Origin of the sequence: Pseudoalteromonas phenolica (assembly GCF_005886345.1) — a bacterium.
In the GTDB taxonomy this organism is placed as follows: domain Bacteria; phylum Pseudomonadota; class Gammaproteobacteria; order Enterobacterales; family Alteromonadaceae; genus Pseudoalteromonas; species Pseudoalteromonas phenolica_A.
On sequence record NZ_PNEC01000035.1, the window covers coordinates 1 to 43717 of the forward strand.

General features: G+C 41.8%; 43 protein-coding genes, 1 tRNA gene and 1 pseudogene. 21 read left to right on the forward strand and 24 right to left on the reverse strand.

Annotated elements, in window-relative coordinates; genetic code table 11:
* Nucleotides 1-231 (reverse strand): annotated as a pseudogene (locus tag CWB72_RS13170) (signal recognition particle-docking protein FtsY); the annotation flags it as partial.
* Between the two features lie 183 nt (nt 232-414).
* On the opposite strand from CWB72_RS13170, the gene rsmD reads away from it, so the two are divergent.
* The 14 genes from rsmD (at nt 415) to CWB72_RS13240 (ending at nt 14777) form a co-directional block, all read left to right on the forward strand.
* On the forward strand, nt 415-1002 hold the full coding sequence (gene rsmD / locus CWB72_RS13175) for a 16S rRNA (guanine(966)-N(2))-methyltransferase RsmD (protein WP_138632090.1): 588 nt from the start codon (nt 415-417) through the stop codon (nt 1000-1002).
* Between the two features lie 139 nt (nt 1003-1141).
* Nucleotides 1142-1357 (forward strand): 30S ribosomal protein S21, encoded by a 216-nt coding sequence (rpsU, locus tag CWB72_RS13180; protein WP_010362466.1) that lies wholly within the window; start codon nt 1142-1144, stop codon nt 1355-1357.
* A gap of 21 nt (nt 1358-1378) precedes the next feature.
* The gene (locus CWB72_RS13185; protein ID WP_138632092.1) at nt 1379-1825 is read left to right on the forward strand and encodes a GatB/YqeY domain-containing protein; all 447 of its coding nucleotides are present in this window, start codon (nt 1379-1381) and stop codon (nt 1823-1825) included.
* Between the two features lie 74 nt (nt 1826-1899).
* On the forward strand, nt 1900-3639 hold the full coding sequence (dnaG, locus tag CWB72_RS13190; protein WP_138632095.1) for a DNA primase: 1740 nt from the start codon (nt 1900-1902) through the stop codon (nt 3637-3639).
* A 119-nt stretch (nt 3640-3758) separates the two neighbouring features.
* Nucleotides 3759-5597: an RNA polymerase sigma factor RpoD gene (gene rpoD, locus CWB72_RS13195; protein WP_138632098.1), complete on the forward strand. Its 1839-nt coding sequence runs from the start codon at nt 3759-3761 to the stop codon at nt 5595-5597.
* A 68-nt stretch (nt 5598-5665) separates the two neighbouring features.
* Nucleotides 5666-6433 carry a hypothetical protein gene (locus CWB72_RS13200; RefSeq protein WP_138632101.1) on the forward strand — a complete coding sequence of 256 codons (768 nt, stop codon included), beginning with the start codon at nt 5666-5668 and terminating at the stop codon, nt 6431-6433.
* A 60-nt stretch (nt 6434-6493) separates the two neighbouring features.
* Nucleotides 6494-7372, forward strand: coding sequence for a 50S ribosomal protein L11 methyltransferase (gene prmA / locus CWB72_RS13205; RefSeq protein WP_138632104.1), 879 nt, complete (start codon nt 6494-6496; stop codon nt 7370-7372).
* A 278-nt stretch (nt 7373-7650) separates the two neighbouring features.
* Nucleotides 7651-8622, forward strand: a complete 972-nt coding sequence (dusB, locus tag CWB72_RS13210; protein ID WP_138632107.1) for a tRNA dihydrouridine synthase DusB — start codon at nt 7651-7653, stop codon at nt 8620-8622.
* A 15-nt stretch (nt 8623-8637) separates the two neighbouring features.
* The gene (gene fis, locus CWB72_RS13215) at nt 8638-8928 is read left to right on the forward strand and encodes a DNA-binding transcriptional regulator Fis (protein ID WP_005491017.1); all 291 of its coding nucleotides are present in this window, start codon (nt 8638-8640) and stop codon (nt 8926-8928) included.
* A 259-nt stretch (nt 8929-9187) separates the two neighbouring features.
* On the forward strand, nt 9188-10774 hold the full coding sequence (gene purH / locus CWB72_RS13220) for a bifunctional phosphoribosylaminoimidazolecarboxamide formyltransferase/IMP cyclohydrolase (RefSeq protein ID WP_138632110.1): 1587 nt from the start codon (nt 9188-9190) through the stop codon (nt 10772-10774).
* 95 nt (nt 10775-10869) lie between these two features.
* On the forward strand, nt 10870-11703 hold the full coding sequence (locus tag CWB72_RS13225; protein WP_138632113.1) for a class I SAM-dependent methyltransferase: 834 nt from the start codon (nt 10870-10872) through the stop codon (nt 11701-11703).
* A gap of 15 nt (nt 11704-11718) precedes the next feature.
* Complete coding sequence (gene purD / locus CWB72_RS13230) at nt 11719-13002, forward strand: phosphoribosylamine--glycine ligase (protein ID WP_138632116.1); 1284 nt, start codon at nt 11719-11721, stop codon at nt 13000-13002.
* Between the two features lie 110 nt (nt 13003-13112).
* Nucleotides 13113-13928 (forward strand): DUF2797 domain-containing protein, encoded by an 816-nt coding sequence (locus CWB72_RS13235; protein WP_138632119.1) that lies wholly within the window; start codon nt 13113-13115, stop codon nt 13926-13928.
* A gap of 537 nt (nt 13929-14465) precedes the next feature.
* Entirely contained in the window at nt 14466-14777 is a 312-nt protein-coding gene (locus CWB72_RS13240) for a hypothetical protein (RefSeq protein ID WP_138632122.1), read from the forward strand.
* A gap of 26 nt (nt 14778-14803) precedes the next feature.
* On the opposite strand, the gene CWB72_RS13245 is transcribed toward CWB72_RS13240, so the two are convergent.
* The 6 genes from CWB72_RS13245 to CWB72_RS13270 form a co-directional block, all read right to left on the reverse strand.
* Nucleotides 14804-15721, reverse strand: a complete 918-nt coding sequence (locus CWB72_RS13245) for a histone deacetylase family protein (protein ID WP_138632125.1) — start codon at nt 15719-15721, stop codon at nt 14804-14806.
* Between the two features lie 157 nt (nt 15722-15878).
* Nucleotides 15879-17438: a serine hydrolase gene (locus CWB72_RS13250; RefSeq protein WP_138632128.1), complete on the reverse strand. Its 1560-nt coding sequence runs from the start codon at nt 17436-17438 to the stop codon at nt 15879-15881.
* Nucleotides 17439-17460: 22 nt separating this feature from the next.
* Nucleotides 17461-17961, reverse strand: coding sequence for a gamma-glutamylcyclotransferase family protein (locus tag CWB72_RS13255; RefSeq protein WP_138632130.1), 501 nt, complete (start codon nt 17959-17961; stop codon nt 17461-17463).
* A 2-nt stretch (nt 17962-17963) separates the two neighbouring features.
* Entirely contained in the window at nt 17964-18590 is a 627-nt protein-coding gene (locus CWB72_RS13260; protein ID WP_138632133.1) for a LysE family translocator, read from the reverse strand.
* Entirely contained in the window at nt 18574-19365 is a 792-nt protein-coding gene (locus CWB72_RS13265) for a hypothetical protein (protein WP_138632136.1), read from the reverse strand. The genes CWB72_RS13260 and CWB72_RS13265 overlap by 17 nt, the downstream gene beginning before the upstream one ends.
* A gap of 2 nt (nt 19366-19367) precedes the next feature.
* The gene (locus CWB72_RS13270) at nt 19368-19838 is read right to left on the reverse strand and encodes a CreA family protein (RefSeq protein WP_249349106.1); all 471 of its coding nucleotides are present in this window, start codon (nt 19836-19838) and stop codon (nt 19368-19370) included.
* Between the two features lie 66 nt (nt 19839-19904).
* Here CWB72_RS13270 and CWB72_RS13275 point away from each other — a divergent pair, with 66 nt between their 5' ends.
* The 3 genes from CWB72_RS13275 to CWB72_RS13285 all read left to right on the forward strand — a co-directional run bounded on the left by CWB72_RS13275 (nt 19905) and on the right by CWB72_RS13285 (nt 22755).
* On the forward strand, nt 19905-20234 hold the full coding sequence (locus tag CWB72_RS13275) for a 5-carboxymethyl-2-hydroxymuconate Delta-isomerase (protein ID WP_130254027.1): 330 nt from the start codon (nt 19905-19907) through the stop codon (nt 20232-20234).
* Nucleotides 20235-20291: 57 nt separating this feature from the next.
* The gene (locus CWB72_RS13280) at nt 20292-20999 is read left to right on the forward strand and encodes a pseudouridine synthase (RefSeq protein WP_138632139.1); all 708 of its coding nucleotides are present in this window, start codon (nt 20292-20294) and stop codon (nt 20997-20999) included.
* Nucleotides 21000-21126: 127 nt separating this feature from the next.
* On the forward strand, nt 21127-22755 hold the full coding sequence (locus CWB72_RS13285) for a methyl-accepting chemotaxis protein (RefSeq protein ID WP_138632142.1): 1629 nt from the start codon (nt 21127-21129) through the stop codon (nt 22753-22755).
* An 82-nt stretch (nt 22756-22837) separates the two neighbouring features.
* Here CWB72_RS13285 and CWB72_RS13290 read toward each other — a convergent pair whose 3' ends face one another.
* The 4 genes from CWB72_RS13290 to CWB72_RS13305 all read right to left on the reverse strand — a co-directional run bounded on the left by CWB72_RS13290 (nt 22838) and on the right by CWB72_RS13305 (nt 25829).
* Entirely contained in the window at nt 22838-24013 is a 1176-nt protein-coding gene (locus CWB72_RS13290; protein ID WP_138567331.1) for a mandelate racemase/muconate lactonizing enzyme family protein, read from the reverse strand.
* A gap of 8 nt (nt 24014-24021) precedes the next feature.
* Complete coding sequence (locus CWB72_RS13295) at nt 24022-24789, reverse strand: class II aldolase/adducin family protein (protein ID WP_138632145.1); 768 nt, start codon at nt 24787-24789, stop codon at nt 24022-24024.
* A 131-nt stretch (nt 24790-24920) separates the two neighbouring features.
* Nucleotides 24921-25232, reverse strand: coding sequence for a c-type cytochrome (locus CWB72_RS13300; protein ID WP_138632148.1), 312 nt, complete (start codon nt 25230-25232; stop codon nt 24921-24923).
* 54 nt (nt 25233-25286) lie between these two features.
* Nucleotides 25287-25829, reverse strand: coding sequence for a DUF2058 domain-containing protein (locus CWB72_RS13305; protein ID WP_058030972.1), 543 nt, complete (start codon nt 25827-25829; stop codon nt 25287-25289).
* A gap of 260 nt (nt 25830-26089) precedes the next feature.
* Between CWB72_RS13305 and CWB72_RS13310 the strand changes: the two genes are divergently transcribed.
* The gene (locus CWB72_RS13310; RefSeq protein WP_138632151.1) at nt 26090-27232 is read left to right on the forward strand and encodes an MFS transporter; all 1143 of its coding nucleotides are present in this window, start codon (nt 26090-26092) and stop codon (nt 27230-27232) included.
* On the opposite strand, the gene CWB72_RS13315 is transcribed toward CWB72_RS13310, so the two are convergent.
* Complete coding sequence (locus tag CWB72_RS13315; RefSeq protein ID WP_138632154.1) at nt 27205-27720, reverse strand: prolyl-tRNA synthetase associated domain-containing protein; 516 nt, start codon at nt 27718-27720, stop codon at nt 27205-27207. The two genes, CWB72_RS13310 and CWB72_RS13315, sit on opposite strands and share 28 nt — an antisense overlap.
* Nucleotides 27713-28111 (reverse strand): hypothetical protein, encoded by a 399-nt coding sequence (locus tag CWB72_RS13320; RefSeq protein WP_138632157.1) that lies wholly within the window; start codon nt 28109-28111, stop codon nt 27713-27715. The genes CWB72_RS13315 and CWB72_RS13320 overlap by 8 nt, the downstream gene beginning before the upstream one ends.
* 138 nt (nt 28112-28249) lie before the next feature.
* Between CWB72_RS13320 and CWB72_RS13325 the strand changes: the two genes are divergently transcribed.
* Both CWB72_RS13325 and CWB72_RS13330 read left to right on the forward strand, forming a co-directional pair.
* A tRNA-Ala gene (locus CWB72_RS13325) sits at nt 28250-28325 on the forward strand.
* Between the two features lie 206 nt (nt 28326-28531).
* On the forward strand, nt 28532-30382 hold the full coding sequence (locus CWB72_RS13330; protein ID WP_138632160.1) for a cation:proton antiporter: 1851 nt from the start codon (nt 28532-28534) through the stop codon (nt 30380-30382).
* A 43-nt stretch (nt 30383-30425) separates the two neighbouring features.
* Here CWB72_RS13330 and CWB72_RS13335 read toward each other — a convergent pair whose 3' ends face one another.
* The 11 genes from CWB72_RS13335 to CWB72_RS13385 all read right to left on the reverse strand — a co-directional run bounded on the left by CWB72_RS13335 (nt 30426) and on the right by CWB72_RS13385 (nt 42548).
* Complete coding sequence (locus CWB72_RS13335) at nt 30426-31049, reverse strand: tetratricopeptide repeat protein (RefSeq protein WP_138632163.1); 624 nt, start codon at nt 31047-31049, stop codon at nt 30426-30428.
* A gap of 118 nt (nt 31050-31167) precedes the next feature.
* Nucleotides 31168-32484 (reverse strand): adenylosuccinate synthase, encoded by a 1317-nt coding sequence (locus tag CWB72_RS13340; RefSeq protein ID WP_058030976.1) that lies wholly within the window; start codon nt 32482-32484, stop codon nt 31168-31170.
* A gap of 178 nt (nt 32485-32662) precedes the next feature.
* Nucleotides 32663-33544 carry a protease modulator HflC gene (hflC, locus tag CWB72_RS13345; protein ID WP_058030977.1) on the reverse strand — a complete coding sequence of 294 codons (882 nt, stop codon included), beginning with the start codon at nt 33542-33544 and terminating at the stop codon, nt 32663-32665.
* 5 nt (nt 33545-33549) lie between these two features.
* Entirely contained in the window at nt 33550-34722 is a 1173-nt protein-coding gene (gene hflK / locus CWB72_RS13350; protein ID WP_138632166.1) for an FtsH protease activity modulator HflK, read from the reverse strand.
* A gap of 99 nt (nt 34723-34821) precedes the next feature.
* Nucleotides 34822-36111: a ribosome rescue GTPase HflX gene (gene hflX, locus CWB72_RS13355; protein ID WP_138632169.1), complete on the reverse strand. Its 1290-nt coding sequence runs from the start codon at nt 36109-36111 to the stop codon at nt 34822-34824.
* A gap of 19 nt (nt 36112-36130) precedes the next feature.
* Nucleotides 36131-36400: an RNA chaperone Hfq gene (gene hfq / locus CWB72_RS13360; protein WP_130254041.1), complete on the reverse strand. Its 270-nt coding sequence runs from the start codon at nt 36398-36400 to the stop codon at nt 36131-36133.
* 74 nt (nt 36401-36474) lie between these two features.
* The gene (gene miaA, locus CWB72_RS13365) at nt 36475-37368 is read right to left on the reverse strand and encodes a tRNA (adenosine(37)-N6)-dimethylallyltransferase MiaA (protein WP_212747893.1); all 894 of its coding nucleotides are present in this window, start codon (nt 37366-37368) and stop codon (nt 36475-36477) included.
* 23 nt (nt 37369-37391) lie between these two features.
* Nucleotides 37392-39257 (reverse strand): DNA mismatch repair endonuclease MutL, encoded by a 1866-nt coding sequence (gene mutL, locus CWB72_RS13370; RefSeq protein ID WP_138632175.1) that lies wholly within the window; start codon nt 39255-39257, stop codon nt 37392-37394.
* 6 nt (nt 39258-39263) lie between these two features.
* Entirely contained in the window at nt 39264-40604 is a 1341-nt protein-coding gene (locus CWB72_RS13375; RefSeq protein ID WP_436409855.1) for an N-acetylmuramoyl-L-alanine amidase, read from the reverse strand.
* Nucleotides 40582-41067: a tRNA (adenosine(37)-N6)-threonylcarbamoyltransferase complex ATPase subunit type 1 TsaE gene (tsaE, locus tag CWB72_RS13380; RefSeq protein ID WP_138567317.1), complete on the reverse strand. Its 486-nt coding sequence runs from the start codon at nt 41065-41067 to the stop codon at nt 40582-40584. The genes CWB72_RS13375 and tsaE overlap by 23 nt, the downstream gene beginning before the upstream one ends.
* Nucleotides 41068-41069: 2 nt before the next feature.
* Nucleotides 41070-42548, reverse strand: a complete 1479-nt coding sequence (locus CWB72_RS13385) for an NAD(P)H-hydrate dehydratase (RefSeq protein WP_138632181.1) — start codon at nt 42546-42548, stop codon at nt 41070-41072.
* Nucleotides 42549-42560: 12 nt separating this feature from the next.
* On the opposite strand from CWB72_RS13385, the gene queG reads away from it, so the two are divergent.
* Nucleotides 42561-43694, forward strand: coding sequence for a tRNA epoxyqueuosine(34) reductase QueG (gene queG, locus CWB72_RS13390; protein WP_138632184.1), 1134 nt, complete (start codon nt 42561-42563; stop codon nt 43692-43694).
* The last annotated feature ends 23 nt before the right edge of the window (nt 43695-43717 follow it).

Here is a 43717-nt window from a genome sequence, read left to right on the forward strand (position 1 = left end):
TAGTCTTTCAGCTTCTAAACGAGCTTTCTCTGCAGCTTCAGCTTCACGTGCCAAACGTTCTGCTTCTTCACGTTCGGCTTGCTCTTTTGCAATGCGTTCTTGCTCGGCTTTTTCTTGCGCCAACTTCTCAGCTTCTAATCGCGCCAGCTCTTCTGCTTGTTGAGTCTTTTGTTGCTCTTCGTCTTTTTTGCCAAAACCTAACCAAGACAGAAATTTATTCTTTTTTCCCATACCCGCTAAATACCATATAGATAAAGTCTGATAAACTAACTCACTCTGGTAGAACAAAGCTTTTCGTTAGCTAATAAGAGTTGTACTGAAAACTTTGCCCAGTGTATCACGTAACACTAGGTAGTAAAAATGCTGCCTAGGTTAATTTAAGCACCAAATAACAATCAGTTTGATGTCAAAAGCATGAGAAAAAAATCAGCACCTCAACGAACCAACAATAATGGCTTTATTAGGATCATTAGTGGTCAATTTCGCGGCAGAAAGTTACCCGTTAATGATTTAGAAGGGCTACGCCCAACCACAGACAGAGTCAAAGAAACCGTGTTTAACTGGTTAATGCAAGATACCAGAGGTGCCAATGTGCTTGATTGCTTTGCAGGATCTGGCGGCTTAGGGTTTGAATGTTTATCACGATTTGCAACACATGCAACCTTTATCGAATTAAATAAAAAGGCAGCTGAACAATTAAGAAACAATGCCAACACCTTAAAACTAGATAACACAAACATCATAAACACGAGTGCCATTGAGCACTTAACTATTGAAAATCAAGGTGATAAGTTTAATTTGGTTTTTGTTGATCCGCCTTTTAGAAAAGGGCTTGCCGAACCAAGCTGCCATTTACTGGAGCAGAATGATTGGCTTGCTGATGAGGCGTTAATCTATGTTGAAGTCGAAAAAGAATGTACTTTTGATGCCCCTGAGAATTGGCAAGTATTAAAAGAAAAACAAGCAGGACAAGTACTTTGCAGGCTTTATCAGCGAAATTAAGAAAATGCTAAGTAATTTGCTAAAATTTAGTCTTTACACGCGGTAATGCTTCAGCTTACAATACCGCACCATTTTTGAACCACGTGGTCATTATTTGATCAGATGAGCTTAGCTCATAAATTAGGTAGGTGAATTTTTAATGCCAGTAATTAAAGTAAGAGAGAACGAACCGTTTGACGTAGCACTTCGTCGTTTCAAGCGTTCATGTGAAAAAGCAGGTATCCTTTCAGAAGTTCGTCGTCGCGAGCACTATGAAAAGCCAACAGCAGAGCGTAAGCGTAAAAAAGCTGCTGCAGTAAAGCGTCACATGAAGAAGCTTTCTCGCGAAAACGCACGTCGCGTTAAATTATACTAATCTGTTTTTGGTCTTGCATAAATGAGCCTTTTAACAAAGCTAAAAGACGCACAAAAAGAATCTATGAAAGCAAAAGACAAGGTTCGCCTTGGTGCTATTCGTATGGTTCTTGCTGAAATCAAACAGCGTGAGATTGACAATAAAACGACACTAGATGATGCAGGTATTACCTCTGTTTTAGTTAAGTTAGTTAAACAGCGCCGTGATTCATACACCCAGTATAAAGATGCTGGTCGTGATGATTTAGCTGAAATTGAAGCCAATGAAATTGAAGCGCTTGAAGCTTTCTTACCTCAGCCTTTGACTGAAGAAGAGATTTTAGCTTTGATTGATGCTGCAATCGCCGAATCCGGCGCAGCAGGTATGCAAGACATGGGTAAAGTTATGGGGTTAATCAAAGCAAAAGCAGAAGGCAAAGCCGATTTAGGCAAAGTTTCTGGTTTAATTAAGCAAAGATTAAGCGCATAATCCCTCATACTGATAGTATGTTTAAGTAAACCGAGCCATGCGCTCGGTTTCTTCGTATAAGCTCTAGAGTATTTATGGCAGGAAAAATTCCCAGACAATTTATCGACGAACTGCTCGATAGAACCGATATTGTTGACCTGATTGATAATCGGATTGGCCTAAAAAAAGCAGGCAAAGATTACCAAGCATGCTGCCCTTTTCATAACGAGAAAACGCCCTCATTTACTGTCTCTAGAGATAAACAGTTTTACCACTGCTTTGGTTGTGGCGCTAACGGTAACGCCATTTCATTTATGATGGACTACGACAAACTTGAGTTTGTTGATGCCATTGAAGAACTCGCTGCACTTTTAAACCTCGAAGTACCACGTGAGCAAGGTTCAGGTAAACCTGAACGCAGCATGCAAGAGAAAAAGTCTGATTATGACTTAATGTTGCAAACTGCAAAATTCTTTCAACACCAGTTAAAACACCATAAAAATGCCACGCAAGTCATCGACTATGTTAAAGGTCGGGGTTTATCTGGTGAGACGGTTCAAAAATATCTCATTGGTTATGCCCCGGACGAATGGAATGCATTAGGTGATCAACTTGCTCGCAATCCAGCACAAAAGCAACAACTACTCGAGTTAAAACTCGCATCAGAAAAAACACCTGGCAAACAATTCGATTTTTTCCGCAATAGGTTGATGTTCCCTATTCGTGATAAGCGTGGCCGTGTCGTCGCTTTTGGCGGACGTGTTATGGGCGATGACCAAGGCCCTAAGTATCTGAACTCGCCTGAAACACGCATTTTCCACAAAAGTCTTGAATTGTATGGCTTATATGAAGCAAAGCAAGCGAATAGTAAGCTTGAAAAAATGCTCATTGTTGAAGGCTATATGGACGTTGTGGCATTAGCCGAACAAGGCATAAGTTACGCAGTAGCGGCACTAGGCACTGCCACAACACCAGAGCATATGCAAACTCTATTCAGAACAACCGATTTAGTCATTTGTTGTTATGACGGTGATAGAGCCGGTCGCGATGCGGCTTGGCGGGCACTCGAAAACGCGTTAAGCAATTTGAAAGATGGCAAGTCTTTGCGCTTTGTATTTTTGCCCGATGGTGAAGACCCTGATTCACTGGTGCAAAAAGAAGGCAAAGACGCATTTGAATCTCGCTTAGATCAAGCTGAAGATTTCTCCAAAGTACTGTTTCGCAAGTTACTAGAAAATTGCGATGTCACGTCCGATTCAGGTAAAGCCAAGTTAATGAGTGATGCATTACCGCTTATTTCTAAAGTACCCAGCGAGTTCTATCAAGAAAACCTGCTAGAAACATTGGCAAAGCTGATCGGTCGAACCAAAGAGCAGCTCGCTAAAAAAGTCGATAACCCAAATGAGCAACTTTCAATAGAAAGAAAGTTCAAAGTGACCCCTATGCGTGGTGCTATTGGTTTATTGCTACAGCACCCTAAGCTTGCTAGTAGTGTTGAGTATATGCCTGAGCTTGCCGAAATGGCCATTCCCGGCATTCAACTGCTGCTCAACATACAGCACCTATGTTTACAAAACATAGACATAACGACGGCACAACTGCTCGAGCAATACCGAGATACCCCTGAGTTTGACGCATTGAAAAAACTGGCTGTTTGGCAACATGGTGTCGCTGATGAAAAGCTGGAAGATTATTTTAAAGATTCTTTCCAATTTATTGAAAACCAGTGTTTAAATTACCGACACGAGACCTTATTAATAAAAGACAAGACTGACGGTTTAAGTAGAGACGAAAAACTCGAGCTTGCGTTATTAACTCAGGCACTTAAACGTTAGAATGACTAGCGAACATTAATCATTGCTGTTATAATGTTCTATTCACGTGCGCCTAGCTTAAAATGCTGTAGTGCTAGCGCCTGTTGTATCAACTTATCAGAGTGGAAGCATAATTCTCTATGGATCAATCTCCTCAGTCACAACTCAAACTTCTGATTCAGAAAGGTAAAGAACAAGGTTACTTAACGTTTGCAGAAGTTAACGATCACCTTCCACAGGACATCATAGATTCAGATCAAGTAGAAGACATCATTAGTATGATCAATGACATGGGTATCAAGGTTGCTGAAAATGCACCAGATGCCGATGAACTAATGATGCAAGAAACTACGACAGACGAAGATGCTGCTGAAGCAGCCGCTGCCGCACTTGCAACTGTGGAAAAAGAAATCGGTCGTACTACCGACCCGGTACGCATGTATATGCGTGAAATGGGTACTGTTGAACTACTTACACGTGAAGGCGAAATCGAAATCGCTAAGCGTATTGAAGAAGGTATCAACCAAGTACAAATCTCAGTTGCTGAGTACCCAGAAGCCATCACTTATCTGCTTGAGCAATGGGATAAATTTGAAGCGGAAGAAATTCGCCTTAGCGATATTATTTCTGGTTTTTTTGATCCTGATGCTGAAGAAACTCAAATCTCTGCCACGCACATCGGTTCTGAACTAAGTGACGAAGACTTAGCTGATGAAGATGATGATGGTGATGATGACGAAGACGAAGAAGAAGCAGATACAGGTCCAGATCCTGAAGAAGCACGCGAAAACTTCGAAAAGCTTCGTGAGCTATATAATGCTGCACGCGTTATCTTTGAAACAAAAGGTCGTGCTCACCCAGATGCGCAAGTAGCAATCACTGAAATTGGTGACCACTTCCGTACTTTCAAACTAGTACCTAAGCAATTCGATCGCATGGTTAACAACATGCGTGAGATGATGGACAAAGTACGTGTTCAAGAACGTATTGTTATGAAGCAAGTGGTACAAATCGCCAAGGTACCGAAGAAGACTTTTGTTAAGCACTTTGCTAACAACGAAACAGATATGGCTTGGGTTGACGCTGAAATTGCAGCTAACGAAAAGTACTCAGTAAAATTACAAGAAGTTAAGCCTGAAGTAGAGCGCTGTATCAACAAACTTAAAGCGATCGAAGAAAGTACAGGTTTAACAATCGAACGTATCAAAGACATCAACCGTCGTATGAGTATTGGTGAAGCTAAAGCTCGCCGTGCGAAAAAAGAAATGGTTGAAGCGAACTTACGTCTTGTAATTTCAATTGCGAAAAAATACACCAACCGTGGCCTACAGTTCTTGGATCTTATCCAAGAAGGTAACATTGGTCTAATGAAAGCGGTTGATAAGTTCGAATACCGCCGTGGTTATAAGTTCTCAACTTATGCGACTTGGTGGATCCGTCAGGCAATTACACGTTCTATCGCTGACCAAGCACGTACAATCCGTATCCCTGTACATATGATTGAAACGATTAATAAACTAAACCGTATTTCACGTCAGATGCTACAAGAAATGGGTCGTGAGCCAAGTCCTGAAGAGCTGGCAGAGCGCATGATGATGCCTGAAGACAAGATCCGTAAGGTATTGAAGATTGCAAAAGAGCCAATCTCAATGGAAACACCAATTGGTGATGATGAAGATTCGCACTTAGGTGATTTCATCGAAGACACGACTATTGAGTCTCCGATTGATTCAGCAACGATGGAAAGTCTTCGTGGCGCAACGAACGAAGTGTTAGCAGGCTTAACCGCTCGTGAAGCAAAAGTACTTCGTATGCGATTCGGTATCGATATGAATACTGACCACACATTAGAAGAGGTAGGTAAGCAGTTTGACGTAACACGTGAGCGTATTCGCCAGATTGAAGCTAAAGCGCTTCGTAAGCTTCGCCACCCTTCACGCTCAGACTTATTAAAGAGCTTCTTAGACGTTAAAGGCTAAGAATAAAAAACTTATTTTGAAGGCCGCTATAAGCGGCCTTTTTATTTAGACTAAGGGATATAAATGTAATGATTAAAAGCTTTTCTCTTTTTTTTCTGATAACTTTATTGTCAGCTTGCGCATCGTATGAGCTTCCTCCTGAACCAGATATTACACTACCTAAAAATACCAAAATAGCCATTCTAATCAACACTAGCTCCTCACCTAAACATACTCATATTGGAGCAACTCCCTTCAGCAACTTTGTTAAAGAGTATGACTATGATTGGGATATACAAAATAATATCTTTAAGATTTTTAAAGGTGCGCTTGAAAAAATTCAGGACTATAAAGTCGTAGATTTAAGAGATTATGGCTTAGATACCTTAGAGCCAACAGGGTTAATTCTTGTAGAAAATAATCAATGGAAATACTCAGAAACCCATTCAGAATTAATAAAAGAACTACTCAAAGATAATGTTAGACTTGTTATCCATATTGATGAAAAGCCAACATACTTTACTTCAAACTGTGGTGCTTATTCATGTATAACTTATTATAGCGAAGGGTTAGGGCTAGTCTCTCGAAGTGTTTTAGGAGTAAAAAGCTATTACGCTTCTGCTAGTTATAATATTTCAGCAGAGCTATTAGATCCCCTTTACCCCATAACGGCACACAAAGAAATGCGCTCTTTAAATAATCATAGGATAAAAAACAAACTCCTCAACAATTATAAAGCACCTAAAATGTTTAAAAACATTACTGAAGACGAGTTCGAAGATGTCAAAAAGGGAGTCCTCGAACAGATGAACTTTTTTGCCATGCACATTTACTATTATTTGAATAGTAAACTTTAACTATAAGTTAAAATCTAATTTATTACTTTTTATACCCACTTTATTAATATAGGAATACCCATGGCTTGGATCCAAATTCGCATTCACGCTAACAAAGAAAGCGCTGACCAAATCAGCGATTTACTTTTAGATGTAGGCTGTCCATCAGTCACTTTTATGGACGGCAGTAATACTCCGGTATACGAACCTAAGCCGGGCGAAGTCACCTTATGGCCAGAAACCATGGTGATTGGTCTGTTCGATGCTGCACACGATATGGACGTGGTTGTCGCGTATCTAAAAGCCAATGTTGCTGATACGCTCACTTACAAAATAGAACAGCTAGAAGACAAAGACTGGGAACGCGAATGGATGGATAACTTCCACCCAATCAAATTTGGTGAGCGACTTTGGATCTGCCCTAGCTGGCGTGATATTCCAGAACCAGATGCTGTAAACGTTCTGCTGGATCCAGGCCTTGCATTTGGTACTGGTACACATGCAACAACCGCCCTTTGTTTGAAATGGCTAGAAAGCCAAGATTTGACGGGTAAAACAGTAGTCGATTTTGGTTGTGGCTCAGGTATTTTGGGCATTGCTGCAATCAAACTTGGTGCTGAACGCGTGATTGGTATTGATATTGACCCGCAAGCATTGATTGCTTCTAAAGATAATGCAGAGCGTAACGGCGTAGCCGACCAGCTTGAAGTATATCTACCTGAAAACCAGCCTGAGTTTCATGCTGATATTGTAGTAGCAAATATTCTTGCTCAGCCACTTCGTGAACTGCATGAGATCATTCTTGGCTTCTTAAAGCCAACTGGTGCAATTGCTATGTCAGGTATCTTAGAAGAGCAAGCACAATCTGTTGCCGATGTTTATGCGCCATTTGTTGACCTTGAAATCATTGCGCAAGAAGGAGAATGGACGCGCGTAAGTGGTCAAATGAAAGCAAGTTAAACAAAATACCCTGTCTGTAGAGTTAGTAACTTGTAACAGCTAAAGCCTGTGTTTAACAGGCTTTACGATTTTTTCACTTTCATTATCCTAATTATTTTTCTTCACACATGCTGTTTTTGCTTAAAAATCCCCCAATAAGAAAGCTCCTTCAAACTGTTATCAAAAGTCAAGATATAAAGTTCAAAAAAAAAACAATAATGTTCAATTATTAGCCTTTGATTTTTTCAAAAAAAACCGTAAACTTAGCGCCCCTTGAAACGAGGCAGATTTGGATAGCAGTGCGTATAGGTCCATACCAACTTGAAAACAACTTGATTGTAGCCCCGATGGCTGGGATCACTGATAGACCATTCAGACAATTGTGTCGTCGAATGGGTGCCGGTCTTGCGGTGTCAGAAATGATGTCTTCAAATCCAAAAGTATGGAAAACAGATAAATCAATGAACCGTATGGATCATTCTGGTGAGTCTGGTATTCGCTCTGTACAAATTGCAGGTGCCGATCCTGAGTTGATGGCACAGGCAGCTCAGTTCAATGTAGATAACGGTGCGCAGATCATAGATATCAATATGGGCTGCCCCGCTAAGAAAGTGAATAAGAAATTAGCAGGCTCTGCATTGTTGCAGTATCCACAACTGGTTGAAGAAATTGTTCTGGCAGTTGTCGCAGCCGTTGATGTACCGGTGACATTAAAGATCCGTACTGGCTGGGATACCGATAACCGCAATGGTGTTGAGATTGCAAAGATAGCTGAACGTAATGGAATTGCTTCTTTGGCTGTGCATGGTCGCACGCGTGCTTGCATGTACAAAGGGGAAGCAGAATATGCCACGATTCGGGATATTAAACGTTCAATATCAATTCCTGTGGTTGCCAATGGAGACATTACCTCTCCAGAAAAAGCGAAGCAGGTACTGGAATATACGGGCGCAGATGCCATTATGATTGGTCGAGCCGCCCAAGGTCGTCCTTGGATTTTCCGAGAGATAGATCATTATTTGCGAACCGGAGAACATATGCCTGCACCAGCATTGTCTGAAGTGCAAAGCATATTGATGGAGCACTTAGTAAACCTTCATCAATTCTATGGGGAGCCGATGGGAGCGCGCATCGCACGCAAGCATGTATCTTGGTATTTGCAGGCCCATGACCAAGAAGGTCAATTTAGGCGAGTATTTAATGCCCTTGAAACGCCCAAAGAGCAAATCGAGGCATTAGAGCAATACTTTAAAACACTAGCAGCTAACTAAGAAAGAGACATAAAGATGTTCGAACAAAATGTGACTTCTCCATTTATTACTAACGCTCACGTTCAGTCACAAGAGAAACCGCAACCTTTGCGCGATGCAGTAAAAAAAGCTGTACACCACTATTTAAAACAGCTTAACGGTCAAGACGTACAAGACGTTTACGATCTTGTTCTTTCTGAGCTTGAAGCACCACTTTTAGAAGAAGTAATGACTTATACTCGTGGTAACCAAACTCGTGCTGCGATCTTACTAGGTATCAACCGTGGTACTCTTCGTAAGAAACTTAAAAAGTACGGCATGAACTAATTTCAGTTTCTGCTTAATGCTTAATATAAAAAAGCGCCTTAGGGTGCTTTTTTATTGCCTAAAATTTAACAATTTAGCGCTTCAAGAAACTAATACTTAAATTTCAAACAAACACACTTTGTGCAAAATACCAACAGCATAAATTCAGTTTTTCTCACCCTCTTCTCTGCCTTTTTAATCGTTTTCTCATTCGTTTTAGGCTAAAATAGCGTACTTCTAAGCTAGCCCTTAAGTAATCATTGAGGAAACCCAAACCATCATGGATATACATCGTCCAATTCGTCGCGCGCTACTAAGCGTGTCAGATAAAACCGGTATTGTTGAATTTGCCCGCGCACTAAGTGCACAAGGCGTAGAAGTACTATCAACTGGCGGTACGTTTAAACTACTAACAGAGAACGGCATTGCTGCCACGGAAGTATCTGACTACACAGGTCACCCAGAAATTATGGATGGCCGAGTAAAAACCCTTCACCCGAAAGTACATGGCGGGATCTTAGGTCGTCGCGGCCAAGACGAAGGCGTGATGGAAGAAAACAACATTTCAGCTATCGATATGGTTGTTGTTAACCTTTACCCGTTTGCACAAACTGTTGCAAAAGAAGGTTGTACTTTAGAAGATGCGATTGAAAACATCGACATCGGTGGCCCAACTATGGTTCGTGCTGCAGCGAAAAACCACAAAGACGTGACAATTGTTGTAAACGCATCAGATTACGGCCGCGTTATTGCTGACATGCAAGCAAACGAAGGTTCTACGACGTACCAAACACGTTTTGACCTTGCGATTGCAGCATACGAGCACACAGCACAATACGACGGTATGATTGCCAACTACTTCGGTAAAATGGTCCCAGATTACACTGAAGAAGCCGCTGTTGAGACTAAATTCCCTCGTACTATCAACATGCAATTCACTAAGAAGCAAGATATGCGTTACGGTGAAAACTCTCACCAAGATGCTGCTTTCTATGTTGAAAACAACCTTGAAGAAGCCTCAGTTGCAACTGCAAAACAACTACAAGGTAAAGCCCTTTCTTACAACAACATCGCTGACACTGACGCAGCGCTTGAGTGTGTAAAAGAGTTCGACAAGCCAGCGTGTGTTATCGTTAAGCACGCTAACCCATGTGGCGTAGCGGTAGACGAAGACATCCTTGCTGCTTACGACCGTGCTTTCAAAACAGACCCTACCTCTGCATTCGGTGGCATCATTGCATTCAACCGTGAACTAGATGCAAACACAGCAGAAGCGATTGTTTCACGTCAATTCGTTGAAGTGATCATCGCACCAAGTATCTCTGCAGAAGCGACGCAAATCGTTGCAGCTAAGAAGAACGTTCGTCTTCTTGAGTGTGGCGAATGGTCAAGCAAAACGACGCAAGCTGACATCAAACGTGTTAATGGCGGTATCTTAGTACAAGACCGTGACCAAGGCATGGTTGAAATGGGTGACCTTAAAGTGGTTTCTAAGCGCCAGCCAACAGAGCAAGAACTGAAAGATCTAATGTTCTGCTGGAAAGTCGCTAAGTTCGTTAAATCAAACGCAATTGTATACGCAAAAGACGGTATGACAATTGGTGTAGGCGCAGGTCAAATGAGCCGCGTTTACTCTGCGAAGATTGCTGGTATTAAAGCGGCTGATGAGAACCTAGAAGTTAAAGGTTCTGTTATGGCTTCTGACGCATTCTTCCCATTCCGTGATGGTATTGATGCCGCTGCTGAAGCGGGTATCACTGCAGTTATTCAACCGGGTGGTTCAATGCGTGACGAAGAAGTTATCGCGGCAGCTGATGAAGCTGGCATGGCGATGGTATTTACTGGCATGCGCCACTTCCGTCACTAATCGATAGGCGCGAAACATTCATCGTTTCGCGCTTTTTCTTTCTCCCAATTTCAAGTAGTCTGCTTAAAACACACTCAAAGTGAAGGACATAAAAAATGAAATTCGGTTTAAAAACACTTCTCGCTGCTAGTATTGTTACTGCCATTGCTGGTTGTTCTGCAACAGGTTCATCAACATCATCTAGCTCTGCTGAGTTAACCTCTGCTGTAGCTAACAATGCTCGCTCTGATAAGAACCGCGCCCGTGACCAATACCGTCGCCCAGCACAAACCCTTGAATTTTTTGGCCTTAAGCCAAATATGACAGTGGTTGAAATTGCACCTGGTGGTGGTTGGTATTCAGAGATCTTAGCACCTGCTGTTAAAGGGCAAGGTACTTTTTATGCAGCGCATTTCCCAGCTGATTCAAAAGTAGGTTATTACCAGCGCTCACTAGCTGGCTTTAAACAGAAAGTGGCTGAAGATACACGCTTTAGCGAAGTAAAAATTACCGAGTTTGCGCCTGTCACTCACTCAGACATTGCCCCTGCAGGCTCTGCTGACATGGTTTTAACCTTCCGTAATGTACACAACTGGTACATGCGTGGTGGTGAAGAGAGCACTTTAAGTGCATTTAAAGCATTTAATAAAGCGCTTAAAACGGGTGGTATCTTAGGTGTTGTTGAACACCGTTTACCAGAACACCGTGCCGACGAAGACCAAAAGTCATCAGGGTATATGAAGCAAAGCTATGTTATCGAAGTTGCTAAAAAAGCAGGTTTTGAATTGGTAGAAGCAAGCGAAGTTAACGCTAACCCACTTGATAGTGCTAACCACCCGAAAGGTGTTTGGACATTGCCACCACGTTTAGCTTTAGGTGAAGAAAAAGCTGAGCAGTATAAGGCAATTGGGGAAAGCGATCGCATGACCCTAAAATTCAAAAAGTTATAATAGGATAAATACGCCATGAATGTACTAGTCATTGGCAGTGGCGGCCGTGAACACGCTCTTGCGTTTAAAGCCGCTCAAAACCCTTCTGTAAGAACCGTTTTTGTTGCACCTGGTAATGCAGGTACTGCACTAGAGCCTAAGTTAGAAAATGTGGCTATTGGTGTTGAAGACCTAGATGCACTCGTTGCATTTGCCAAAGACAACAATGTTGAGCTAACTATTGTTGGCCCTGAAGCACCATTAGTGATTGGTGTGGTTGACCGTTTCCGTGAAGAAGGTCTAGCTATCTTCGGTCCAACAGCGGCAGCAGCACAACTAGAAGGTTCTAAGTCGTTCACAAAAGACTTCTTAGCGCGCCATGATATTCCAACTGCGGAATATCAAACGTTTGAACAAATCGAACCTGCACTTGCTTATCTAAAAGAAAAAGGTGCACCGATTGTAGTTAAGGCTGATGGCCTTGCTGCGGGTAAAGGTGTGATCGTTGCAATGACAGAAGCAGAAGCGGAAGAAGCAATCCGCGATATGCTTGCTGGAAATGCATTTGGTGAAGCAGGTAGTCGTGTAGTTATCGAAGAGTTCCTTGAAGGTGAAGAAGCCTCTTTCATCGTCATGGTTGACGGTAAAAACGTGCTGCCATTTGCAACAAGCCAAGACCACAAACGTGCATACAACGGCGACCAAGGTCCTAACACGGGTGGTATGGGGGCTTATTCTCCTGCACCAGTTGTAACCGCTGACATTCATGAGCGTATCATGAACGAAGTGATCAACCCAACGGTTGAAGGTATGGCTAGTGAAGGTGCTCCTTACACAGGCTTCCTATACGCAGGTCTTATGATCACCGCTGACGGTACACCTAAGGTAATCGAGTATAACTGTCGTTTCGGTGATCCTGAAACTCAACCTATCATGCTACGTTTACAGTCTGACTTAGTAGAGCTAATTCAAGCGGCAAACCGTGAAGAGCTAGATCAAACTGAAATTAAGTTCGATTCACGTGCAGCGGTAGGCGTCGTACTTGCAGCGAAAGGCTACCCTGGTAACTATCCAAAAGATGATGCTATCTCAGGTCTTCGTGTTGATTACGCTGAAGGCGAGAAAGTATTCCACGCAGGTACTAAACAAGACGGCGAAAACGTTGTAACAGCCGGTGGTCGTGTACTTTGTGCAACTGCACTTGGTCACACTGTGACTGAAGCGCAAAAACGCGCGTATGCACTGGTAAACGAAATCAATTGGGACGGCGTTGAGTTCCGTACTGATATCGCTTATCGCGCCATTGCTCGCGAACAGTAATCTCACATCTATTTAGATGATTAAAGGCCCTTTCGAGGGCCTTTCTTTTAACTCTCCACCAGCTTTGCTAGACTGCGCACTTAAATTTTCACATCTTTAGGGGCGTAAAGATGCAAGGTACACTGCGTAAGCTAAAAGCAGACCACACTCAACCGATTCAATATCATCTTCCACTAGGCGATGAATTGGTTAATCTAAACCAATATTTTGGTAAAGCGATTAAGCTAACTTTCACAGGTAATATTTACTGTTGTAGCTGTGGTAAAAAAACCAAAAAAAGTTACTCACAAGGTCATTGCTTTGTGTGTATGAAAAAACTGGCTAGCTGTGACATGTGTATTATGAAGCCTGAAACCTGTCACTTTGATCAAGGTACCTGTCGCGAGCCTGAGTGGGGTGAAGCAAATTGCATGATCCCGCACTATGTTTACCTTGCAAATACATCTGGGTTAAAAGTCGGTATTACTCGCCACACACAAATTCCTACGCGCTGGATTGACCAAGGTGCGACACAAGCTCTGCCTATTTTTAAAGTGCAAACACGCTTACAGTCAGGTCTCGTAGAAGTCGCTTTAGCCGAGTTCATTGCCGATAAAACCAATTGGCGCAATATGCTCAAAGGCGTCAGTGTCGATGTTGATTTAAAAGCCGCTGCTGCTGAGCTTATCCCACAAATTCAAGCTAAATTAGATGAGCTGGCTGAGTTGTTTGGTGCCACCGCCATTGAACAATTAGACGAAGAAGTCGTTGATTTAGATTTCCCTGTTACAGAATACCCGACCAAGATCAGCTCGTTTAACTTCGACAAAGATCCTGAAGTGTCTGGCGTACTTGAAGGCATTAAAGGTCAATACTTAATCTTTGACAAAGGCGTTATCAACATTCGTAAATTCACTTCTTACGAAGTGGCTTTCGAAGCATTATAAGTTCACTCGATGAATAATATGCCGATGTATTTAATGCATCGGTGTTTCTAAATTTGAATGTGTATGCGTTTAGTAAAAACTCAACCATTGCGATTCATACAAAGGCCAATAGAACAAATAACCTTTAAATAATAACAAACTAGCTGCTTTAAGAACTCTTTTTGAACTTGCTTTTCTAACCTCCTCTGAGCTACAATATTTAATTTTAAAACTTTTGCTATCGCCACAATGACAGTCACAATCTTACAGTTGCCATATTCATAAGGGACTATCGAAGTAAAGCAAGCATCGATTTTTAGTACATCAATAGGAATTTAGTTATTGTGCACTCAGTAAAACCATTAAATAATATTTATGCATACTGTCGTTGCTGTTATAAACGCTGATGTACTGATTTCACAAGGTAGCAACTGGTTGCTATACAACCCTTTGACTCTTGGTCGAGGACTTTAAAATGTCATTAAACACTCCTCGCATTGAGTCAATCTTTGTCAGTATAATATTGGCTAAGAAACAAACTTGTATTGAGGACAAATTTTGACTATTAAAGCATTCCCTTTGTTGCTCATAACAGAGCATGGCATTGAGTATATTGAAAGTAAGTCATCACTATCTAATGTGCTTTTCTATTTTTCAGAGGAACAGAAAAGGGAATCGATGTATATTCAAAATAATGGTGAGGCATTTAATCTGGCGTCAAACCAGCGCATTGAAGTGAACCTTGATAAGTTAACCACAAAGCTACAACAGCAATTAGCGCAAGACGGTCATTGCTGTATTGCGAAACTAAGCTTCACTTCTTTGCAAGATCTATATGATTTTGCCTGTGAGATTTACAGGCAAGTCTAAATAGCCTGAGCTCTGAATAATAAGCTTTAAGCTTCGACCAAGGCTTTTATATGTGTTACTGCACTTCTGCCAAGCGCAGAGAGTGCATAGCCGCCCTCAAGGTAGGAGATGATCCCTTTACAGTCTGATTGCTTAACAAGTTCAGCAACCTGCTCCGTTAGCCATTGATAATCGGCCTCAATGAATTTAAGGCTGCCCATATCATCTTCTAGGTGAGCATCAAAGCCTGCACTGATAAAGATCAATTCGGGATTAAACGCCCTTAGCGTAGGCTCCCATTGCTGCGAGTACAAAGCTTGTAAATCAACCCCATCACTGGCTATCGCCAATGGTGAGTTAATAACCGTGTCGGTATTTTCAATAGCGGTATTGGGATAAAATGGATACTGAAACAATGAGCAAAAAAGTACGCTTTCATCGTCTCTAAAAATATCTTGGGTGCCATTACCATGGTGCACATCAATATCTAAAATCGCGATACGTTTCACACCCTGCTGTTTTGCGTAGGCAGCAGCAATGGCAACATTGTTAAAGATGCAAAATCCAGAAGACGTTGACTGATTGGCATGGTGGCCTGGTGGTCTGACATTGCAAAATGCAGCATCAATACTATCGGCTAGAATTTCATCCACCGCTAAGATACCGGCTCCAACCGCACGCTCAACAGCCTTCATCGAATCAGGGCATAACCAAGTGTCACCATCGAGTTCTCTCAGCCCTTCTTGCGGAATTGAAGTCAACACTTTATCGATTAACGCTCTATCATGCACCAATGCAATATGCTCTAACTCTGCTTTAGGGGCACTTTTTTGCGCTACCGAAATATCTAGCCCAGATGCCAATAACCGGTCAGATACCGCATCAAGACGCTCAGGGCACTCGGGGTGATCTGTAATCATTATATGTTTACGACAATGTGGGTGACTGATAACTGCGGTACGCATAACGATTCCTTGCCAAGAAAATTCACATCCAGTTTAACAAAACTATCTTATAACGCCTTTGCGACTTTGGTGCTAGTTAATAACCTAAACTAAGTTTAACCAAATACAAAAAAGCCCAGTTAGAGTTAACTAACTGGGCCTATGTTTTATAATGCCGTTATTCCGCACGCTTGGCTTTTAAGTCCAAATTGTGGAAGTCAAAACTAAAGTCGGTAATGTGCGGGTTCACATATTCCATACTCACTGACTTTACTCGCTGTGCTTTATCCATTTCAAAATGAATATATACATCTGCCTCTAATAGTGCGTCATCCCAACGCACAATAAAAGTATTACCAGTGTGGTGCTCTAGTTTACCTTTAAGCATTTTAGTATGAGTAAAATCAATACGTAGTTCATTAGCCACATACTCGACAATCACATCACCATACCAATCGCTGGTTAACGTGCCTGTATAATTTTGTACCGGTAACGTTGGTTGTACTTGTTCAAGCTTCACCGCCCCAGCTTTGGCATAGGCTTCTTTTTTACCTTTGTGGAAACGCTCAGCCGCTTTTGTCACATAGTCTTGATTTTCAAGACCTAATGCATCTTCAAATACTTCATTAATGATGGCTGTTAATGCAGGATAAGCTTGCTGGTTAGATAAAACCACTACACCTAGCTTTTTCTCAGGGATCATCGCAACCTGTGACACCATGCCTAAAATACCACCACCGTGACCGACTTTTTTGAAGCCGTTATAATCTTCAATCGACCAACCTAAGCCATACCCTCTAAATTGTTGACGATACGCTTCAAAGGCATTTTTAGACGCCACGCGCATAATATGTGGATGCCACATTTGCACCTGTTGCTCAGCGCTAAACAATTGTTTACCATTTGGCATCTTACCGCCATCTAGCTGGGTTATTAACCACTGGCTCATTTCATTGACGTTAGATGCAATGGCGCCTGCACCACGAAAATCTTCTAAATAATTCACGAAGAAAGGCGTTAACTCGCCATTCATTGGAATATGGCCTGTAGCCCAGTTTTGATTTGCTTTATCAATACGAGAAAAACCAGCGCGAGACGTGGTCATCTCAAGCGGTTTCATCATTTTTTGCTCGACAAACTCTTGCCAGCTTAAACCACTGACACGCGCAACCACTTCACCGGCCATCACGAACATCAAGTTGTTATAAGCGTATTGACTGCGAAAGCTAGAAACTGGTTTTAAATGGCTGATCCCCTCAATTAGCTCGGGCACTGATTTATTGGTATCTGGCCAAATCATTAAGTCACCAGCACCTAACCCTAAACCACTGCGATGACTCAGTAAGTCACGAATGGTCATTTCTCGAGTAGCATATGAATCATGTAATTTAAACTCAGGAATATGCTTGATGACTTTATCGTCCCAAGTGATTTTTCCCTCATCCACCAGCATAGCCAACGCCGCAGCAGTAAACGCTTTAGAGTTAGAGGCGATACCAAATAAAGTATTGGCGTTAACTGGCGCTTTTGACTCTAAATGACGTACACCAAAGCCTTTTGCTAACACAACTTTGTCATTCTCTACCACAGCAATGGCGATACCTGGAATGTTAAATTGCGACATAGCGTCGTTAACGGCTTGCTCAACGTCTTTTGGTTTTACTTGTTGTGCAAATGCATTAAAGCCGCTAGTTGCAGCCACTAAACACATGGCTGAAAATAATGCCTTGAGTTTCATAATATCCCTTGTTGTTGTTCTTTTATAATTTGTGGATGGCCCATTCTCTAGCAGCGCGCTCTAGATTACTATCACTTTGCGATGCTTGTGCTGAGATCTGAGTTATATAATCAGAGTTGAATTGATGCTCTTGCGCGCCTTTTAGAACGTGCTCGACATACCAATCAAAAGGCAGATGTTTATCTATAAAAGTGTTGGCAATGTAACTCTGAGCGATGAGTACTTCTCCGCAAGGACGGACAATCTCCACCGTTTCACGGTCGTATCTTTCACCTTCAATTTCATCTAGTCTCGCAAGCTCTTGGTCATCGAGCGCATACAGTACACCGTGAACAAACACCTCGCGCTGCTTTGCAGGCACAATATTACACTTTGCTGAGCCGTCGGTAGAAAGCATATCAAACGTCAATTGATAAGCATGTAAAGTGCCCACACCGAGTAATTCTGCATTGGGTAAACGCGCAAATAGCCTAGAGGTAGACATATTCGAACCATAGGCAAAGTTAATGTGTTTCTTTTTCATTGCTACACCACCACTCGAATTGCCAAGGCAATCAGTACAACACCTATGCCTCTATCAAACCAATGTCCTGCTCGATGAAAAAAAGCACGCACAGGTTGCTTACTCAAAACCATACTTAGAAATGAGAACCATGCCCAAGTGGCTAAAGCCATATAAAGACCGTATATCGCTTGCACAGAAGTAGGCGTTGTTGGCGCAATCACAAGTGTAAATAATGACATAAAGAATAAAGTCGCTTTAGGATTCAATGCATTGACTAAAAAGCCGCGCTTAAATGCTTTAAACGCCGACTCAGCCTGAACACGCTCAGCGGTATCTATATCGCCATCACCAGATGCCGGCCTAGCTCTGAGCGCTTGCACACCCATATAGGCTAAATACGCACCAGCCACATACTTCAAAATAGTAAATAACTCAGGTGAGTTTGCTAGCACTAAAGCCACACCTAATAAGCAATATGCGACATGCACAAATATACCCAACCCGACACCAGCACTGGTCCATAAGGCGTTATTACGCCCCTGCTGAATACTCTGCTTAAGTACGATGGCAAAATCAGGCCCAGGGCTTGCCACCGCAAAAAAATGCGCGATGGCGATTAATAAAAACTCATCAAGATAACTGAGCATGTCGCTTCTCTTCTAACGCTAACAAGTATGGGTTTGCTGATTCATTTAACAACGCCTTAATCTGCTTTTGCGCCTGTTTATACATACTGCGCAAATGAGATTTTAGATGCTTTTTACCATCAACTTGCGGCTTAAAATGACAGATCAGTGCATGCATAAACACAGTCTGAGGCTCGGTAAGTGCCGCTTGCCTGTTGGCATAAGGGTTATAACAAGAGCCACAGCCACCCTTAAATTGATAGACGGTATTGCTCATCATCACCCCAAAGCCCAAATAACACGCTAATGCATCACTGGCTGCAGGAATTTGCTCTTTCCCCCCCGGCGGTATAACGCCTTTTTGATAAACCATCATCAAACCTAGGCTTCCTGCCAAGCTGGCAACGAGATCTTGCGGCTGATTAATCTGGTTTGGGTTATAAGACAAACTCATAGGCATACTGGGCGGATTAACGATTTGCGCATCCGCTCCACGGTTCGAGCCGACAAATTTAAAAGGCGCAATTTGCTGAGGCATCATTTGATTAGGGTTGACCAGTTGCACAGGCCACACTTGTAAGCCCGCGTAATCACGCACGCGCTTAAACACAGTTTGTGCCATCTGCTCAACACTTGAAACCTGATCTGGGAAAAACTGCCCTGTTGGCTCGATAACTTGCGTATGCTCTAAGAAATATTGGCCATCAAAGTTATCGCATGCCCAAATAAAAGCATCGATTAACCAGCTTTCCTCTTCTTTTGATACAAGGGGTTTTGTTTTAAATAACGACAACATATTTATTTTTCTTTGTTAATCCAATTCCAAGCCTGAGTGTTATACAAAGGCACACTCGATAAAGCATGATGGTGACTACCGCTGGTTTCTTTAGTTGAATAAGACAAATACAATAAGGTTTGCGTATCAGCATCATAAATACGACGCACTTTTAATGATTTAAACAAAATACTTTTAGAGGCTTTAAACACCACTTCACCATCTTTTGATAAATCTATTTGCTGTAACTGCTCGGCAGTAATCGGGCCTGTTTGTCGACAGGCGATGGACATATCAGATGGATCTGAAAAATCTAAATCTGCTTCTATATGACTTATATGACAAGTCACGCCTGTTACAATAGGATCTTGCTTCGCTTTAACCACCACATCTTTGGTAGTAAATAAACCTAAACTAACTTTAGCGGCGTCATCACTACAACCCATTAAGCCTGCAGTGATCAAAATAGCGCCTAGAGTACGTTTTAAAAACATCTGACAATACATCTATATTCAAATAACATAGCGTTATTTACGCATAATTAACGAGCGAAGTCATCTATGCCGCACTTTATCATTGAGCACTCAGACAACTTACATATACAGACCGAAGAACTAGTAGCAACCATTCATCAAGCTGCAATTGGCACAGCGCTATTTGATTTAACGACGGTAAAGACCCGAGCTAATAGTTTTCAACACTTTCAGCTTGGTAATGGCAAAGCTGGATTTGTCCATGTTCAAGCCCATATCATGGCAGGACGTGAAGTTGAGAAAAAGCAGTACCTCAGTGAAACCTTACTGTTTGCTTTAGAAGATTTACTGGGCTGTGACTATCAACTCAGTGTTCATGTTTACGATTTATTGCCTGAAGTATACAGAAAGAACTGATTTAAAATATTGGCTTTCGTATAATGCCATTACAATGCATTACAAAAGTGATTTAACATGAAATTTCCTTGTCGATTAGATAAATTCGTTAGCCATATAACAGAGTTACCTCGCTCTAAAGTCAAAGCGGGTATAAAAAAACGTAATGCTGTAGTGAATGGAGAACTGATCACAAAGTTTGATCACCCAATCTCACAAGATGATCACGTTGAATGGCAAGGCGAGCATATAGCGTATCTAGGTATGCGCTACTACATGCTAAACAAACCACAAGATTATATCTGTGCCAATAATGACGAAATGCACGCCACCGTGTTCGATTTACTTGATGAACCCAACTTAAAAAACTTTCATGTTGCAGGTCGACTAGACATCGACACCACAGGCTTAGTCCTCATCACCAATGACGGCGATTGGTCACACAAAGTCACTTCTCCTAAGCAGAGGAAATTTAAAACTTATTTGATAGAAACCCTAGAGCCTATCAGTGATGAAATGCTGTCTCAATTAGAGAAAGGTGTCATGTTACATGGTGAAAAAGATGCAACTTTACCTGCTAAAGCAGATCGCTTAGCGACGTACAGCTTAAGACTCTCTATTTGCGAAGGTAAATACCACCAAGTAAAACGCATGCTCGCAGCAGTTGGAAATAAAGTTGTTGAATTACATAGAGAAAATATTGCTGGCATCGAGTTAGATGAAACGCTTGCACCCGGTGAATACCGCGCTTTAAATGAGCAAGAAGTTCAACTGATTCGCAAATAACCATATAAGTATTCAGGGTTTATGAAAAAATATCACATCATAAATCCTGCATTTTCTCAATCCCCGCTTAACATCTACCCTATAATCATGATAGACATGAAAGACTGAACTTAGTTAGGAGTCCGTCGTGCTGTCAGGTATCACCTTAAGAATAAAAATAATTTTATTTACTGCGGCAATTTTCGTCTCACTTTTAGTGGTTGCAGTGTTTGGTTTACAAGCGCTTCGCCATGCAAGTGAAAGTGATAATATTGCTCGTATTAATCAACTCATGAAAAGCACGGTCAACATTGTTGAACAATTTGAGCATTATGTTGTCACAGGCGAACTAGACGAAGCGCAAGCTAAGAAGTTAGCCACCAAAATGCTTCGAGAGAATAAGTATCACGATTCAGAATATGTGTATGTAGTAAACGAGAAGCTCGACTTTATTGCCACTCCTCACGACCCCGAATTACAAGGTACCAGTTTTAACGACTTTAAAGATGCCAGTGGCCAAAGCATAGGCCAGAAAGTAAAAAGGCTGGTCGGTAATAAAACCAATCGTATTATCACCTATCATTGGGACTCTGTTCGTGAAGGGGAAGTTGTCGATCTCACGTCTGTTGTTCAAAAAACGTCTCGCTTTGGTTGGTATATTGGTACTGGCATAAGTATGAAAGAAGTCAATGAACGCTATTGGAATACTGCTCAATGGCTTTTAGTTATCTCTCTTATCATTGCCACTGCTTTAGCCTTTGCTCTAGCTAAGTTTGGTTTAGGCTTATCTAACAAGTTGGGCGCCGAACTCGATACTGTGCTCTCAATTGTGAAGCGAGTATCTCGCGGCAACTTAAGCACAGACATCAACACCAACAACGCCAATGAAGAAAGTATCATTGCCGCAATGCAATATATGCAACAGGGTCTAAAAGGCGTTGTCGATGGCATCCAACATGTGAGTACTGAGTTGCAATCACAAAGCTATGATGGTGAAGCTCGCTCAGAAGAATTAGAGCAACTTACCCGAAGTTTAAGTGAAGAAACCCAAATGGTTGCCTCCGCGATTACTGAACTGACAGCCTCGGCGCAAACTGTTGTTGAACATGCCGAGCAGGCCGCTTACTCCGTACAAGAAGCCGAGCAGCAAGGTCAAAATGCAGATAAGCAAACGTCTGAAGCGGCACAAGCAATCGCGCTATTAGAACAGCAGATTGATAGCGCAGGTAACAATATTCGCATTCTTGATGATGAAGTTAAGAATATTGCGAATGTACTTAGCGTTATTCAAAGCATTGCAGAACAAACTAATTTACTTGCTTTAAATGCCGCTATCGAAGCAGCTCGAGCTGGTGAGCAAGGGCGAGGGTTCGCGGTTGTTGCTGACGAAGTAAGACAACTTGCACAAAGAACCCAATCAAGTACTGAAGAGATCCATACCATGATTGGCAATCTTCAATCAGCAACACAAGAGGCAAAAAGCTCTGTGAGCTTAAGTGTAGAAACATCTGAAAAGACTGTAAAAATGTCTAAAGATGCCAGTGATGCATTACAAATGGTTGCGAACTCTCTGGGCGCTATTTCGCAGATGAGTGACCAGATTGCCCATGCGGCCAAAGAGCAGCTCGCAGCGGGTGAAGATACCGCTCAGCGTGTAGTCACCATTTCTGATACAGCGGCACAGACTGCCAATGTATCTCACCATGCTCACAGTGCAACAGACAGCATTAAAGGTTTAACTAAAGACCTTGAGCATGAGATGGCTAAGTTTAGTTAATACACCACCAAGCTAAAACTTAAGTCATTAAAAAAGGGTCACTGTAATGTGACCCTTTTTTAGGTTTAGTGATGTTTAGCTGTTATTTTATTTCAACTCGTGTAGAACGCATCACCACTTCATCATTTAGCTCAATACCGATACCTGGTGCTTCTGATACTTTGAATACGCCATTTTTAGGCTGTGGATCTTGAATACACAGTTCTCGGTTCCATTTCTTAATCGCATAAGTATGGTGTTCATGAATTAAGAAATTCGGAATAGCCGTTTCTAAATGCAGCGATGCTGCCGTTGCAACTGGGCCACCACATACGTGCGCTTGAATACGAACATCAAAGATATCAGCGTAATCACATACTTTCTTCGTCTCAGTGAAACCACCACATAGACCAATGTCTGGCTGCAACACATCTACACTTTGATCTTCTAAATATGGACGTACACCCCAGCGGTTATACAAACGCTCACCACCCGCAATTGGCACTGCCACTTTATCGGCAACTTTGGCGTGTAAAGAGTGGTTTAAGTAATTCACCGGCTCTTCGTAATACATACAATCGAACTCTTCTGCGATCTCACCAATTTGAATGGCTGATGTTGCGCCTGGCAAACTGTGACATTCAAAAATAATGTCTACTTCATCTCCTACCGCTTCGCGAATAGCAGCCATACGCGCACGGTATAGCTTCATTTCTGCACGAGAGATAAGCTTAGTACGGTCGTAATAGGTATTACCGTCTTTGTCATACATGATAGGGTCAACTTTAACCGCGTCGTATCCCTCTGCTATCGCTTTATGTGCCGCTTCTGCATATTCATGAGGTTGCACAAGGGCTTTGAACTCATCATCCCAGTCAAACTGTAGCTGCGATGCATAGGTGCGAAGCTCTGGGTTTACCTTACCACCAAGAAGTTGATAAACAGGTAGATTTAATGCTTTGCCTTTAATATCCCAAAGTGCAGTATCAATGGCACTCATCGCAGCGTAAACTACAGGGCCACCGCCTAATCCCCAGAAACTTTCACGTAGCATACGTGACCAAAGCATTTCTGTTTGAAATGGGTCATGACCGATAAGAAAGGCTTCTGCCATTTCTTTGATCATACTCGCTGCCGCACTGTGGCCTAAATCATAGGCAAGGCCTGCTTCACCTACCCCACTGATACCTTCATCAGTATGAATACGAACAAAAACTGGAGTCCAAGCTGGTCTTTCTGGACAATGGATATCAAAAACTTCGACGCGAGTTACTTTCATGTTAGCTCCTATTCAGCAAAGCTGGGATCAAGGCGGTACGCTTTTCTGAGCATTGCAGGCCAGGCTAACTGCCCACCTGTGCTACCGCTATGAACGACATTTGCTTGATTATAAATATTGTCAATGATTGGTTGAGGCACAGGCACGGCTTTTTGGCCCGTCGCTTGAATAGCAACTTGAATTTCACAAGCTCGCTGTAAATCATAAAAACGCATAAAGGCATCACCCACAGTTGGACCTACTGTCAAACCACCATGATTAACTAACAGCATATGATTGGTAGTACCTAAATCATTCTGTAGGCGCGCTTTTTCGTCTTCATTCACCGCTAAACCTTCATAATCGTGATAAGACAGCGAGGGCAATGAGAACATAGAATGTTGGCTTAATGGCAATAGGCCACACTCAAGGCTGGCAACAGCAATGGTTTCTTTTGTATGTAAGTGGATCACGCAGTGTGCGTCTTCTCTTACTTCGTGAATAGCGCTGTGAATGGTGAACCCAGCAGGGTTTATTTCAAATGGCGTGTCATCCAAAATATTTCCTTGTAAGTCGACCTTCACTAAATTAGATGCTGTCACTTCATCAAAACTCAAACCAAATGCATTCACCAAGTAATAATTTGTACCAGGTAAACGCGCAGACATATGCGTATAAATTAAATCGCCCCAACGCATATGCTCAACTAGACGGTAACACGCAGCTAAATCAACACGAAGTTGCCACTCTTGTTCGCTGACTTTGCCTTTTAAGTTGAGTTTTGGTAGTTCAAACATAATTTGCCTTAAAATATTAACTTGGCTCAACCAGCCAATTTAGAAGTTTAGAAGTCTAAATGACTCTTGTTCGATGTTCAATAAAATAAAAACCACCGACATGCGGTGGTTTTTTCATAATCCAATGTGGATTACTTAACTTTTGATAGATAATCAGCAATCGCTTCTAGCTCAGCGTCAGATACATTTGCAACCATTGCCTTCATTGCCATAGACATGCCGTTAGCGCGCGCGCCAGATTTAATGTCTTTCATTTGGTTAAGTAGGTATGTTTTGTTTTGACCATTGATTTTAGGGTATGCATCCATGATAGGTGCTTTACCTTCAGCACCATGACATGTTTGGCACATTTTTGCCGTGTATAACGCTTTACCATCTGCAGCTTCTGCATTGTTTGCAAATGCAATGCCTGCACCTAAAACCAGATATTTTACTTTACTCATAATTTTCTCTTCTTGTGTGACTATATGAATTCTTTACTTGCCCCAATCACGAATTTACCAAGTTAAATCGTCTGGTATCTCATAACCCGCATATGGGTCGTCTTCATCGCTTTCAGCTGTATCGTCAGCAACATGGAAAACAATGTATTTCTCGTCCACTTCAGCGATCTTACGTGCTGGTTCGTCTTGAAGTACATAAAACTTACCTTCAAGAACACAAATTGCTAAACGCCCTTTTGATAGGGCTTGTTTAGTTTGCTCGTTCACATCCAACTCTTTTACTTTATTGTCGTAAGTAAAGTTGAATGTCACTTCACCACGAATTTCGTCTTGGTTGTGGTGCTCTAATATTTGCTTAACACGAGCAACTTGCTCGCGCTCTTTTAACTCTGCTTGTTTAGCTTGATTTAGCTCTTCGGCTTTGCGCTGCTGTTCAAGCTTTGTTTGTTCAATATGCTTTTGTAAGTCAGATTGATCACTTGTCGCGCCTTTTTTCTTTTTCTTCTTTTGTGCTTTACGTTTTTCGGTTTTAGCAACTTTGGCTTTATGCTCAGTCGTTAAACCTGCTTTTAGTAATTGGTCTTGTAGAGAACCCATGCTGCAACTCCATGAAAATACAATTCCCAATATATTAACTCAGATACACGACACGACAAAGAGAGGTGCAACTGCAATCTAACTAAAGTAAAGCAAATAAAGCGTGATTTAGCGCAAAAAATTACCAACTAATTGATAAAGCTTTAAACTTAAAGAACTTCATGTATTAACATGCTCTGTAATTTGGCTTTACATTTAACTAGCCTATTAAGGTTTAGCACAATATTTTCTTATTTGCGCTGTTTTGGGTATCAGACACCATGTCATTATTTAAATTACTACTTTGCTCTGTCTGTACATTTATAGTCTTATACGCCCCTCAGCCTCTGTTACCTATTTTTTCTGAGCTATATGATGTTTCAATTGCAAACAGTGGCGCATTAATGACAGTAACTATGCTGCCACTTGCCATCGCACCACTTTGCTACGGCGTTATGCTGAGCCAGTTCAATCCGTTGTCAATTTTGCGTATCGCCTTGTTAATTCTTGCTGCAAGTAACTTACTTTTTGCCTATTCAGATTACTTCTCAGGACTGTTAATTTGCCGACTTATACAGGGTCTAACAGTACCTGCAGCACTAATAGGCATGACGAGTTATATCGGCACCACTTTTCAAGGTGATGCATTACAAAGAAATATGACTCTGTATATTGGTAGTTCAATTATTGGGGGTTACTTAGGCAGGATGCTTGCTGCAAACTTTGCCGCATTTTGGCAGTGGCAGAACTTTTTCTACTTAGTTAGTGTGAGCTTAGTTGTCCTTGCGTTAATCATTCCTAAACAAGTTAAAAGTGAAGAGCGCACTAAACTAAAAATAAAGCCTTGGCTACATTTAGCACATTTACTAGACATTATTCTCTTGCGCCTTTTCGTCGCGGTGTTTTTTATGTTTTTTTGCTTTGCCGCACTCCTAAACTTTTTACCCTTTATTGTACAAAACCAATACGGTATTTCGGATAATGAGGAAATTGGTTTTATTTACACGGGCTATTTGGTCGGAGCAATTTTGTCTGTTTGCACGCCATGGCTTAATAAGAAAATTAAAAACGCTTGGGCACTATTAAGCCTTATTTTTGTTTTATATTGTGTAAGTCACATCATGCTTGCAAGCCATACTTTAAGCTTATTCATTGTCAGCTTTACCCTTTTCTGTGGTTGTATGTTCGTTATTCATGCAACCGCAGCGCCATTAGCAAACAAAATTAGTGCCGCACCAGCTTCGGTGACTAACGGTGCTTATGTGTCTTTTTATTACAGCGGTGGCGCACTCGGCTCATTTTTACCAGGGTTTATCTTTGAAGAATATGGCTATATCGCGTTTTTGGCTTGTTTATTAGTTTGTTGCTTACTCGGGCTTACTGCATGCCTTGCAAACTACAAGCAAGGCACGTCTATGACTTGAGGCGTATGATCTGTGTACTCAAAAAAGCGCTCTAAATCCGCTTTATTTAACACCCAAGTCTGATCATTAAAAAATGGGTGACACTGAAATTGTTCAGCCTGCCATAGGCTTGATTCTACCCATACTGTGACTGATTGTTCGATATCGTTTAAAACTGCTAATGCCGAAACGCAGCCCGGTTTAACACCTAGGTATTTAGCTAACCGTTGAGATGATGCAAATCCCAATCGCGATAACTGTCGCTGTTTAGACAGCGCTTTTAAATCTACCTGATAATCAGCAGGTACCAACAAAAGGAAATGTCGCTTACCGTAGTTATCTCGTAAAAATAGATTTTTTATCCTCACACCAGCTCGATTGAGATTAAGATCGTCTGCATCTTGGCACGTATGTAATGGCGGATGTTCATACTTAATCACAGCTATTTTCAGTTCAGTAAAAGTTGCTTCGAGAGTTTTTAAACGATCACGTTCAACAACTTCAGTCATTACACTTTCCCCTTAACTGAACCTGTCGCTCCTTCCAATATACCTCATCAATTGAATAGCCATTAGAACAATATGCTTGCTCTTGTAGTGCGCCTTTAAGTAAAACAACAGCACGATCTTCAAGCGCTAGCTTTAAGCTTGAAGAATCCTCAATATGCTCTTCATTTACAAAGCGTTTAAAGTCACTGCGAGAGATCTTTTTTGCAGTATCAAGCTTCACTCGCGCTTGCTTCTCAACTGTGACTATAAAAGCAAATAAGTGCGTACCATCATCGGCCTGTTTAGTATGAAGCTTCTGTTTCTCAATTTTGAATGGTTCTGGTTCAGGCTTGTTAACACAAGCTGATAAGAGGAGAGCTGAGACTAAAGCTAGAAAAGCGCGTATTTTCATATAAATTAAGCCATTACAAAGAAGTCGAGTTTTTTCAGTTTATCAAAGCCAATAAATAATTTGTGATTTTTTTATCAATAGTATTGACGCTGAAATAAAAAAAATATAAATTTCTGTCCGTATTAAGTCTAGTAATGTGGGGCTATAGCTCAGCTGGGAGAGCGCCTGCCTTGCACGCAGGAGGTCAGCAGTTCGATCCTGCTTAGCTCCACCACTTTACTACTTTTCATTATTTCTTCATTTACATCACATAATCTTCTATTCAGGTCTATGTTTAAATTAATGGCTTTATAATTTTCTGCTCGTTTGCATTATTTGCCTACAAGCCATAAGAATTAACTGACTATTACTTTATAAATCGCTATATATTTTATTAACTAAATAGCCATATTCACATATGACTATTTGATAGGAGAGTGCATGTCAGCTATTTATATTACTGGAATTGCAGTATTTTCGGTTTTTGCTCAGTGGTTAGCTTGGATTTTTAAAGTACCCGCTATTTTATTTTTGCTACTCGTTGGCTTAATGTTGGGTCCTATCAGTGGGCAACTGAACCCTGATCTACTTTTGGGTGATCTGCTATTTCCTGTCGTATCTTTATCTGTTGCGATAATCCTTTTCGAAGGTGCGCTCACCTTACACTTCCGTGAATTAAAAGGTATTGGAAAAATCGTTCGCAACCTCTGCTCTATTGGCATGCTTGCTACTTTTATCATTATTACCTTAGCTGGCCTCTATATTCTTGAAATTGATTGGCGTGTTGCCGCCGTCTTAGGTGCCGTGCTAGTTGTGACTGGACCCACAGTGATAGCCCCTATGCTCAATGCGATGCGCCCAAATCAAGATATTGACAGAGTGTTGAGATGGGAAGGTATTGTCATTGACCCTATCGGTGCACTTTTTGCTGTACTTGTTTTTGAAGCTGTGAGCTTTGTAGGCGACGGTGAAATCGTTAGCCATACAGTCTGGGCATTATTTTCTACTCTTGGAGTCGGACTTGGTATTGGGCTTGTATCAGGCTGGTTAACTACCCTATTAATAAGAAAAGAGTGGCTACCTTATGAACTTCATAAGTTTGGCATTCTCGCATTGGTTTTATTTAGTTTTACGCTATCAAACCACTTAAGCCATGAATCTGGATTATTGGCTGTTACTGTATTTGGCATTTGGCTTGCCAATCAAGACGATTTAGAAATTGATTCTGTGTTGGAGTTTAAAGAAGACTTATCAATGATTTTGATATCTAGTCTGTTTATTTTGCTAGCCGCGAGATTAGAAATCGCAGATTTAATGTTGCTCGGTTTAAATACCACGCTGTTTATAGCTGTGGTGTTACTTATTGCTAGGCCTATTTGTATTGCGATTTCGACTTTTAACTCTGAGCTTTCCTTCAAATCACGAGTGTTACTGTCTTGGATCGCACCTAGAGGTATAGTTGCAGCTGCTGTTGGTTCTGTTTTTGCGCTAAGTATGATCGAAAAAGGTATACCTGATGCGGAAAAAATGGTTCCCCTTATCTTTACAGTGATTATAGTCACTGTCGTCTTACAAAGCTTAACCGCCACTCCATTTGCAAAATTTTTAGGTGTTCGCCAACCAAGCCCTAATACGTTACTCATTATAGGTGCAAACCATGTTGCTAGAGCTATTGCTAAAGGTTTACAAGAGCAGAGTATCAGTGTGCATTTATCAGATCCTGCTTGGGAAAACTGCAAAATGGCAAGAATGGATGGCTTGCAGTGTTATTATGGCAACCCACAATCTGAGCATGCCGAACGTTATTTACCAATGACTCAGTTAAGTAAAGTACTCGCGCTGTCGCCGAATCGACACCATAATGCACTGGGCGTGCAATATTTTTCCCACTTACTCAACGAACAAAGTGTATTCTCTCTTCGCTCCTCTACCAATCATGCGAAGGCAAATAAAGACAGTGCTACTTTTTTATCGAGACAAATATTATTCGGTGAACAAGGAAGCTATGCCAAACTCAGTAGTTTAATTGCAAAAGGTGGAAAAGTAAGCGCAACTAAACTAACCGAGGAGTTCAATTGGCAAAAGTACTTAGACGTCAATAAAGAAGCTTTACCCCTGTTTATTATCACTGAAAATACAAAAGATGAAGAAGTTACTGAAGCTCAGCCATTCTTAAATGAACACGACACACCTCCCAAAGAAGGTGATAAGATCATTGCCCTGCAACCACCGAAAATGACAGTTTTAAAAGAGTCATACTTACAAAATGATTCTGAGGCAGTTAATTCTTAAAAAATCACTCTGAGAAATTAAAAAGGCTGATTGCTAATTACGTCTAGATTGGCAGTCTGGCTCGCCTCACCACGCTTGCAGGCATTTTCTTCGCTAGATTAGCCAAAGATAATTCTATTTGCTTATGCAGCTTTTTATCTGCAACAACAGAATGAAATAACCACCTATAAGCGTCTTCATAATCTCTTGGGCTGCCATGACCTTCATTGAATAAGCGCACTAAACGCATTTGCGCTTTTAAATCACCTTGCGCAGCGGCTTCACGCAAATAAGTAATGGCCATTGCCTTATCAGCTTGTACAAGCTGTCCAACATCGTAATATCGCCCTAACTGCTCCAGCGCTGACGCTAAGCCCTGCTCTGCAGCTTGTTTCATATAATACAGGCCAAGTTCAACATCGCGCTCTACACACACTGCATAGGCCAACATGTCACCATACAGAAATTGATACGAGGGCAACGCCATGGTTTCTGCACGAGCTTCGATATCCTGCACGAGCTGACATTCATCATCTTTGACACGTTTTAAATGCTGGTTCTTTTTAATCAACTCAATTAATTCAGCTTGGGTGTAGAGCGGCACTGCTTTTAACTCTTCCGGCTGTGCAAAAGAGGGTTGACTAATACTGGCTAATAGTAAGCCGATTAAATGACGCTTTTGAAACATAAACACTCACCCATATAAATGACGCTCAAATCATTCAATAAATATACCAAAGTTAAACAGCCCAAAAAATTCAGGCACAAAAAAAGCTGCCGAAGCAGCTTTTTTTAACAAGATTGAATTACGCACCAAATGGGTTACGAACAATCATTGTTTCGATACGGTCAGGACCTGTAGAGATGATGTCTACTGGTACGCCTGTGATCTCTTCGATACGCTTGATGTAGTTGATAGCCGCTTCAGGAAGCTGCTCTACTGACGTTGCACCGAACGTATTTTCAGACCAACCTGGCATTTCTTCGTAAACAGGCGTTACTTTCTCGTAGCCTTCAGCTGCAAGAGGTGTAACGTTTGTTACTGTGCCATCTTCTAACTGGTAACCAGTACAGATCTTAATAGTTTCAACACCATCAAGTACGTCTAGTTTAGTTAAACAGAAGCCTGAAATTGAGTTGATCTGTACAGCGCGACGCATTGCAACAGCATCGAACCAACCAGTACGACGTAAACGACCTGTAGTCGCGCCGAACTCATGACCTTTGTCACCTAAGTGCTTACCTACTGGATCTTGCTTATCAAGACCATCGTAAAGCTCTGTAGGGAAAGGACCTGAACCTACACGCGTCGTGTAAGCTTTAACGATACCAAGTACATAATCTAGGTTAAGTGGACCGAAACCTGCACCCGTCGCAACACCACCAGCTGTTGTGTTTGACGACGTTACATATGGGTATGTACCGTGGTCAATATCAAGAAGTGTACCTTGAGCACCTTCAAATAAGATGTTGTCGCCAGCTTCACGTGTTTGGTCAAGTAGCTCAGTTACATCTACAACCATTGCTTTTAGAATATCAGCAACAGCCATTGCATCGTCATAAGTCTTCTGGAAGTCAACTGGGTCTACTTTGTAGTAGTTAACTAATGTGAAGTTATGGTACTCAAGAATTTCTTTAAGTTTTGCAGCAAACTGCTCTGGGTTGAATAGATCACCAACACGAAGACCGCGGCGAGCCACTTTATCTTCATAGGCAGGACCGATACCACGACCAGTTGTACCAATCGCTTTTTCACCACGCGCTAGTTCACGCGCTTGGTCTAATGCTACGTGGTAAGGCAAGATCAAAGGACATGCTTCACTGATAAGTAGACGTTCACGAACAGGTACGCCACGCTCTTCAAGCATACCAACTTCTTTCATTAACGCGTCAGGTGCTAATACAACACCATTACCAATTACACACTTAACGTTGTCACGTAAAATACCTGACGGGATTAAGTGTAGAACTGTTTTCTCACCATTGATCACCAAAGTATGACCCGCGTTGTGGCCACCTTGATAACGCACAACAAGAGAAGCTTTATCTGTTAGTAGATCAACTACTTTACCTTTACCTTCGTCACCCCATTGGGTGCCTAGTACAACGACGTTTTTACCCATTGCAATATCACTTAGAAAAAATTAGGCGAGGATTTTACCAGAAAATGACAACGAAGATAACCGTAAAAGTGGTATTTTTTCTGTACTGTGGGCGTGAATAAAACAATGTTTTGAAATGCAACAAAAAAGCCCTGAAAAAGTCAGGGCTTTTGAATTAGAAAATGCGAGCGCTATTTAATTACTTCGCGCCTTTCGCATCCTTCATATAGTCAAAGAACTCGCTGTCTGGTGATAGCACCATAACATCGCCTTTGTTATTGAAGGTTTTCTTATATGCTTCTAAAGAACGAACGAAACCGAAGAATTCCGCATCTTTATTGTATGCATCAGCGTAGATTTTAGCAGCTGTAGCATCACCTTCACCTCGTACGCTTCGCGCATTACGCTCAGCATCAGCAAGCATAACCGTCACGCGACGATCCACTTCTGCACGAATTGTTTCAGCTTTCTCTTGACCTTCAGAGCGGTGCTCTTTAGCTACCGCAGTACGCTCAGCACGCATACGACGGAAGATTGATTCACTGACTTCATTAGGTAGGTTGATTTGTTTTACACGAACGTCTAACACCTCAATACCTAACTCAGTCGCACTCTCAGATGCTTGCACCAAGGCTTCTGCCATTAACTCACTACGCTCACCAGATACAATCTCTTTGATTGTACGGTTACCGAAGTTAGTTCTCAGACCGTTATTCACTTTTTGCTTAAGAAGTGTTTCAGCATATTGCTTATCACCACGCGCACGCAGGTAGTAAGCGCTGAAATCATTCACTCGCCATTTAACAAACGAGTCAACGATCAAGTCTTTTTTCTCACTTGTTACGAAACGATCTGGTGCACCGTCAAGCGTTTGAATACGCGCATCAAGCTGCTTTACTTGGCTAAAGAAAGGCACTTTGAAATGAAGACCAGGGCCGTATACAACCGCATTATCTTCACTGTCTTTTTGCACTTTACTAAATAGTAAAACAATCGCTCGCTGACCTTCTTTAACAACAAACACCGATGAAAATGACATCAACACGGCAACAATTAAGAGGATAGAACTAAAATTTCTCATAACGCTTATCTCCCATTGTTGTTATATCTGTCATTTGAAAAACGGTCTCTAGTGCTATTCACAGTACTGTTATTACGTGATTGCTGGCCTAAAGTTTGGCGTAATTGATTTAAGTCATTCGCATTTGGTAGAGTCATGGCACCCTGTTGACCACTGCGCTGCATGATCTTATCAAGCGGTAAATACATCATGTTGTTACCGCCTTTGACATCAACCAACACTTTACTACTACTGCCTAATACTTCTTCCATCATATCGATGTAAAGGCGCTGACGAGTTACTTCTTTCGACGCTTGATATTCAGGTAAAAGCTGCTCGAATCGTGCTACTTCACCCTGTGCTTCAAGGATAATACGCTCTTTGTAACCTTCAGCTTCTTGTGTCATACGTGTAACTTGACCACGTGCACGCGGCTCGATTTCTCTCTCGTATGCTTCTGCTTCACGAATGAAACGCTCTTCATCTTCTTGTGCAGCAATCGCATCATCAAACGCGTCTTTTACTTCAGCTGGAGGACGAGAATCTTTAAAGTTAACGTCAGTGACGATTAAGCCTAGGTTGTATGGCTCGATAATCTTATTTAACTCGTCCCATGTACGTTGGCGAACCACTTCACGACCCGTAGTTAACACTTGGTCCATGCGTGAATGACCAACAACATAACGAAGCGCACTATCAAGCGCTTGCTGTAAGCTGTGATCAGCATCTGTCACGCTAAAGCGATATAGCGTTGGGTCTACAACACGATACTGAACTTCGAATTCAACACTCACTACATTTTCGTCTTCAGTCAGCATGAAACCTGACGCTGATAACGAACGAACCGCTTCGATGTCGATTGGAATTACTTGTTCAATAAACGTTGCCTTCCAGCGTAAGCCTGGCTCAGCAATTCGATCGAATTTACCAAACTGTAATACAATGCCTCGCTCTGCTTCTTTCACGGTATAAATACCACTTAGAGCCCAAACAACGATAGCAATTAGCAATACAAAGGTAATACCTGCACCGCCTAAACCACCATTACTACCACCAGGTTTGCCGCCAAAAATACCGCCAAATTTATCGCCGAATTTACGGAATACTTCGTCAAGATCGGGTGGGCCTTGATCTTTACCACCGCGGTTTTTCCACGGATCGTTATCATTGCCATTCTTACCCGGCTCATTCCAGGCCATAGCTATACTCCATTGTTATCTAAAATGAATTAAGTTAAATCTAACAAATATCTCGCATGACTTATATCTTTATGCGAAGAAAATCGTAACAGTCTTTGTTTAAACTGAAACGATGAACTGCTCGATATTTGCACCTTGTTCTTTTTTCAACCTTTCCCAATCAACTTGTGGGATACGGACATCAAGCAGCCAGTTACCTTGCTCATCATAGTTTTCTTGCTTTACGCCATTTAAATTAAACAGCGCTCCACGTAATTTACCTGATGCAGGTGGTACGCAAAGTGTGTGAGCAAACACTTTCTTTACCAGTAGCTTAGAGATAGCTTCTAGCAGTAACTCGGTACCTTCGCCAGTCTGTGCTGACAACCACACTCGAATTGGCACACCTTCGTCGTTAAAATCAATTCTTGGCTTAACATCTTCTAAGAGATCAATCTTGTTATAGACTAAAAGCTGAGGAATTTCATCTGCTTCGATCTCTTTAAGAACCGATTGTACCTCTTCTATGTTCTCTTTTCTTCTATTGTCAGCAACATCTATCACATGTAATTGTAGATCTGCTTCACGGGTTTCAGTCAGTGTCGCTTTAAACGCAGCTACTAAATCGTGTGGTAAATGCCTTATGAAACCTACCGTATCAGCAAAAATAACTGGACCAATATCGTCTATTTCTAACTTTCTAAGGGTTGGGTCAAGTGTCGCAAAGAGCTGATCTGCAGCATAAACCTCAGCATCAGTAACAAAATTAAATAAGCTAGACTTACCCGCATTGGTGTAACCCACTAAAGACACGGTAGGTACTTCATTTCGACTACGCGCACGCCTGCCTTGCTCTCGAACCGTGGCAACTTTCTCAAGTCTTTTACGTATACTTTTTATACGCTCTCTTAATAAACGACGATCGGTTTCAAGCTGAGTTTCACCCGGACCCCGTAAGCCAATCCCGCCTTTTTGACGTTCTAAGTGGGTCCAACCTCGGATCAGACGCGTTGAGATATGTCTAAGCTGGGCAAGCTCAACTTGTAATTTACCTTCGTGAGTACGTGCTCGCTGGGCAAAAATATCTAAAATCAGCGTCGTTCGGTCTAATACACGACACTTACAGATACTCTCTAGGTTTCTTTCTTGAGAGGGGCTGAGCTGGTGATTAAAGATGATAACATCTGCATTGTGGATTTTGACAATCTCAGCGATTTCTTCTGCTTTACCAGTTCCGACAAACAGTTTGGCATGCGGTGCTTGGCGACTGCCTTGCACAACCGCCAAACTTCTAACACCAGCAGAAGATACCAACATTTCTAACTCTCTGAGATCTTCGCGATCTCCTTCATTTTGAAAGTCGATATGGACTAAGATTGCCTGTTCGCCGGCTTCATAACGGTCAAACAAGCATTACGCTCCTAAAAAATTAATAATTACCTTCTTCGCTACCAGAATTATCTGAGTTATCACCGCCTTGTGCAGATTGGAAATTTACTGCTCTAGCTGGCACAACAGTTGAGATAGCGTGTTTGTAAACCATTTGGTTCACTGTATTTTCAAGTAAGATTACGAATTGATCGAATGATTGGATCTTACCTTGTAATTTGATGCCGTTAACTAAAAAAATTGAAACAGGAATGCGTTCACGACGTAGTACATTCAAAAATGGGTCTTGTAAAGATTGGCCTTTTGCCATTGTCTTATCCTTCGTTTTAGGTGTTATTATATTTTCTTTGTTGAGAAAACTCGAACAGCTTGATTTATCAACTACTAATAGCTTAGCGAAGTTAGAACACGTTGCAAGTTTTCTTGCGCATCAGTCTCTAACCAAGTCACATTTGGCCATCCCCTCAACCAAGTTAATTGTCGCTTTGCGAGTTGTCTCGTCGCCGCGACTCCTTTAAATAACATTTCATCGTGATCGTATTCGCCGGCTAAGTGTTCCCACATTTGTCGATATCCAACACAACGTATCGACGGTAAATCTAAATGTAAGTCTTCTCGCTGATATAGGGCCAAAACTTCATTTTTAAACCCCTGATCTAACATTATTTTAAATCTTTTTTCGATTCTGTCATGTAAGACTTTACGGTCAGAAGGGGTGATGGCAAATTGATGAAACGTATAAGGTAATTCAGGCTGCTTTTGTTGCTGCAACTCTGTCATGGTTTTGCCTGTTAAACGATACACCTCTAATGCACGATTAATTCGTTGGGAATCATTTTCACTGATCTTCGCTGCCGCTTCTGGGTCAACTTCAGTTAAAAGTGCATGAAGTGCTGGCCAACCAAGCTCATTGGCTTCTTTTTCTAACTGCGCACGGACTTTGTCATCCGCTTCAGGCAAAGGTGATAGGCCTTCTATTAACCCCTTAAAATACATCATGGTGCCGCCGACTAAAATGGGCACTTTACCTTTAGCATGTAGCGCATCGATACACTCAATGGCATCACGTCTAAATTCTGCAACCGAGTAACTCTCTTTGGGATCGATCAGGTCAATCAATTTATGTGGCGCTTGCGCTAATTCATCCGCATTGGGTTTTGCTGTACCAATGTCCATCCCTTTATACACCAATGCAGAATCGACACTGATAATCTCTGTGTCTAGATGCTGACATAACTCAATTGCCAGTGCTGTTTTACCAGCAGCTGTTGGGCCCATAAGGGTAATGACAGGTAACTTACTCACTGTGCGCCTTGTTCTAAAATTATTTTAAACATATTACTGTCTAGTTTAACTGCTTTTCTCTCTATTGCTGAAAGACATTGTGTATTGTTTTCTATTTTTATTTGTAAACTCGCAAAGCTATCACTAGCAAAATAACTACTTGGCGACTGCTCATATAACCACTCAAGCCAATGCTGAATATCACTAAACTCATTTGTGCAACAGTCTAACGTACGGTTAATTAGCTCAGCCACATCTATGCTATACACATTGATCGGCAGTTTTTTAACCATGATATATTTTTCAAAAAACTGAATATCAAAGCCGAGTAGAGTCAACCAAGATTGGTTCTTCTCAAGCGCTTGCTTATTTACAGAGTCTAAATTTACTCGAACAGGTAACAATAAAGCCTTACCAGTCAATGCCGCATCTTGCTCAATATCAGCTAGCCATAAAGGTAATAAAGCATACTTATAATGACTTAACAGAATATGATTTTGCTTTTTAACAAACAACATGCCCTCTGACAAAGGCATAATGTCGACTTCAGTGCGAGCTGCATTTGGAACATTTTCTTCAAGTGAAAAAGCCTCTGCAGATACTAATGTTTGAGTTTGCGGTGTCAGTGCTTGGTAAAACTCATTGGCATTATATTGATGCTTAGTTTGCTCAGTCGTATTCTGGTTTGCAGTTGCACGCGCCCCAGAGTATGAAGTTGAATTCGCCCTACTACTTTGCCCTGCACTTGATGAAAATTGGCTAGGTTTGGGCGTAAAATCAAACCCTGAAGGGACTGATACAAGAGGCTCAGATGCGGAGGTCAGCTCTGAGCGATAGTTCTGCTGCTGAGCATCTTCGACATAACCTGGTTGTGTCTCTGCACTCAAGCTACTTTGCTCTGGCATAAATACCACTTGTTTCACTGCTTGCACAATAAAATCATGAACTAAACGCGCTTGATGAAAGCGCACTTCATGCTTGGCCGGATGCACATTCACATCCACTTGTCTTGGGTCTAATTCAAGATAAATTACAAAGCCGGGCAATTCTATTTGCCCCATCTGTTCCTCAAATGCTTGGCGTATCGCATGCAAAATCAGTTTATCTCGCATCATACGACCATTTACATAGGTATATTGTGAATTGCCATTATCTCCACACGGTAATACCCAACCGTATAGTTTTAGCCCTTCTGCACCGGATTCGATATATGCTGCGTCGGTTGCAAACGCTTTACCCGCCACTTGTGCTACTCTGTCGCTACCCTGCTCTGGCGTTCGAGCACGATATTGACGAACCACTTTCTTATTGTGAGTCAGGGTAATTGCCACATCAAAACGGCTTAACGCAATGCGCTTCACCAGCTCATCAATATGGCTAAATTCGGTTTTTTCGGTACGTAAAAACTTACGTCGAGCTGGGGTGTTAAAAAATAAATCTTTAACTTCAATCGTGGTGCCATTGGGGTGAGCAGTCGGCTGTACTTGCACGGCCATGTCTCTTCCCTCAGCAAATGCCTGCCAAGCTGTTTCTTGCTCTGCGGGCTTTGAACTTAAAGTAAGACGCGATACCGAGCTGATTGATGCCAAAGCTTCACCACGAAACCCCAAAGATGAGATGCATTCGAGATCATCTAAACTTTTCAATTTACTGGTCGCATGGCGAGAGAGCGCCAATGTGAGTTCATCTTTTGCAATACCGTGACCATTATCACGAATGCGGATCAGCTTATGTCCACCGCGTTCAATATCTATTGTGATGCGGTTTGCTCCCGCATCAATACTATTTTCGACTAACTCTTTTACAACAGAGGCTGGCCTTTCAACCACTTCACCCGCAGCAATTTGGTTTGCTAAACGGGCAGGTAAAATTTCAATGCTCATGCAAGTTTACACTTTAGGAATTTTTAATACTTGACCAATGTACAAAGTATTTTTACTCAGTTTATTGGCTTTTTTCAGCGCTGATACTGTGGTGCCGTAACGCTGTGCTAATAAACTTAATGACTCACCACGCTTGACCTTATGCTGCATGGGCTTATTTTCTTTTAAGCGAGCAAATAATGAATCATCTGGTGGGTTCTTTTGGTAGTGAGCACGAATAGCTTTAAAAACTGCACGAGCAAGTCGCTCTTGATGACGTGCCGTTTTAAGCATTTTTTCTTCTTTTGGATTTGAGATAAATCCTGTTTCAACCAAAATTGACGGTATATCAGGTGACTTTAGAACTCCAAAATTAGCTGACTGAGGGGTTTTCTTATGCAACTTAGAGACTTTCTTCAGCTCTCTTACGACTTCTTCTGCAACGGTAAAACCGGTTTTCATAGAGTGATCCATTGACATATCTAGCAGTGCTTTTGCCAGATAACGTTCGTTTGCGGTATCTTTAATTAAATCAGCCGCACCACCTAATAGCTGAGAGTGCTTTTCTCTGTCTTCTAGCCATTTACCTGTTTCTGACTGCGCGCGTCGAAGCGATAATACCCAAACGGAGGTGCCATTAGGCTCTGGCCGAGTAAATGCGTCAGCATGAATAGACACGAAAAAATCAGCACGTTTTTGTCTTGCTTTAGAAGTACGTGTATTCAGCTTAAGAAAGTAGTCTCCCGTGCGAGTGAGTCTTGCTTGCATACCTGGCTCTGCATCAATCATTCTCGCCAGCCGTTTTGCAATCGGGAGCGTTATATTTTTTTCATAGGTGCCTGAAGGACCAATCGAACCAGGGTCTTCACCACCATGACCGGCATCTATCGCGACAATAATATCTCGATCAGTTACGCGTTCTCGCTTTTTCTTCGTATCGTTCGCTTCTAAACTCTTTTGCTTACCATATAAATCTATTACTAAACGATTTTTATAAGGTCCTGTAGGTGCTAAAGCAAAAATAACAGGCTTCACAGAGCGGGTAAGATCAAATACCAAACGCGTACTTTTAGCATTTTTTGGTTTGCTATAACGCAGTTTCGACATGACACGATGTTCTTTAGGAATTGTCGGTAGCTTGTTATGCTTTTTTGTATTTTCTAAATCAACCACTAAACGTAGAGGGTTCTTTAGCATAAAGTAGCTAAATTCAGGTTTAGCCGACATATCAAGCACCACGCGAGTACTCTCGGGCGAAGGCCAGACCCGAACCCCTTCGATGCTATTTTTTGCCCATGCCGATACACTCAGCAACAGGCAAAAGATGAGACTTAACTGTATTATTTTAATTATTCTTAGATTGTTCATCATTTTGTAGCGTATTTAATAACGCAATACCCCGTTCAGATTCAGCTTCAATACTGATCTGTCTTTGCTCCCCTAGGTACTGCATAGTAATATTCAAATCTGGAGTCGGGATAAACCCTTGCCCTTTTTCTGGCCACTCAATCACACATATTGACGACGGTGCAAAGTAATCTCTGATCCCCATATATTCGAGTTCTTCTGGGTCACCTAAGCGATATAAATCAAAGTGATACACTGAACAATGTTCTAGTTCATAAGGTTCAACTAAGGTATAAGTCGGGCTTTTAACCTTACCTGTGTGACCTAACCCTTGCACTATACCTCGCGTTAACGTTGTTTTACCTGCACCTAAATCGCCGTGTAAAAAAATTACAGCACCTTGTTGAACAAGCCTTGCAAGCACACCGCCCATATCTACTGTAGCAGCTTCATTTTCTAATATTAGAGTAAAGGTATTATGCATGTTTATCCTAATAAACGTCGAATATAAACGAATAAGTCACTGGCCAGTAACCCTTTTTCTCCTTCTTTAGCTGCTATCTGTGCAGCTAAACCGTGCACATACACACTAAGGTGCGCAGCATTAAAAGGAGTGAGGCCTTGCGCAATCAAAGCAGCAATCATACCAGATAATACGTCCCCCATCCCAGCACTGGCCATTGCCGGTGTGCCCGAGCGGTTAATTACCATACTATTTTTATCACAAACTAAACTTCCGGGACCTTTTAATACTACTGACGCAGCATATTTTTCATGTAGTTTCTTGGCTACATTAAATCGTGCTGTAATTTCATATTCTTCATTGAGTAAACGTTTTGCTTCACCAACATGAGGGGTCAACACGCACTCAGATAAAACCCTTGGCTGCTTTGCTAATAGATTTAGGGCGTCAGCATCGAAAACAACAGAGCCTGAAAACTCAGATAATGCATTAAACATACTCTTTGACCATGTTGTTTGACCTAAGCCGGGTCCAATTACTACAACATCTGCCCTGCCCATTAATTCAATTAAATCTTCAGTTTGCTCCACGCCATGAACCATAAGCTCATAACGCCCTTGCAATACCATTGCAACATTGTCTGGATGAGTTGCCACACTCACTAACCCAGCTCCAGATCTTAAACACGCTTCTGCAGCTAATCTGATAGCGCCAGCCATGCCTTTGCCACCGCCTATAAGCAATACATGACCGCATTGGTTTTTATAGCTATCGATTTGTCGAATCGGTCTATAAGCAAGTTGTGCTGTCTGATTTAAGTAACTTGCAGAAGGGAGTGTGAGTGTTTTAAACGCCTCGACAACATCTAGTTCAGCAAGTAATAACTGACCACAATGTGAAACTGCTTGACCGGTTAACAAGCCTTGTTTAAGTGCGATAAAGGTTAAAGTAAAATCAGCTTTAAATGCACCTTGGGCAACTACAGAGGTCGTCGCATTAACACCGCTTGGCACATCTATACTGACTTTAATTGCCGTACTTTGTTCACATTGCTGGAAAATTGCCGCAACAGGTGCTGCTAAGTCGCCACTAAAGCCCGTACCAAATACACCATCGACAATCACATCAAAATTACCTTGTTGTGGCCAGCCCGCACTAAACGCCACCTCACATAATTTCGCATGCTGAAAAGCTTTAAGCGCATCACCTTGCAAAAGAGTCGTAGAGAAGACACTATAAACTAATACCTGACGCCCAGTTTGCTGAAGGTGAGCTGCAAGCAAGTAAGCATCACCAGCATTATTTCCTTTTCCAGCCAAGATCAAAACTCGCTCAGCATTCACTAACTCGTTTTCAAATAAGCTAAAAACGGCTTCGCCTGCTCGTTGCATTAATTGCCATAAACTCAAGCCCATTTTTTGTGCAGCTTGCGCTTCATTAGCTTTCACTTGCTGTGCTGTATAAGCGTCTTGTGGTAAATTAGCAGTGTATTTAGCTTCCAAGATTATAATTCCGTGACTGCCACTAATATTGATTATATTGAACTTGCTGCAAAAATTAAGCAATGGGGAAAAGAATTTGGCTTTGCCGAAGTTGGGATCACGGATATCGATCTATCTGAACATGAAGCTCAACTGCAACGTTGGCTAGATAACGGTTATCATGGCGAAATGAGCTATATGGCTGCACACGGTATGAAACGTGCCAGACCTGCAGAGCTAGTCCCAGGTACTCAACGCATTATTAGTGTAAAAATGAACTATCTACCACCTGAGGCCAGTTTTGCCAAAGCACTAGCAAATAAAGCAACAGCCTATATAAGTCGCTATGCATTGGGTCGCGATTATCACAAAGTGATCAGGAACAAATTAAAAAAGCTAGGTCAAAAAATAGAGCAAGAAGTTGGACAGTTTGGGTTTCGCCCTTTTGTTGATTCAGCGCCTGTTCTAGAGCGTCAACTCGCTGAGAAGGCTGGACTTGGGTGGCGAGGAAAAAATAGTTTACTCATTCATAAGCAAGCGGGTTCATGGTTTTTCTTAGGTGAATTATTTGTCGATTTACCGTTACCCATAGACGAGCCAAATAACGAAGAGGGCTGCGGAAAATGCACCGCCTGTTTAACATTATGCCCAACAGGTGCCATTGTTGAGCCTTATGTCGTGGATGCTCGTAAATGCATATCCTATTTGACAATTGAACTTCAAGGGCCCATTCCTAAGCAATACCGCCCATTACTTGGCAATCGTGTGTATGGCTGCGATGATTGCCAACTCGTGTGTCCTTGGAACCGCTTTGGTCAACTCACCCAAGAAGATGATTTCACCCCACGGAAAAACTTAAAAGATCAAGAGTTGCTAACTTTATTTAATTGGACGGAAGAAACGTTTTTGAAAAATACCGAAGGTAGCCCAATTCGTCGCATTGGTTTTGAACGCTGGCAACGTAATTTAGCGGTTGGATTAGGGAATGCACCATTTAATCAAGACATTATTGATAAACTTGTTCTAGCATTGCCTAATAGCTCAGAACTCGTACAAGAACATATAGAGTGGGCACTCACACAACAGAGAAGTAAAAAAGAGGAACTTGATAGGAAGCAAGCGCGGTTAATCCGAATTATTGAGAAAGGACTGCCGCGCGATGCATAAAATGTACTAGCTCAGACTTGATC

Excerpts from the sequence above, each read along its gene's own strand:
- dnaG (WP_138632095.1), top strand. The coding sequence starts at position 1,900 with ATGGCAGGAAAAATTCCCAGACAATTTATCGACGAACTGCTCGATAGA.
- CWB72_RS13225 (WP_138632113.1), top strand. The coding sequence starts at position 10,870 with ATGAAATTCGGTTTAAAAACACTTCTCGCTGCTAGTATTGTTACTGCC.
- CWB72_RS13315 (WP_138632154.1), bottom strand. The coding sequence starts at position 27,720 with ATGACTGAAGTTGTTGAACGTGATCGTTTAAAAACTCTCGAAGCAACT.
- rpoD (WP_138632098.1), top strand. The coding sequence starts at position 3,759 with ATGGATCAATCTCCTCAGTCACAACTCAAACTTCTGATTCAGAAAGGT.
- hfq (WP_130254041.1), bottom strand. The coding sequence starts at position 36,400 with ATGGCAAAAGGCCAATCTTTACAAGACCCATTTTTGAATGTACTACGT.
- purH (WP_138632110.1), top strand. The coding sequence starts at position 9,188 with ATGGATATACATCGTCCAATTCGTCGCGCGCTACTAAGCGTGTCAGAT.
- CWB72_RS13330 (WP_138632160.1), top strand. The coding sequence starts at position 28,532 with ATGTCAGCTATTTATATTACTGGAATTGCAGTATTTTCGGTTTTTGCT.
- CWB72_RS13265 (WP_138632136.1), bottom strand. The coding sequence starts at position 19,365 with ATGTTGTCGTTATTTAAAACAAAACCCCTTGTATCAAAAGAAGAGGAA.
- rpsU (WP_010362466.1), top strand. The coding sequence starts at position 1,142 with ATGCCAGTAATTAAAGTAAGAGAGAACGAACCGTTTGACGTAGCACTT.
- tsaE (WP_138567317.1), bottom strand. The coding sequence starts at position 41,067 with ATGCATAATACCTTTACTCTAATATTAGAAAATGAAGCTGCTACAGTA.
- CWB72_RS13340 (WP_058030976.1), bottom strand. The coding sequence starts at position 32,484 with ATGGGTAAAAACGTCGTTGTACTAGGCACCCAATGGGGTGACGAAGGT.
- purD (WP_138632116.1), top strand. The coding sequence starts at position 11,719 with ATGAATGTACTAGTCATTGGCAGTGGCGGCCGTGAACACGCTCTTGCG.
- CWB72_RS13300 (WP_138632148.1), bottom strand. The coding sequence starts at position 25,232 with ATGAGTAAAGTAAAATATCTGGTTTTAGGTGCAGGCATTGCATTTGCA.
- fis (WP_005491017.1), top strand. The coding sequence starts at position 8,638 with ATGTTCGAACAAAATGTGACTTCTCCATTTATTACTAACGCTCACGTT.
- CWB72_RS13245 (WP_138632125.1), bottom strand. The coding sequence starts at position 15,721 with ATGCGTACCGCAGTTATCAGTCACCCACATTGTCGTAAACATATAATG.
- CWB72_RS13335 (WP_138632163.1), bottom strand. The coding sequence starts at position 31,049 with ATGTTTCAAAAGCGTCATTTAATCGGCTTACTATTAGCCAGTATTAGT.
- CWB72_RS13235 (WP_138632119.1), top strand. The coding sequence starts at position 13,113 with ATGCAAGGTACACTGCGTAAGCTAAAAGCAGACCACACTCAACCGATT.
- CWB72_RS13375 (WP_436409855.1), bottom strand. The coding sequence starts at position 40,604 with ATGAACAATCTAAGAATAATTAAAATAATACAGTTAAGTCTCATCTTT.
- CWB72_RS13310 (WP_138632151.1), top strand. The coding sequence starts at position 26,090 with ATGTCATTATTTAAATTACTACTTTGCTCTGTCTGTACATTTATAGTC.
- CWB72_RS13200 (WP_138632101.1), top strand. The coding sequence starts at position 5,666 with ATGATTAAAAGCTTTTCTCTTTTTTTTCTGATAACTTTATTGTCAGCT.
- CWB72_RS13290 (WP_138567331.1), bottom strand. The coding sequence starts at position 24,013 with ATGAAAGTAACTCGCGTCGAAGTTTTTGATATCCATTGTCCAGAAAGA.
- CWB72_RS13275 (WP_130254027.1), top strand. The coding sequence starts at position 19,905 with ATGCCGCACTTTATCATTGAGCACTCAGACAACTTACATATACAGACC.
- CWB72_RS13250 (WP_138632128.1), bottom strand. The coding sequence starts at position 17,438 with ATGAAACTCAAGGCATTATTTTCAGCCATGTGTTTAGTGGCTGCAACT.
- hflK (WP_138632166.1), bottom strand. The coding sequence starts at position 34,722 with ATGGCCTGGAATGAGCCGGGTAAGAATGGCAATGATAACGATCCGTGG.
- miaA (WP_212747893.1), bottom strand. The coding sequence starts at position 37,368 with ATGGGCCCAACAGCTGCTGGTAAAACAGCACTGGCAATTGAGTTATGT.
- hflC (WP_058030977.1), bottom strand. The coding sequence starts at position 33,544 with ATGAGAAATTTTAGTTCTATCCTCTTAATTGTTGCCGTGTTGATGTCA.
- CWB72_RS13260 (WP_138632133.1), bottom strand. The coding sequence starts at position 18,590 with ATGCTCAGTTATCTTGATGAGTTTTTATTAATCGCCATCGCGCATTTT.
- prmA (WP_138632104.1), top strand. The coding sequence starts at position 6,494 with ATGGCTTGGATCCAAATTCGCATTCACGCTAACAAAGAAAGCGCTGAC.
- CWB72_RS13255 (WP_138632130.1), bottom strand. The coding sequence starts at position 17,961 with ATGAAAAAGAAACACATTAACTTTGCCTATGGTTCGAATATGTCTACC.
- CWB72_RS13280 (WP_138632139.1), top strand. The coding sequence starts at position 20,292 with ATGAAATTTCCTTGTCGATTAGATAAATTCGTTAGCCATATAACAGAG.
- rsmD (WP_138632090.1), top strand. The coding sequence starts at position 415 with ATGAGAAAAAAATCAGCACCTCAACGAACCAACAATAATGGCTTTATT.
- CWB72_RS13185 (WP_138632092.1), top strand. The coding sequence starts at position 1,379 with ATGAGCCTTTTAACAAAGCTAAAAGACGCACAAAAAGAATCTATGAAA.
- CWB72_RS13305 (WP_058030972.1), bottom strand. The coding sequence starts at position 25,829 with ATGGGTTCTCTACAAGACCAATTACTAAAAGCAGGTTTAACGACTGAG.
- CWB72_RS13270 (WP_249349106.1), bottom strand. The coding sequence starts at position 19,838 with ATGTTTTTAAAACGTACTCTAGGCGCTATTTTGATCACTGCAGGCTTA.
- CWB72_RS13295 (WP_138632145.1), bottom strand. The coding sequence starts at position 24,789 with ATGTTTGAACTACCAAAACTCAACTTAAAAGGCAAAGTCAGCGAACAA.
- mutL (WP_138632175.1), bottom strand. The coding sequence starts at position 39,257 with ATGAGCATTGAAATTTTACCTGCCCGTTTAGCAAACCAAATTGCTGCG.
- CWB72_RS13320 (WP_138632157.1), bottom strand. The coding sequence starts at position 28,111 with ATGAAAATACGCGCTTTTCTAGCTTTAGTCTCAGCTCTCCTCTTATCA.